The sequence below is a fragment of the Cupriavidus sp. CP313 genome (assembly GCF_054072015.1).
In genome coordinates, this window is sequence record NZ_JBSVZB010000002.1 from 1 (window position 1) to 55,644 (window position 55,644).

The window sequence follows — 55,644 nt, forward strand, 5'->3', positions numbered from 1 at the left end:
TGTAACGCGACCTTCCACTTCGCGGTTGCCAGTTCGAGCGACACCGCCAACACCCCCGTGTATGCCTGATCTGTACGCATGATGCTCTCCTATGAGTCAAGCTCGGCAGACTGATTCTAAGCCTTGGCTTGGCAACGGCCTGGATGCTTCATAGGATCTACGGCGCTATACGCTGAACTGTATAGTCGCTTCGGTGGGTTCCTGGCCCGACGCCCCGACTTCAGGCGAAGTCTCTGCACAAGCTAACCGGGCGTGTCCCGCCCTTAGTACATTGATCGCGCCGATCAGATCGGCGTTTGCCTCGAAGCCGCATTCGACACAGGCGAAGCGCTCCTGTGTGCGCCGGTTGTCCGCTGAAACGTGGCCGCAGCACGGGCAAGTGCGGCTGGTGTTCTGCGGCGGCACGGCGATGAGATAGCCGCCGTTCCACGCTAGCTTGTAATCCAGTTGGCGGCGAAACTCGAACCAGCCTTGATCGAGGATGGACTTGTTCAGACCGGACTTGGCTCGAACGTTACTGCCTGGTACTTCGGTTGTGCCTGCCGCCGACCTGGACATCTTCCGCACCTGCAAGTCCTCGATACACACCATCGCGTGGTTTTGGCTGATCGTGGTTGAGCACTTGTGCAGGTAGTCGCGGCGGGCGTTGCCGATGCGGGAGTGAATCTTCTGGACGCGGGCTTTGGCCTTCTTCCAGTTGTTGCTGAATCTGGTCTTGCGGCTCATCGCCCGCTGCGCCTTGCGCAAAGCAATTTCATGCCGCTTGAAACTGTGAAGCGGCGCGATAAACGAACCGTCCGAGAGCGTGGCGAAGCGGGCGATGCCCAGGTCGATACCCAGGTCGATACCCACCGCGCCGCCGTGCGGCACAGGGGTTTCAACCTCGCGCCGCGTCTGAATGCTGACGAACCACTTGCAGCCGCTCTGGCTGACGGTGATGTTGCGCAGCTCGCCCAGCGTTTTCCGGCTATTGCGGTAGCGCAGCCAGCCCAGCTTGGGCAGGAAGAGGCGGCCATTGGCCTGATCGAGCTTGATCTGTTTCGGGTCGGGGTAGCGGAAGCTGTCGCGTTGCCCCTTACGCTTGAAGCGCGGGAAGCCGGCCCGCTTCTCGAAGAAATTCTTGTAGGCTTTTTCGAGATCTTTGAGCGCATGTTGCAGGGGATGGACGGGCGCATCCTTCAGCCAAGCCGTCGCCAAGCAATTGCGCCACGCCGTAAGATGCTTCGTCATCGCGACATAGCCGATGAACTTGCCGCCCGCGTCGTGATTTTCCTTCTGCAACGCCAGCGCTTTGTTGAACACGAAACGGCAAGAGCCAGCGAAGCGGCGCATTTGGCGCTGCTGTTCGCCGGTCGGCATCAGTTCGTACTTGAAGGACTGGATGCGTTGCATGGCCGGAATGATACTCTTGGCCATAAGCAGTGAAAACGATATTCGGCATGGGTGGCGGTGCAGCCATCGAGGTCATCCGCCAATACATCGAGCAGCAGCAGACGCCACACTGAGGCAAAAGCGAGGACGGCTACGCCGTCCTCGCTATCCTTCCCCGCCCTGAAGGGCGAGGTTTGCCGCGCAACTGATCAACGCACCGCAGAACATGGTGTGCCTGGGCACGGAGACCTTCAACGGACGCCAGTTCGCGCGCATCGGCATCCCCGTGACGATCATCGGCTACGCCATGCTGCTGTTCGCAGCCACCTACTGGCGCTGGCTGGGCTGGGGCTGAGGGGGTGCCATCCAGCCGGACAACCCGCGCTGGAGCTGGGTCTGGACTGGCAGAGCGCCGAGGTCGAGGCCTTCATCCGCTACCTGCACGACACGCCGCCGGCGCCGGGCGTCGACCGCGTGTAGTATCCCGGCGAGCATGAAGCCGCGGCGGGGCTCGCGCCATGCCGCACGCGGCTGGCACAATACGTGCCATGAAAAGCCTCTGGTCCGCCTTCATCAAGCTGCTGGTGCTCGCCGTGATCGGCGGCGCGCTGCTGGCCGCCATCGCCATCCTGGCCGCCAACCGGGAGCTGCCGTCGCTCGACGCGCTTACCGCCTTCCGCCATACGCCCGACTACGTGCCCATCGGCAAGATACCGCGCGAGCTGACCGAAGCCGTAGTGGCGATCGAGGATGAGCGCTTCTACGTCCATGACGGCATCGACTACATCGGCGTCGTCCGTGCCGGCGTTGCCAACCTGTCGGACGAGCTGTCGCAGGGGGCATCGACCATCACCATGCAGGTGGCACGCAATTTCTACCTGTCGCGGGACAAGACCTATACCCGCAAGCTGTACGAGGTGCTGCTGTCCTACCGGATCGAAAAGGCGCTGACCAAGGACGAGATCCTGGAGCTGTATATGAACAAGATCTACCTTGGCCAGGGGGCGTACGGCTTTGCCGATGCGGCGCAGACTTACTTTGGCAAGCGGCTGGATCAGTTGACGCTGGCTGAGTGTGCGATGCTGGCTGGGTTGCCCAAGGCGCCTTCGGCTAACAATCCGGTGGCGAATCCCAAACGGGCGCGGCAGCGGCAGGTTTATATCCTGCAGCGGATGCTGGAGCTTGGGAGGATTTCACGGGGGGAGTATGACGGGGCGTTGCTGGAGCCGTTGAGGTTGAGGTGAGGTGGTGTTTCTGCTTGGCGCCATCAACCGCCTGGCACCAAGCCCAACGCCTCCCTCACTCCAACATCGCCCGATGCCGCCCCAGCGCTTCGCGCACGATGTCCAGCAACCCGCTCCCTGCCTCGGCATCCACATGCCCCAGCAACGCCCTGCGCATCCGCGGCTCCCAAAACCGCTTGATATGCCCCGCAATATCCGAGACAGCCTCTTCCCGATCCGGCATGGCCTCGAAGAAGCTGCCGATCTGGTTGGCCATGGTGATGAGGTTGTCGATCTTCATGCCAGACTCGCTTCGTGCTGCAAACGTTGGGGATGGGCGTACACCACGTGCGCGCTGGCGCGTACGAAGCCGGCCAGGGTGATGTTGGCCTGTTCGGCCAGGCGCACGGCCAGCGCCGTCGGTGCGGAGACTGCGGCGAGCACGCCGGCGCCGATGGCGGCGGTCTTCAGCACCATTTCATAGCTCGCGCGGCTGGTCACCAGCACCGCGCCGCTGGAGATGTCCTCGCCGCTGCTGGCGAGCGCGCCCGCCAGCTTGTCCAGCGCGTTGTGGCGGCCCACGTCTTCGCGCACCAGTGATACATGGCCATCGGCACGCAGCCATGCGGCAGCGTGCGTCGCACCCGTGTGTTGCTGCAGCTCCTGTCGCAGTTGCAGTTGCACGAAGGCGGCCTGGATCACGTCGGTATGGAAGCTGGCATCGCTGCGCACCGGTGCCGGCAGGCGCATCACCTGTTCCAGCGATTCGGTGCCGCACAGCCCGCAGCCGGTGCGCCCGGCCAGCGAGCGGCGGCGGTCCTTGAGCCGCATGAAGGCTTCGGAGGCGATCTCCAGCTGCACGGCGATGCCGTGCTCGCGCGTATCGATCTCGATGTCATAGACATCGCTGGCACTGGCAACGATGCCTTCGCTCAGACTGAAGCCGAGTGCGAAGTCTTCCAGGTCGGCCGGCGTGGCCAGCATCACGGCGTGCGAGATGCCGTTGTACACCAGCGCGACCGGCACTTCCTCGGCCACCTCGTCGGGGCTCAGCATCAGTTCGCCGCGGCGCCAGCGGCTGACGGCGAACGTGCTGTGGGTGGCGGGCACGGCGTCTTCCGCCGCGGCCGGATCAACTTCCGGTGACTGCATGCAGCGCATCATGGCGTGGTCCTCCGCTCAGCCTGCGGCCTGCGCCGGGTCGGCGCTGGCGGCTTCCAGCAATTGCAGCTGCTGGGTGTTGAACTCCTGGTACTCCCGCTGCCACGCCGACGGCTGCGCCACCGGCAGCACCTGCACCGCGGTGACCTTGTACTCCGGGCAGTTGGTGGCCCAGTCGGAGTTGTCGGTGGTGATCACATTGGCGCCGGACTCCGGGAAGTGGAAGGTGGTGTAGACCACGCCAGGCTGCATGCGCTCGCTGACGATCGCGCGTAGCACCGTATCCCCCGCCCGGCTCTGCACGCCGACCCAGTCGCCGTCCTTGATGCCGCGCTCCTCGGCATCGTGCGGATGGATCTCCAGCCGGTCCTCGGCATGCCAGTAGACGTTGTCGGTGCGGCGCGTCTGCGCGCCGACGTTGTATTGCGACAGGATGCGGCCGGTGGTCAGGATCAGCGGGAAGGCGCGCGTGATCTTCTCGGTGGTGGGCACGTACTTGGTGATGATGAACTTGCCCTTGCCGCGCACGAAGGCGTCGATATGCATGGTCGGCGTGCCTTCCGGGGCCTCGGCGTTGCACGGCCACTGGATGCTGCCCAGCTGGTCCAGGCGCTTGTAGCTGACACCCGCGAAGGTCGGCGTCAGGCGCGCGATCTCATCCATGATCTCGGACGGATGCTGGTAGTCCATCGGGTAGCCCAGCGCATTGGCCAGCAGGATGGTCGCTTCCCAGTCGGCGTAGCGCGCCTTGGGCGGCATCACCTTGCGCACGCGCGAGATGCGGCGCTCGGCATTGGTGAAGGTACCGTCCTTTTCCAGGAAGGACGAGCCCGGCAGGAACACGTGGGCGTACTTGGCGGTCTCGTTGAGGAAGATGTCCTGCACCACGATGCATTCCATCGACGACAGCGCCTCGGACACGTGCTGCGTATTCGGGTCGGACTGGACGATGTCCTCGCCCTGGCAGTACAGGCCCTTGAAGCTGCCGGCCAGCGCGGCTTCGAACATATTGGGAATGCGCAGGCCCGGCTCGGGGCTGATCTCGACATTCCACGCGGCTTCGAACAGGCCGCGCGTGGTCGAGTCCGACACGTGGCGATAGCCCGGCAGCTCATGCGGGAACGAACCGATATCGCACGAGCCCTGCACGTTGTTCTGCCCGCGCAGCGGGTTCACGCCCACGCCTTCGCGGCCGATATTGCCGGTGGCCATGGCGAGGTTGGCAATGCCCATCACGGTGGTGGAGCCTTGCGCATGCTCGGTCACGCCCAGGCCGTAGTAGATCGCTGCGTTGCCGCCGGTGGCGTACAGGCGCGCGGCGCCGCGCAGTTGTTCTGCCGGAATGCCGGTGACGCTTTCCATGGCCTCGGGCGAGTTCTCCGCCAACGAGACGAAATCGCGCCATTGCTGGAAGGCACGGTCCTCGCAGCGCTCGGCGATGAAGGCTTCGTGGAGCAGGCCTTCGGTGACGATGACGTGGGCCAGCGAGGTCACCAGTGCCACGTTGGTTCCCGGGCGCAGTTGCAGGTGATAGTCGGCACGGATATGCGGCGAGTCGACCAGGTCGATGCGGCGCGGATCGACCACGATCAGCCTGGCGCCGGCCCGCAGGCGCTTCTTCATGCGCGAGGCAAAGACCGGGTGGCCGTCGGTCGGGTTGGCGCCGATCACCATGATCACGTCGGCCTTCTCCACCGACTTGAAGGTCTGCGTGCCGGCCGATTCGCCCAGGGTCTGCTTCAGGCCATAGCCGGTCGGAGAATGGCACACGCGCGCGCAGGTGTCGACGTTGTTGTTGCCGAAGGCGGCGCGCACCAGCTTCTGCACCAGATAGCCTTCTTCGTTGGTGCAGCGCGACGACACGATGCCGCCGATGGAATCCTTGCCGTGCCTGGACTGGATGCGCTTGAACTCCGATGCCGCATAGTCGATCGCCTCTTCCCACGACACCTCGCGCCACGGATCGGTGATCTTCGCGCGGATCATCGGCTTGAGGATGCGGTCCTTGTGCGTGGCGTAGCCCCAGGCAAAGCGGCCCTTGACGCAGGCGTGGCCTTCATTGGCCTTGCCGTCCTTGTACGGCACCATGCGCACCACTTCATTGCCCTTCATCTCGGCCTTGAACGAACAGCCCACGCCGCAATAGGCACAGGTGGTCACGGTGCTGTGCGAGGGCTGGCCGAACTTGATGACAGAGGTCTCGGTCAGCGTCGCGGTCGGGCAGGCCTGCACGCAGGCGCCGCACGAGACGCAGTCCGATTCCATGAACGACTGGCTGGTGCCAGGCGAGACGCGGGAATCGAAGCCGCGGCCGCTGATGGTCAGTGCGAAGGTGCCCTGCGTTTCCTCGCAGGCGCGCACGCAGCGGTTGCAGACGATGCACTTGGAGGGGTCGTAGGTGAAGTAAGGATTGGATTCGTCCTTCTTCATCTGCGTGTGCGTCGCGATCGGCGCAGCTTCCGGGCCGCCGTCGTTGTAGCGCACTTCACGCAAACCCACCACGCCGGCCATGTCCTGCAGTTCGCAGTTGCCGTTGGTCGGGCAGGTCAGGCAATCGAGCGGGTGGTCGGAGATATAGAGCTCCATCACGCCGCGGCGCAGGTCGGCCAGCTTGTCGCTCTGGGTCTTGACCTTCATGCCGGCTTCGACCGGCGTGGTGCACGATGCCGGATAGCCGCGGCGCCCTTCGATCTCGACCAGGCACAGCCGGCAGGAGCCGAAGGCTTCGAGGCTGTCAGTGGCGCACAGCTTGGGGACGGCGATCTGCGCTTCCATCGCGGCGCGCATCACGGAGGTGCCGGCGGGCACGGTGACGCTGACGCCATCGACCTCCAGGGTGACCAGTTCGGTGGATGGGCTGGCGGGCGTGCCGAAATCGATCTCGTTGCGGGCGTTCATGGCGGTTTGTCTCCCGTGTCTCTGCTGGACCTGGCTCAGGCGGCCTTGGCTGGGTTGGAGGCGAGGCCGAAGTCCTCGGGGAATTCATTCAGCGCGGACAACACCGGGTACGGCGTCATGCCGCCCATCGCGCACAGCGAGCCGTTGAGCATGGTGTCGCACAGATCGCGCACCAGCGCGACGTGCTTGATCGGCTGCTCGCCGGCGATGATGCGGTCCATCACTTCGACCCCGCGGGTCGAGCCGATCCGGCACGGGGTGCACTTGCCGCACGATTCGATCGCGCAGAACTCCATCGCGTAGCGGGCCTGCTTTGCCATGTCGACGGTTTCATCGAACACCACGATGCCGCCGTGGCCGACCACGCCGCCAAAGGCGGCATAGGCTTCATAGTCCAGCGGCACGTCGAAGCGCGACTCGGGCAGGTAGGCGCCCAGCGGGCCGCCCACCTGCACCGCGCGGATGGCGCGCCCGCTGCGGGTGCCGCCACCGTAGTCGACCAGCAGCTCGCGCAGCGTGACGCCGAACGCCTTCTCCACCAGCCCGCCCCGCTTGATGTTGCCGGCCAGCTGGAACGGCAGCGTGCCGCGCGAACGGCCCATGCCGTAGTCGCGGTAGTACTGCGCACCGCGCGCCAGGATCACCGGCACGGTGGCCAGCGAGATCACGTTGTTGATCACGGTGGGCTTGCCGAACAGCCCCTGCAGCGCCGGCAGCGGCGGCTTGGCGCGCACCACGCCGCGCCGTCCCTCCAGGCTTTCCAGCAGCGCGGTTTCCTCGCCGCAGACATAGGCGCCGGCGCCCTTGCGCACTTCCAGGTGGAAGCGCTTGCCGCTGCCGCGGATATCGTCGCCGAGCCAGCCGGCGGCGTTGGCGATGCCGATCGCGCTTTCCAGCACGGCAATCGCATGCGGGTATTCGGAACGGCAGTAGATGTAGCCCTGCTCCGCACCCACCGCCAGGGCGGCAATGGTCATGCCTTCGATCAGCATGAACGGGTCGTCTTCCATCACCATGCGGTCGGAGAACGTGCCCGAGTCGCCTTCGTCGGCATTGCAGACGATGTACTTGACCGCGGACTGCGCGCCCAGCACGGTCTTCCACTTGATGCCGGTCGGGAACGCTGCGCCGCCGCGGCCGCGCAGGCCGGAATCGGTGACCTCCTGCACGATCTCGGCGGGCTGCATCGCCAGCGCGCGCTCCAGGCCGGCGAAGCCCTCATGCGCGCGGTAGTCGTCCAGCGACAGCGGATCGGTGATGCCGACGCGGGCGAAGGTCAGGCGCTCCTGCTGCTTCAGGAAGGGGATTTCTTCGGTCACGCCCTGCGACAGCGCGTGCTCGCCGCCTTGCAGCAGGCCAGCGTCGAACAATTCCGGCACGTCTGCGGCGCTGACCGGGCCATAGGCCACGCGGCCGGCTCCGGTCTGCACCTCGACCAGCGGCTCCATCCAGAACATGCCGCGCGAGCCATTGCGCACAATGCGCACGTGCTCGTTGCGCGCGGCGGCTTCGCGCGCGATGGCGCGGGCCACGTCGTCGGCGCCCAGTGCCAGCGCGGTGGAATCGCGCGGCACGAAGATGGTGGTGATCGTGATCATGCCTGTGCCTCCGCGGCTTCCGTGGTCTTTTCCGCGGACGACTCGCGCAGCGAGCGCACCAGCGCGTCGAAGCGCCTGGCATCGACATAGCCGTGCAGCTGCTCGCCGACCATCACGGCCGGGCCGCAGGCGCACTGGCCCAGGCAATAAACCGGCTCCAGCGTCACCTGCCCGTCCGCGCTGGTTTCATGGAAGCCGCAACCAAGTGCTCGCTGCGCATGCTCGGCCAGCGCTTCGGCACCGACTGACTGGCAGGCTTCGGCGCGGCAGACCTGCACCACATGGCGGCCGGCCGGCTGCTGGCGGAAGTGGTGGTAGAAGGTGATCACGCCATGTACCTCGGCGCGCGACAGGTTCAGCGCGCGGGCGATGACGGGCACGGCGGCGTCTGGGATATAGCCCTGTGTGTCCTGGATCTCATGCAGGATCGGCAGCAAGGCGCCCGGCATGTCCTGGCGTGCCGCCACGATGGCGGCGATGCGCGTGGCATCGGCGGATGCCGCTGCGTGGGGGGCAATTTCTGGCATAGCGTCTCCTGTGAGGCGTCGCACAGATCAGCAGCGCGGCCCCTTATATGCTATTTTTTTCCTATTTACGGGCTGTGACGTCGCCGTTTTTCCCGTTGGAAGGACTATATGAGAGTGACAGCGCCCCTTCAATAAGCTATTTTCTACATATGATCCGCATCTCGATCCACCCGCACCTGCAGATCCGGGACGACGCCAGCCCCGGTGGCGAGGCCCTGGACGTGTCCCGGCTGGTGGCACTGCTCGGTCATATCGAGGAATCCGGCAGCATCAGCCACTCGGCACAGGCGGTATCGCTGTCCTACCGCTACGCCTGGGGCATCCTGCGCGATGCCGAGGCGCTGTTCGGCGGCCCGCTGATCGACAAGACCCGCGGGCGCGGCAGCGCGCTGACGCCGCTGGCGCAGCAACTGGTGTGGGCCAGCAAGCGGATCGGCGCGCGGCTGTCGCCGACGCTGGACAGCCTGGCGTCCGAGCTGGAGATCGAGTTGAAGAAGCTGATGGACCAGCCCGAAGCCACGGCGCGGCTGCATGCCAGCCACGGCTTCGCGGTGGCGGCGCTGCGCGACTTCCTCGACGAGCAGCAGGTGCGGCACGACCTGAAGTACTGCGGCAGCGTCGAGGCCGTGGCGGCCCTGGCCGAAGGCGCCTGCGATATCGCCGGCTTCCATGTGCCGGTGGGCGAGTTCGAGCACGGCATGTGGCGGCATTTCACCACCTGGCTCAAGCCGGACACCCACTGCCTGGTGCACCTGGCGGTACGCAGCCAGGGGCTGTTCGTGCGGCCGGGCAACCCGCTTGGCATCCTCACGCTGGAAGACCTGACCCGGCGCGAGGTGCGCTTCGTCAACCGCCAGGTGGGCTCGGGCACGCGGCTGCTGCTGGACCTGATGCTGGCCGCGCGCGGCATCGACACGGCCCGCATCGAAGGCTACAGCAATGGCGAGTTCACCCACGCCGCGGTGGCCGCGTATATCGGCAGCGGCATGGCGGACGTGGGCTTTGGCGTGGAAACCGCGGCGCGGCGCTTCGGGCTGGCGTTCGTGCCAGTGATCAAAGAGCGCTACTTCTTTGCGATCGAGCGCGCCAAGCTGCGCAGCGTGGCACTGGCCGGCGCGGTGGACGCGCTCACCAGCGAAGCCTTCCGCCAGCGCGTCAATGCACTGCCCGGCTACGACGGCACGCTGACCGGCACCGTGCTCACCTTGAAGGAAGCCTTCCCGGACTACGGCGCCACGCCGCAGCGCCAGCGCTAGCGCTTGAGCAACGACAAGCGGTCAGGATGGTCGGCCCACTGCTCGTGGCCGGGGATTGGCCCCTTGGCTTTCAACAGTGGCAGCCAGTCCGCGCACCGCGACAGTTCAGCATTGAGGGCAATGAAGTGGCGCTGGTCCTCGGGCAGGTCATGCTCCGAGTAGATCGCGCCGACCGGGCACAGCGGTACGCACATCGAGCAATCGATGCACTGGTCGGGGTCGATGGCGAGGAAGTTGGGCCCTTCGTGGAAGCACGACATCGGGCAGACTTCGACGCAATCAGTATGGCGGCACTGGATGCAGGCATCCGTCACGACAAAGGTCATGGGGCAGTTGCGGTACGGCAGGTGATGACCGCGTCATCGTAGCGTCTCGCCCGTGGGCGCGGGGCGCACCCCATTGTGCGACTCCTTCAAATCCGCTGAAGGCACGCTAAAGCCTGCCCCCACGACCAGCAATGAGGGCACGCACCATCGAAGTCAGCCATCCGGCGACGACCAGCGCGGCGCCCGCAAGTGCCACCCAGAGTCCATGGCGGAAGATCATCGGCATTTCGCCACCGGAATCGCCCGCCGCCCCCAATCCGATCACCACGCATAGCGCGCCGGCCAGCAGCAGTCCCGCAGCGATCCGCCACAGCCAGCGGGTTCGCCTGGCGGCGAAGGCATTGATGCCGGCGGCAGCCAGCAGGCACAGATAAACAATTAGCAGGATCGCAACCATCATGTCGTTCTTTATCCCGTTGGACAGACGCCCGGAAGGACAAATTCCAGCGGTGTCGCGACGGGAACAGGTGCCTCAATCAGCGGGGGATGCTAAGCGGATCGCAGTCAGCACTTGCAGTCTGATCAAGATCGGGACGCGCACTCTCATCCCTTGACAAAGGTTAACAATAGGCCTGGGGAATTACCGCCGCTGCAGCGGATATCCAGCGTGTAGCCGCCCGCGGCATCCGGTTCGAAGCTGCGCAGCAGCGAACCGACCGCGCCAAAGGCCGCGTCGCTGCAGTCGCCTCGCCGAGGACATCGGCCAGCAGGATACGCTCACGACAAAGTACCGAAATCTCGCAACTCCTCGATACCGAATTGTTATCGAGTCGCGAGAAAAATGGTAATGGATTAATCGCTGAGCGCTTCTTAAAGTTGCACGGACAGAAGGCAATCGCCCTCTCGTTCTCCCAACTTCATCGCACCAAGGAATCAGCATGGATCCCACCCCTCAGGAAATGGAAGCCACCCGCATCGCGCGCTGGGGCAAGGTCGAACCTTACGGTGAGACCTTCATCGAAAGCCGCCTGCCCGGCATGAAGAAGAACATCTACAAGATCATGAACCGCGGAGTGCTCGAGAACAAAGGCGTCGAGCCGGCGATTCCGGGTAACCACCGCTTCGGCGTGACCTTTATCGAAATCCCGGTCGGGCAAGGCGCCAGCCTGCACGCGCACAAGACCGAGGAAGTGTTCTGCCCGTTGAATGGCCAGATGGAAGTCATCTGGGGCGAGAAGGGCCAGTACTCGCTGATGCTGAACCAGTGGGATGTGATCTCCTGCCCGATCGGCGTGATGAGAGGCTTCCGCAACCCTAACGACCACGCCCTGGTCGTGTACTCGGTGGTCGGCGGCACCGACGAGGAGTGCGGCCGCATCGCCTGGCACCCGGACGTGGTGAGGGCAGCCGAGGCCACCGGTCTTGTCTACGGCGAGGACGGCTACATCAAGGAAACGGAAGCGGACAAGGCGGAGCACCGCGCCGCAGACTGACGACGGCCGCCGCGACCCGTACGAGCGGGCAACGAGGAGACAACCATGACACTGAACGTGATCGTGGTGCCGAGCCAGAGCAGCATTGTCAGCCTTTCGGCGCTGATCGAGGCCGCCCGCAAGCGCCCGGGCGGGCTCACCTACTCGACGCCCGGCAATGGCAACAGCGTCCATCTGGGCGGCGTACTACTGTGGCAGCGCGCAGGCATCGGTCTCCTGCACGTACCCTACAACGGCGCCGCGCCGGCGGTTCAAGCGGTGCTCAGCGGCCAGGTCGACTGCGGGTTGACCGCGCTTCCGGCCGCCAAGGCCCATATCGCCGCAGGGTCGCTCAGGGTGCTTGCGGTCGGTAGCCTTCGGCCCCTCTCCTCGCCAAGCAACAACCACCCTTTCAATCATCAGGAGCCCGACCATCATGACATCTGCTTCCGCAGAAAGCGCGCTCGCGCCATCCGCGTCGAACGCGCAATCGATTCCCGCCACCCCCGAGGCACTGCTGGACGCCGTGCTCAAAGCGAATTCGGGGACGCACGACCCGCGCACCAGAACCATTCTTGATGCGCTCATCCGGCATGCGCACGCGTTCGCGTCAGAGGTTCAGCTGACCTATGAGGAACTCCACCACGGCCTGGACTTCATGGTCCGCATCGGCCAGGCCACCGGACCGAAGAAGCACGAGGGCATCTTGCTGGCGGATATTCTCGGGCTTGCCACGCTGGTGCTTCTGATGGATGCCAAGGCCGTGCTTGCAGCCGGCGGCACCGAGCCCGCGCTGATCGGCCCGTTCTGGCGTGCGAACCAGCCGATTCGCCCCAACGGAGCCCACATCGCAACCCCGGACACCACGGGCGATCCGCTGTTGGTCCAGGGACGCGTCGTGTCGATCGACGGCACGCCGATCGCCGGCGCGCGCGTGGAGACGTGGCAGGCGGCGCCGAGCGGCCTGTACGAGAACCAGGACGAACACCAGGAGGACATGAACCTGCGTGCCGCGTTCGAGACCGATGCCGACGGGCGCTTCTGGTTCGAGAGCGTGCGGCCCTCAGGCTATGGCGTCCCGATCGACGGCCCCTGCGGCGACCTCCTGGCCCTGCAGAACCGCGACCACATGCGCCCGGCCCATCTTCACTTCATCGCCATCGCGCCAGGGCACAAGGTGCTGACCACGCAGATCTTCGATGCCCTGGATCCCTATGCCTTCAGTGACGCGGCTTTTGGCGCCGTCGGCTCGCTGCTGCGCGATTTTGAGCCGGTCGATGCCGGCGGCTTCCGTCTCGATGTCGAACTGAAACTCGAACCGGGGGAGACACGTCTGCCAAAACCGCCCTTGCCATGAACTTTTTTCGACGCACGGAGATTTTGACCATGCCCGCCCGCCGCCCTGCAACTTAGCGCCAAGGCCGCGGGCCATGACGTACCCGCTCCGGAGATCATTCAGGCCACGCGACCGCCAGCATTGGATGTCCACGCAGTCGTGGAAGTGCTGGCTGTCGCCAGTCCGGCGCCATGCGCGGACGCGGCGGTCCGCCCCAGCTTGTTCTTCCGGCGTCATGACCAAACGGCATCGCTCGATGCCGTTTGGCAAGAACCCCGGCCGACTCAGGGCACCAGCACGAAACGCTGGCGCGCGCCCCTGGCCTGCGCGGCCCACACTTGCCCGACATCCTCCAGCGGCACGGTGACGATATCGATTTCCATGCGCCCTGCCGCGGTATGCCGGCATAGCTCGGCATAGGCCTGCGCCTGTACCTCGACGGGAGCGTGGTAGTAGGCAAAGCCCATGATGTCGAAGCACGCCTTGCGCGCCGCGGCGCCGGCAAAGGTAATGGCGGGCGCCACCGTGGTGCCGATATGGACCAGCCGCCCGCCGTGGCCAAGCGCCAGCAGCGCGGCCTCTGCCGGCGCGCCGCACAGGTAGTCCAGCACGATATCGACATTGCCGTCGGCCGCGTTGCGGTAGGCGTCGAGCAGGTCGCCGGGCTGGTCAAGCAGCACCACCGCATCCGCGCCAAGCCGGCGTGCGCGCTGCAGCGCCTGCACGTCGCGCCCTGCCGCGATCACGCGGCCGGCGCCCAGCAGCTTGGCCGCGGCCACCGCCAGCAATCCCGAGATACCGGTCGCGCCGAGCACGAGCACGGTCTCGCCCGGCTGCATGCGCGCCCGCCACGACAGCGGCAGCCATGCCGCCAGGCCGGCGTTGCCGAGCGCGGCAGCGCGTTCGTCATCGATGCCGTCCGGCACCGGGAAGGTCAGCGCCGGATCCACCAGCGCGCGCTGCGCCATCGAGCCGAACGGCGCGACCGGTGCGTTGACGTTGAAGTAGACCCGTTGACCATCCGCAAGGCGCCCCACGCCCTCGCGCCCGACGACAAAGCTGCCCGCCGCCGGCTTGATGTAGTGCCGGCCCTCGGCAATGGCCATATCCAGCCGCGACAGCGCCGCGGCGCCTACGTCGACCACCACCTGCCCGCCCGCGGGGGTGGGATCGTCAAACTCCTGGTACACCGGCGCCCTGCCGGCGAGCGAAACCGCTCCTTTCATGTGCGTCTCCTTGTCCTTGATGTCCTTCTGGTCCGGGTCGATCTGCGACTTGGCACCGCCTTGTCGGCAGATTACAATGCAATCGATTGCACGACAAACGCGAAGCGGGCCGGCATCGAGGCCGATTCTAGGAACGGCCGCGGCCCGGCGTCCAATCCACCTTTTGACGGCATCCCGATAACCAGAAGGTATGGCGAGCAGCCTGCCGCACATGGCACGACAGCGATGAGCAAACCCACCATCAAGCAGATCGCCGAGGCACTGGACGTCCATCCGTCGACCGTGTCGCGCGTGCTCAACCCCGAGACCCGCCACCGCATCGGCGACGAGCTGGTGGCGCGCGTGCTCAAGGCGGCACAAGACCTGCACTACTCGCCCAACCGCATTGCGGCGGCACTGCGCACGCGGCGCTCAGGCACCATCGGCGTGGTGGTGCCCGACATCGGCAGCCCGGTGTTCCCGCCGATCGTGCTGGGCATCGAGAACGCCCTGTCCCGGCATCGCTATATCCCGATCGTCGCCAATGCCGGCGGCGACAAGGCGCGCCAGACCTATATCGTCGACCAGCTGCTGGCGCGCCAGGTGGATGGCCTGATCCTGGCCACCGCCGAGCGCAACGACCCCGTGGTGGCGCACTGCCTGGCGCAGGGCGTGCCCATTGTGATGGTCAACCGCAGCGACGATGCGGGGCGCGTGTCGAGCGTGGTCGGCGACAACCGCCAGGCGATGGCGCTGGCCGTCGGCCACCTGCACGCGCTGGGCCACCGCCGCATCGGGCATATTGCCGGGCCATCCGGCCTGTCGACCGGGCATGAACGTGAGGCGGGCTTCCTGCAGGCCGTGGCGGACCTGGGCCTGTCTGCGTCCCAATGCCCGGTGGTGCATGCGCCGGCCTATACGGAACACGCCGGCCAGGCCGCGTGCACGCAGCTGCTGTCGCGGCGGCAGCGCATCACCGCGGTCGTGGCCGCCAATGATTTCCTGGCGCTCGGCTGCTATGCGGCCGTGCGGGCAGCGGGTGGCAGCTGTCCGTCGGACCTGTCCGTGGTCGGCCATAACGACATGCTGCTGATGCACGCGGTGTCGCCGGCACTGACCACCATCCGCGTGCCGTTCTACGAGATGGGCACGCGCGCTGCGGCGCTGATGCTGGGCGCCCTCGACGGCAGCATCGCCACCACGGCGCGGACCCTGCTGACGCCCGAGCTGGTGGTGCGGGCATCAACCCGGCCCCTGTAAGGCGGCGCCGTATGGCTCCGCATTTTTTTGTGCTCTATCGTGCAATCGATTGCACGTTCCGGCGACTACCCTGAGGCATGACGATGGATCTCCGACAGCTTCGCTATTTCAAGGTGCTGGCCACGCTGCAGCACTTCGGCCGCGCCTCGGCAGCGCTGCATATCGCGCAGCCCGCGCTGAGCCGGCAGATCCGGCTGCTCGAGGAAGAGCTGGGCGTGCGGCTGCTGGAACGCCATGTGCGCGGCGCCACGCCCACGCCGGAGGGCCTGGTGCTGCTGGACCGCGCGTCCTTCCTGCTGCGCTATGCCGACCAGGTCAAGGTCGACATCGCCGACCTGGCGGCCTCGCCGCGCGGGCTGGTGGCGCTGGGACTGACCCCGGCGCTGGCGCCGCTGCTGTTTATCCCGCTGGCCGAAGCGCTGCGCCAGCGCTATCCGGAAATCCGGCTGCGGCTGGTGGAGAACTTTGCGCCCGCGCTACAGGATGCGCTGCTGCAAGGCACGCTCGACGTCGGGCTGCTGAGCGGGCCGGTGTCGAGCCCCGGGGTCTCGCTGGTGCCGCTGGTTGCTGAAAGCCTGTGCGCGATCGGCCTCTGGGGCGATGCGTCGCTGGGGGATGGGCCGGTGGACATTGAACAGCTGCAGCGCCTGCCGCTGATCCTGACCGGCGTGCCCAAGTCTGGCGTGCGCCTTGCGCTGGAAGCGCTGGCGGCACGCCAGGGGCTGGAGCTGCAAGTCACGATGGAGGTCGAATCGATCGAGGTGGCCAGGCGCCTGGTGGCGCGCGGGTTCGGCTGGACCGTGCACTTTGCCGCGGCGATACGCGACGAGCTGCAGGCGCAGCGTCTGCAGGCCTTGCCGATTCGTGGGCTGGAGTTGCATCGGATGATCGGCTATGCAGCCGCGCGGCCGCCGTCGCGGGCTACGCTGGCTGTGATGGAAACGCTCAGGAGTGTTGCCAGGGAGTTGGCGGTTGATGGGAATTGGCCAAATAGTCGGCTGTCGGGGGAGATCTTGGATAGTTAGTCCGGGACGCTCTTGGCGGGCGTGGTTGCTTGGCTTGTTGCCGTGCGGTCGGGTGTCGCTCTTGGCAGGCGTGGGCTGTTTCGCCGGCGTAGCCGGCGACTTACTTCTTGTCCAAGCCCTCCATGTCAGGATTGTTGTCGCCCCGCCAAGAACGACACCCGACCGCATGACGCCAAGCCAAACAGCCCCCTAAAAGACGTGCTTAACCCCCACCATAGTCCCAAACTGCGACCCACCCGCCCTGGGATTAGACCCCGCCGCCCCCGCACTGACTGACTGGGCAAGCTGCCCCCCGTTATCGATAAACCCAGCCGTGGCATAGACCGAAGTCCGCTTGGAAAAGGCATAGGCACCACGCACCGCATACAGCATGGCCTTGTTGGCGCTGTCATGGAATTTGAGGTAATAGACCTGCCCGGCCAGCGTGAAAGCCGGAGTGATGTCATAGGCCATGCCGCCATACCAGAGCTCGCTGCGCGGCGTCGCGCTGCCTTCGTTGTCGCGGCGGATCACGCCCACGCCCAGCTTGGCGCGCGACAACAGCACGTAGCCGCTCAGCGACAGGCGATCATCGGTCAGCGACTTGTTGCCAAGCCCGCCGAATGCGCCCGGCCCGCCGCGCAGCGAATCATAGGCAGCGGTGACGCCCCAGCCCTTGTGCTCATACTGGATCAGCGCCGACCATTCCCGGCAGGCAGACTTGCTGGCAGGGTTCTCGCCCGCGCAATTGGTGCCGGCCGGGCTGGGGCCGGCGTTGACCGCATCGCGCCCGAAGCTATAGGTGGCGCCGACGGTCAGCCCGCCGAAGGTGCCCTTGTAGGCCACCGCATTGTCGGCACGCGTATTCGGCAAGTAGCTGTCGAGCGACGCCGCGCCGTACACGTTGGGACCGAGGATGTCCGAGTCCAGGTTGGCCCAGAACAGCATGGTGTACTGCCGCCCCAGCGACAACTGGCCCCACTTGCCGCTCAGCCCCACCAGCGCCTGCCGCCCAAACAGCCGTCCGCCCTGGTTGGCACCGCCGGTATCCGGGGCGAAGCCGGACTCCAGCACGAACACGCTCTTGAGCCCGCCGCCCAGGTCCTCGGTGCCGCGCAGGCCCCAACGCGACGGCACGGTGCCGGTGAGCGTCGGCATGCGCACCAGGCTGTCGCCGCCCGCGCCGACCTTGTTCACGTATTCCACGCCGGTATCGATCACGCCGTACATCGTCACGGACTGCGCCGCCGCCAGCGTGGGGATCGCCGCAAGCAACGCGGCGGCCATGGTTCCGATCTTCATTTGCTGTCTCCTCCGTGGGTCTTTCTTGTCGTTGTGGTGGTACGCGGCCGCCGCCCTATGCAGCCGTGGTGCTGTAGCGCTGGTGAATGTTGTTGAGGCTCCGGTAGGCCCCGGCAAACTCCCGCAGCTCCAGCGACAAGGCCAGGTAGCGGCGCCGGTATGGCTCGGCGAAATGCGCGGTCAAGGTATCGAACAAGGCGCTGACGGTGCGCTCGAGCACGTCCTGCGAGCGCCCCGGCGCTACCGCCAGCGTCACGTGCACGAAGGCATCGTCGCTGCTGCCGTCGGCCATGCGGTAAGACTCCAGGCAAAGCGCGCGCGCACGGATGCCGCCCAGCGGAAACGCGCCGTCCTGCGCGATCAGGACCGCGCTCAGTCCGGCCAGCAAGGCATCGATGCGCGCAACCGGCGCGAGGTTGTGGGTGTATTCGACGATCAGGTGCGGCATGCCGTGTTCCCTCCGGTGCGCTTGCGGCGCCGCTGGCTAGCGCGCCTTGCGCGCGGCAAAGCCGCCGTCGGCATGGACCACCTTGCCGTCGACCATCGTCAGCACCGAACGGATGCGGTGGATGTCTTCAACGGGGACGGTCAGGTAGGGCTTGTCGAGCACTGCCAGGTCGGCCAGCTTGCCGGCCTCCAGCGAGCCGCGCGAGGCCTCGTCGAATGAAATCCACGCGGCATTGGCGGTGTACAGCCGCAGCGCCTCCAGCCGCGACAGCCGGAAGTCCTCCTTGCGCCGGACTTCCTTGCCGATCGAATAGCCGCCGACGTGGAACTCCAGCGCGCGCCAGACGCCGGGGATGCCGATGCGCGTGGCATCCGTGCCGCCCGCCACCTTCAGCCCGTGCTGCAAGGCCAGGCGCACGGGCGGCGCGGCCTCTGCCACATGGTGGTCGTTGGCGTGGCCGATGGCGCCGGCCTCGAAGTACGGCCCCATCTGCACCGTGTAGGAAAGCCCAAGCGCCTTCATGCGCCGGAACGTCTCCGGCTTGCCGGTATTCAGGTGGGCCATGGCCCAGCGCAGCTTGCCCAGGTCATGGCGCTTGCCCACCTCCTCGAAGACATCGAGGATCGCGCTGGCGGCATCGTCGGTATAGGCGTGGATCTCGACCGGATAGCCGCGGCTGGCGGCAAACGTTGCCACCTTGAGCAGTTCCTCGCGGTCCTTCGCCGACGGCTGGAAACCAGGTCCCATCTTCACGCCGTCGTCCATGCCGAACACCAGCATCTCGCCCGGGCCGAGGAAGCGCAGCTTGCCGTCGCCCAGGCGCGGCGGCAGGTAGGCCAGCGTATTGCGGAACCATTCGGCCTCGTTGCCAGCGACCATGGTCGGGATGCGATAGCCGACCCGCAGCGACAGGCTGTCCTCGCGCCACAACGCGTACAGCGGATCGTAGGCCGGGCCCGGTCCCGCGGTGGGGTCGATCAGCGCGGTGACGCCCAGGCTGTTGAGGCGGCTGAAAAAGGACTGCAGGCTGGCCTTGGCGTCGACCTGGCTCTGCGCCAGGATGCGGCCGAACAGCGCAGACAGCGGCCGGATCGCGCCGAAGATCCGGCCGGTGGGGCGCCCTTCGCGGTCGCGCTCCACGCGGATGCCCGGCGGCAGCGCATCCGGCTGGTCGAGCTTGAGCAGCTCGATCGCCCTGGCGTTGACCAGCGCGTAGTCGTACAGGTACTGCACATAGGCGGGATTGTCAGGCAGCAGCGCGGTCAGCTCGGCAGGGGTCGGCGCGCGCTTCTCGGTGAACTGGTCGGGGTGCCAGGAACCAGTCACGGCCACCCATTTGCCGGGGCCGCGCGCCAGCGCGGTCTTGCGCAGCTGCTCCAGCCCCGCGGCCAGGCTGGTGGTCTCGCCTTCGTACCAGTAGGTCTCGAAGGCATAGCTCTGGCCGCCGCGAATGGCGTGGATATGGGTGTCGATCAGGCCGGGGATGACCGTGCGCCCGCCCAGGTCGATCACCTCCGTGCGCGGGCCGGCCAGGCGCCGGATATCCTGGTTGGCCCCCACCGCAGCAATGCGGTCGCCGCGGATGGCAAGGGCCTGCGCCACTGTGTCCGTGGCGTTCATGGTGAGTACCGTGCCGTTGACCAGGATCCGGTCGGCGTGCGCGCCGGCCTGCGCCAGCGCCCCCGAAGCCGCCGTCAGGCAGCCGACAGCCATGGCATGCGCCAGGGCCCGTGCAATGCAACGCATATCGATGTTCCCTTCGTGCAGGATAGGTGGCGCCCGGGCACCCGGGCGCCGGGGCGGCGTTACTGGCCCGGCTGTGCGCCCGAGCGCTTGACGATGGGCTCGAGCTTGGCGATGTCGGCGACGATCAGCTTGTCGAAGGCAGCCGGCGTCGAGGGCTTGGCCTCGGCGCCTTGCGCAATCAGCTTCTCCTTGGTCGCCGGCGCGCTGAGCGCCTGCAGCATCGCCGTGTTCAGGCGGGCGACGACATCCTTGGGCGTGCCCGCGGGCGCCAGCACCCCGAACCAGGCATCGAAGACATAGCCCGGCACGCCCGCCTCGGCGATGGTGGGCACGTCCGGCAGCGACGGCACCCGCGCCGCCGTGGCCACGCCCAGGATGCGCAGCTTGCCGTCCTTGACGAACTGCAGCGCGGTGATGGACGGCGCGAAGAACATGTCGACGCGCCCGCTCATCACATCGGTGATCGCCGCCGGCGCGCCCTTGTACGGGATATGCCGGGTCTGCACGCCCGCGGTCACGTCGAACAGCTCGCCGCTCAGGTGCGAAGAGCTGCCGCTGCCCGCCGAGCTGTAAGTGACGGAATCCGGCTTGGCGCGCGCAGCCGCCAGCAGGTCCTTGAGCGTGCGGTAGGGACTGGATGCGCTGACCACCAGCAGGTAGGGCATGGTCGCCACCGTGGAGATGCCCTTCAGGTCGCGGGTGGTGTCGTACGGCAGCTTGGGATAGAGCGTGGGATTGACCGCATGCCCGGCGGAGGTCAGCAGCAGCGTGTAGCCGTCCGCGGGCGCCTTGGCCACCACCGCGGTGCCGATGGTCCCACCCGCGCCGGGGCGGTTGTCGACGACGATCTGCATATTCGAGCTGGTGCCGATCTCGGCGCTGACGATGCGCGCAAGCAGGTCGGTGGCGCTGCCAGCCGCAAACGGCACGATCATGCGGATCGGCTTGTCGGGATACGCTTCAGCTTGCGCTGCGCCGTGCAGCAGCGGCAGGCAGAGCGCGGTGGCAAGCGCCGCGCGCAGGATGTTCTGGAATGTCATGGGGGACTCCTGGAATCTTGGGGATGACCTGGCTCGGGGACGTACTCAGAAGACGTGGCGCATGCCCAGCGCAAAGGTCTGCGGATCGGCGCCGGCGGAGATGCCCAGCTCATTGATCGCAAAGTCGTAGGTGGCGTTCTTCTTGTTGAAGATGCGGCTGTAGAAACCAAACACCGAGGTGCGCTTGGACAGCGGGTACTCATAACCGAGCGTGGCCTGGACCGCGCCGGTATCAGGCCCGCTGCGGAAGAAGCCGACGGTCTCGGTAGCGTTGCCGCGGCCATTGCCCGCAATGCCGACGCCGGCGCGCAGGCTGCCCGTCCATAGCTGCTGTACCACCGACGCGTAGTAGGCATCGCGCTTCAGGTCGCCGGTGGCGGTGCGGTAGTGCAGCCGCTCATAGATGGCCGAGACCTTGGTGGTCGGGAACTGGTAGGACAGCCCGATCTTCATGCCTTCGTCGTCGCGTCCCGCGGTCTGGTAATTGTTGTGGCGCTCATAGGCCAGCACGACATTGAGCGGGCCGTTGTCATAGGCCCCCGCGAACGACCACAGGCTGGGGTTGCGCGGCACCGTATTGCGCTCTTCGTTGACCCCCCAGGTCACGCCGCCGCTGAAGCCATTCCATTTCGGGCTGCGGTAGTGCACGCTGTTCTTCTGGCGGCGATCGAAGGCGCTGGTGTCCTGGACATTGTCGGAGGTCGGGGTCGAGCCATTGCCGATCAGCGCCATGTAGCCGGCCGTGGTCGGATAGAACGGATCGTAGGACGAGGTGGCTTCCAGGTAGGGCGTGGTCCAGTTGCCCATGAAGAAGCTGCCGGCCGAACCGGCCAGGCCGACGCGCGTATTGCGCCCGGCAAGCTGGCCGCTGCCGGTATCCAGCGAAATCGAACTTTCGATCTGCCAGATCGCCTTGAGGCTGCCATACAGCGATTCCTCGCCACGCATGCCGAAGACCGAGCGGTTGTTGGTCAGCCGGCCGGTGCCGCCCAGCCTGGTGCCGTCGGACGCCGTCGACGCATCGGAATACTCCATCGACGTATTCAGCCGGCCATAGAGCGTGACGTTGCTCTGTGCGGAAGCGGCGGTGCAGCAGGCCGCAAGCGCCGCAAAGGTGGCGCCCGCAAAGGGGTTCTTCATATTGTCTCCAGTGTCTTGCGCCTGTCCGAATCGATACGGGATGCCTGCCCCGCCCTGTGCACGAAACTGCGGGCAACAACGACCCCTGCCCCATTTACGGCATCAGCATCTGGTGGATTCTTGGTGGCGCTTTCTTGTGCGGCGGATTCACGCGTGAATTCAGCGTGAGGTGATTCTAGAAATGGCGAATCACAGCGTCCATTCGCATTTTCTTTTCGTCACCATACCGATTTGTTATCGGATTACCGGGCCCGCGCCACGCTTTGCCAACGCCGCAGGAGCGGGCGCTGGCTGGCCTGAGCATAGGCACTCGGGGGCGTTCCTGGTAGCGGGTGTGGCTGTGCCACTGCGTTCCAGGCATAGGACGCTGGACGCCGGAAGCCGTGCGCAACACAGCGCACTCCCTGGCGCGGCCGCAGGCGTTTATGCCCGCTGGCCGCGCTCAGGCAGCGGGCTGCTCGGTCAGCTGCCGAATCAACGCACGTGTGGCCGCCGTGATCGCCTTGCCGCGGCGCGTGCCGATGCGCACGTTGCGGGTAGCCCACGGCTCGGCGATCTGCAGCAAGGTCGAGCGCGCACTGGCCTCGATCGGCACCATGCACTCGGGCACGATGGTCACGCCAAGGCCTGCTTCCACCAGGCTGCGCGCCTCTTCGGTACCGTTAATCGTAAACTTTGGATGCACGACCTGGCCGATCGCCCGCGCGGCGCGGTTGACGTCGGACATCAGCGTGGTGTTCGGCAGCATCGCAATGAAGGGCTCGCGAATCAGGTCGGCGAATGCCACGTCGGGCTGCTCGCCAAGCGGATGGCCACGCGGCACCAGCGCGACGAGACGGTCAATACGATAGGGAATACTGTCCAGTGGCTCATCGTCGATATCCGGACTGGCGATATACACGGCCAGGTCGGCATCACCCGCCACCACCGCACGCACGAGACTGGTATTGGCGTCCTGCCGCAGTTCAACCTCGACCAGCGGGAAGTTGCGAGAGAACTCGCCAATCTCGCGCGCGAGATACTGGATGATGACCGCTCCCGTGGTGCCTACCGTGACATGGCCACGAACGCCTTCGGAGAATTCGCCGAGCTCGCGGCGCATGTCTTCCAGGTTCTCGAACAGCAGGCGCAGATGGCGCGCCAGGACTTCGCCGGCCGCGCTCGGCACCGCGCCGTTGGGATTGCGCTCGAAGAGCTGCACGCCGGCAATGTCTTCAAGATCCTGGATGCGTTTTGTTGCTGCGGACGCGGCAATGTTCTCGCGAATGGCGGCGCGCCGGATCTGGCGTTCTTCCACCACGGTCAGGAACAGCCGCAGGGTAAACAGGTCGACCCGCCGGGTCAGGCCATGCACGCTCAGCGTGCTCATTGTGTCTCCTTCACTCGGGGAACCGGTCTGTCGCCGGCCCGCGCGTCGCACTCATGCTGCATTGCGCCACGGACATCATCGCTGCCAACAGCGCGAACTGCGAAGCACAAGGCAAGTATAGCGTGAGGCTTAGGAAGCCTTGATGCCCGCGTGACGCAAGCGAGCCTGGGCGCAATCGCGACGGCGGCACGCCGTCCGTTCAATGTACGGGACGGGACGTCGCCCCGGATTGACTCACCGGCTGCCAGCGCGGATTCTGATCACTATATCCAGGCATGTCGCCATTGACCGGGCGAAGTCTTCGACACCTTTCCAGGGAATGCTCCATTGACTACCATCCGACCCGACTCCAGTTCGCCGACCCACTGCCCTGCGCTTGAGCAGGCAGTGGTTCGCCTGGTCCAGGACCTGACCTTCGATCAGCTTGACGGCCCGGCGCATGCAGGCGTGAGCCGGCTGATGCGCGACCAGCTTGCGCTGCAGATCGGCACGGCACAGATGCCCTGGTCGCGCCAGGTGTTGTCCTTCGCCACCGCGCAGCAACGCCCCGGCCGCAGCCGGGTAGCCGCCAGCACAGCCACCATGAGTGCCGCGGATGCCGCATTCGTCAACGCGGCCTATGGACATGGCTTCGAGTACGACGACGCCCACGGGGCCAGCGCCAGTCATCCCGGCAGTTGCGTGATCCCCGCCGCGCTCGCGATCGGCGAGGAACTGGGATCGAGCCTCGAGGAGGTCATCACCGCGATCGTGGCCGGCTACGAGGTCTACACCCGCATCGGCGTGCTGGCAGCGCCTGACCTGCTGAGGCGCGGTTTTCACCCCCACGCCGTGCTGTCCAGCTTCGGGGCCGCGGCGGTCTCGGCCAGGCTGCGCAAGTTCGATGCCGAGACCACCCTGCACGCACTCTCCATCGCGCTGAGCCATGCAGCCGGCACCACCGAGTACACCTCTACCGGCGGCTCGGTCAAGCGGGTGCACGCCGGCATCGGCACCCGCAACGGCATGGTCGCCGCCGATATGGCGCAGGCCGGCATCACGGGGCCGCGTGCCTTCCTGAGCGGCAACAAGGGGTTTTTCCGCACCCTCCTGCAGCGCGCTCCTGCCGAACGGGCAGAGGCGCGGTTCAGGCTCGACCAGCCCTTCGAGATCGGCACGGTCTGGCTCAAGGCGTACTGCGCCTGCTATTGCACCCATGCGTATATCGACGCGATCCGCCCGTTCGCGCCGCGCCGCGCCGAGATTGCCGACATCCAGGCCCGCATCCAGCCCGCCTTCAATGTGGTGGTCGGCACCGCCAATGCCAACGCGTACGAGCCGAAGAACATCGAACACGTCCAGTTCAGCCTGCCAACGCAGATGGCATTCGCGCTGCTCGGCATGGGCAATGGCTACAAGGTGCACCGCGACTACCTGGACGGCAGGATCGACATGGCCCCCGTGGCCGAAGTGGCACGCGGCATCGGCATCACCGAAGCGCCGGAACTCGAACAGCGCTACCCGGGCAAGTTTGTCGCGGATGTCACCGTGACCTTCCGCAATGGCACGTCCGAGCACGTGTTCGTTGAAGACCCGATCGGCTCACTGGCGAATCCCATGTCGGAAGCCGAGCAGGACGCGAAGTTCATGGAGCTGACGTCTGGCGTGCTGGGCAAAGGCCGTGCGCAAACGCTTCTGGCCACGCTCAGGAAGTTGGATCCACACACCAGGGCCGCGGACCTGATGGCGTTGACGCACTAGGCAAGGCGCCGATTCGACCGGAATTCCGCGGGTCGGCCGCTTCAGGATTATCAGGAGACAAGCCATGCAGCAGCACCCCGTCAGCAGCCAGCCCGGCAGCGATGTCGACACCCTCAACAGATTGATGTCCGAGCGCTTTACGTGCCGGGCCTACCTGGCCAGGCCTGTGCCCGACGCGGTGATCCGGAGCATCGTCAACGTTGCGAAGAAAAGCGCCTCGTGGTGCAACGTCCAACCCTGGCACGTGGTCATCGGCTCTGTGGAGACCACGGAGGGGTTTCGCAAGGCACTGGTCGAGGAAGCCACCAACGCGCCCGAGGTCGATTCTGACCTGCCGTTCCCGGAGGCGTATTGCGGCGTCCACGCGCAGCGCAGGCAGGAAACGGGTTACCGGCTCTATGAAGCGCTGGGCATTGAGCGCCACGACCGCGAGCGCCGCGCCAGCCAGAGTTTTGAGAACTTCAGGATGTTCGGCGCGCCGCACGTGGCAATCGTCACGATGGCTGCGGATCTCGGGCCATACGCGGCAGTCGATTGCGGCGGGTTTATCGCTTCATTCCTGCTGGCCGCGCACGCGCACGGTGTTGCCACGACACCGCAGGCGGCACTGGCGCGCCATGCCAGGTTCGTGCGCTCGCACTTCGGCATCGGCGACGACCGGAAGATGATCTGTGCCATTTCGTTTGGCCACGCCGACCCCGGTCACGCAGCGAACAGCTTCAGGACGAGCCGGGCGCCCGACGAAGAAATCATGCGCCTGGTGTAGGCGCCGATCTTGCCAGAGGAGACATCATGATCGGCAGAAGGCATTTCCTGAAATCTCTTGCGTCGCTGGGAGCCGCCGTTTGCGCCCCGTCGGCCTTTGCACAGCAATACCCCTCGCGGCCGATTCGCATTGTCGTGCCGGCTTCCGCAGGCACCGCGGTCGACATCACCGCGCGCTTCATAGCCGAGGCACTGGCAAAGAACCTGAAGTCTCCGGTGATGGTGGACAACCGCGCCGGCGCAGGCGGCCTCATCGGCACCGACGCCGTGGCCAAGGCGGCGGCTGACGGATACACGCTGCTGTTCGCCGGCATTCCCCACCTCACCACGCGGTGGTTTGCCGATGGCCAGGTCACATTCGATCCGGTCAAGGACTTTGTGCCGCTTGCCAGGGTGAGCAGCTCCGCGCTGTGCATCGTGGTCAGGGCCGACTCGCCTTACAAGACCTTGGCCGACCTGATCGGGGCAATGAAGCGCAAGCCTGGCGACATCACGTTTTCATCCGGGGGCGCGGGTAGCACCTCTCATCTTTGCGCCGTGATGCTGAACGACCTGACCAAGACACGCGCCAAGCATATCCCTTACAAGGGGAACGGACCCGCGGTGACAGACGTCATTGCCGGCCAGGTGGATTTCACATGCCAGGGCGCACCGAGCGTGGTGCCGATGGTCAAGGCGGGGAAGCTGCGCGGTCTAGCTGTCACCAGCCCCGGGCGATGGGGCGAGATCCCGGAGGTCCCGACAACGGCGCAAGCTGGCGTTGCGGGCTACCAGGTCTCGTCGTGGATCGGAGCCCTGGCACCGGTGGCGACGCCGGCACCGGTTGTGGAGCGCTTGTCCGACGAACTGGTTCGCATCGCCCACTCGGCCGCGTTCAAGGCGTTCTGCGCGCAGCAGTCGATGTACGTCGACATCGCGGATCGCCACCAGTTTCTGGCTGAGTTGCCGAAGGAGGATGCGCGCTGGAAGCGGATCTCACAGCTGGCGAAGGAATCCTGACTATGCGTGTTCCTCAAGCAGGCGTCGGAGGTGCAATTCTTCGGCTGTGAACGTCGAGGATCGTATCGCCCCGAATGCCTCGGCCGCAGCTCGCGTCCGCACCGGTGCATCCTCCAGATGGTCGGTGCCTTGCAACCGGAAAGAGGCGGGCGACACCGGGCCGAACAGCAGCGCGCGCTCCAGGTGAGGCCAGCGCTCCAGGTCCGGTTCCACCCCCGCATGACGAGCAAGGGAGACCGCGAGTTCGTGCAACACCGGCTGCTGGCCACGTTCGCGCATCGCGCGACAGGCTTCGAGACCTTGCTCCATCCGGGCGCGCGATGGCATGGCGACATGGCCAGCCAGTACGTAGGCGATCCAGCGGGCCTGCAGTTCCATCACCGGCAGGTAAGGGCCCACGAGGTTGCAGAGGCCGACAAATGCCAGGCCCTTGAGGTCTGGATGGAACGTGTGCGCGTAAAGATCGAGACTCGTGCCGTCGAAGTTCAGGGTCCTCGCGATGGCCGGATTCAGCCATGGCAATGACAGGCCGTAGCCGGTACCGAAGAGGATGGCATCGGGCCTCGCGTGGCTACCGTCGGTGAACAGCACAGTACTCCCGTCGATACGCTCGATCCAGGGACGGACGATGATGCGGCCTTCGGCCACTGCCGGGAGAAAACCCTGTGACTGCGACACCCCGGCCGCGAAGATATTTCCGGCCGGCACGGGTGCACCAAACTGGTCCGGACTGCCGCCTGCCTTCAGCACCGCCGCCTTGAGCCCCTCCGCAAGCGCCTCGGGCGGTAATGCTTCCAGTGCCAGCGCCGCGGCGCGGTTGAACAACACGTGTTCAGCCGGCACACCCGCTATCAGCTTGGGAACGATATAGCGCTGACGACGGTAGGCCGACGTGACACGGGCTCCGCCATAGGCCAGATCGGAGGCAATTTCCAGCGCGCTGATCGAGCAGCCGGCCACCACCACGGCATGATTACGGTAGCGCTCAGGCCCTTCATATTGCGACGTATGCGCGATGCCAAGCGCGCCGGTAAAGCTTTCCACCCCAGGGATTTCCGGTACAAGCGGACGGGCCTGGGCTCCCGTGGCCACGATGACGTGGCTGAACGTCTCCTCCACCACGCCGTCCCCGGTCCGGGAGCGGATACGCCAGCGGCCGTCTGGCGCGGCTTCAAAAAGCTCGACACGTTTTCCAAACTGGATGCGTCGCACAAGACCGAACCTGTCGGCATAGCGCTCCAGATAGGCCAGCATCTGATCCTGTCGGGGATAAGTCGCCACGTCCGATTCATGATCGAGATCGGAAAAGGCCGACATGACGCGGCTGGTGTTGGTGCGCATCCCGGCCCAGGTCGCGCTCGCCTCGGCGGCCGGGTTCCATTGACCGCCCAGCCTCTCGCTTGCCTCGAACACCATCGGCTCAAAACCATGTTGCGCGAGCCAGCGGGCCGAGACCAGGCCCGCTGGCCCGGCGCCGATGATGGCGACAGTCTTCTCATTCGGATAGTGCATGCCGGAGCTCCCCCTTTTGTGGCAGGTCCGGAAGTTATAATCCGCGCCTGGAGGCGATGTCGCTAAATGGTTCCTAAGCAGGGTCTCGAGTTTCCTAAAAAATAACGAAAAAGGCACACCATGCGGCTGTCAGAGGAGATCAGGCGCTTTATCGCGAGCCCGGTGATGATCATCGTCGGCACGCGAGACCCGGTGAACCGACCGTCGATCGGCCGGGCCGTGGGTGCGCGTGTCGTCGATGAGGAAAACGTCGAACTGGTCGTGTCCGCCTGGCAATGGCCCGGAACGATTTCCAACCTGTCCGCCAATGGTCAGGCCGCGGTCACTTTTTCGCGGCCCACGGATTATGTGTCCTACCAATTGAAAGGCACTGCCCAGCTCCGCACCGCGGCACAGCCAGACCTGGAACTCTCGCGCCGCTATCAGGCCGAGATGGTTGAACTGTTCAGCGGTCTCGGCCTGCCGGCCGAACTGGTAATGCCGTGGATGGCCGAACGGGAACTGACGGTTGCGCGTGTCCTCGTCAGGGAGGCCTATGTCCAGACGCCCGGCCCCAGGGCCGGCACTGCTGCCGGGACGGACGTCGCATGATCCAGCTCCGCGATCTCGATGACTGCTTCGAGGGCGTGATCCCCTCGATCATCGCCACGACGGCGGCCGACGGCACGCCCAATATCTCCTACCTCTCGCATGTCGTACTGGTGGACGATACGCACGTGGCGATCTCCAACCAGTTCTTTGCCAAGACGGCCGCCAATATCCGCGCCAATCCCCAAGCTTCCCTGCTCCTGGTCAGTGCGCGCCACGGCGGACAGTTCACGCTCGACCTCACCTGGATCTCGTCGCGAGATGAGGGCCCGCTGTTCGAGCGCGTGTCGAACCAGTTGCGAGCCAGCAGTGCACAGGTAGGCATGGCCGGGATCATGCGCCTCAAGGCGATCGATATCTTCCGGGTCAACGCGATTGCCGCCGTGACATCCACGGTCGAGCTTGCCCGTACAGGCCCTCCGTCGCCGGCGCCTGACCTCGCCGCCCTCGGTCGCGCAATGAAGGCGATCAGCGCGCAGCACGATACCGAAGGGGTGCTATGCGCAGCGCTCGACGCGTGCGAGGTCCTGGGCTTCAGCCAGGCGATCGTATTACTTGGCGACAATACGCGCCGCCTTCTGACCACGGTGGTCAGCAGGGGCTACGAGCGCTCCGGCGCTGGTGCGGAAATCGCCTTTGACGACGGCCTGATCGGCATTGCCGCCGTAAGCGAGCACCCCGTCAGGATCAATGACATGAGCCGGGTCCGCCGGCTGGGCGCTGCCATAGAAGGCACCAGCCCTGCCGATGAAAACCGCACCAGGTCCATCGCGCTGCCCACCCTGCCGGATGCGATGAGCCAGATGGCGGTTCCGCTGATGGCGCAAGGGATCTTGCGTGGCGTGCTGTTCGTGGAAAGCCGCCAGCGGCTTGCATTCAGTGCGACGCACGAAACGGCAATGGAAATGATCGCGCACCAGTGCGCCACCGCGCTGGCACTTTGCGAAGCGCTTGCGCCCGATGGCCAGCCGGCGATGCCCTGTCGGGCACCGGAACTGCCGGGTGGCCGGGTCGTCCAGGTGACACATCACCGCTTCGACGACAGCGTGTTCATCGACCATGCCTATGCCATCAAGGGTGTCGCGGGACGCCTCCTCTCCTTCATGCTGCGCGCCTATATCGAGGAAGGCAGGAGCGAGTTCACCAATCGGGAGATCCGCCTGGCGGACTCGCTGAGGCTGCCGGAAATCAAGGACAATCTCGAAACGCGCCTTCTGCTGCTGCGGCGGCGCCTGGATGAGCGAAATCTGCCGGTCAGGCTGATCCATGCGGGCCGTGGCCAGGTCAGGCTGGTCATCGATGGCGTACCGGTGCTTTCGACCAGCGGGTAAAGTCGCAAATCACTGCGCTGCCTTGGGCCATGTCAGTCGAACTCCACGCATCAGAACGTATAGCCGAGCGCCAGATAGAGAAAGCGCGTGTTGCGTCCGCCAGCGGCCTTCAGCGCCCGGCTCTCGTCCACGTACACGGCGCCGCCATTGACCAGCACATGCCGGCTCGCCTGCCACGCAACATCCACGGAGAGCTGGCTGCTGCTGTACTGGCCGGAGCGGCCCGCGGTGCCGGGAACCGGGATGCCCGCCGAGGTGTAGACCGCGTCGTGTGTGGTTGCCCGCCAGATGAAGTCACAGGCGAAGGTCAGCTTGATACCGGCTGCGGGAATCAGCGTCAGCGACGGCTGGATATCCAGCACGTTGGAGGCGCCGATCAGGCCGGCCTGGTTGAAGTAGGCCAGCTTCGGAAACAAGCCGTTGTAGGTGCCGATGGTGCCGTCGTGCGGATTGCGGTCACCGCTGCCCATGGTCGCCTTGATGCCTGCGCGCGGGTGCCAGGCCGAAGCTGCGACGGTGTACCCGGTATCGGTCGAGAAGCCCCATGCGCGGATCTGTTGCGAGGCCAGGCTGCCGAACTGGAACAGCGCCTCCCAGTCCCAGTCCCAGCGGCCGTGGCGGCCGAACAGGCGGCCCCCGAGCGAATGCCGCCGCTCCGCGCCGCTGCCATCGCTGAACAGCGCGCGGTCATTCTCGAAGCCGAGGTAGTAGAGATCGGCGGAGGTTGCCGGCAGGAATGCCGCCGGCATCGTCGCATAGACGCCCCAGAAGCCCTGCGCCTGATTGCGCCGGTCGTCGAAGCTGCCGTCCTTGAGCAGCACGGGACGCGTGGCGAAGGCATCCACCCGCGCGCTGCCCAGGCTTGAGCCAAGCCTCAGTCCGTCGAAGGCACGCCGCACATTGGGGGCATCGCGGATCGAAACCAGGCGCTGCGCGCCGAACGCCATCTCCTGCCGGCCCACGCGCACCAGCAGCGGGTCCTGCGCGGGCGACGGGAGCGGCACGCGCAGGTCGACGAATGCCTGCTGCACATCGAGCTGGTCGACATAGGGCGGCGTGGTGACGTCCTTGCCCATGGCCAGCTGGTTGCCCAGCTGCACGAACGCGCGCAGGGATTCACCGGCATGCAGGTCGGCATGGAGCAGCGCCCGGTGCATCAGGTAGCCATCGCCACGCGGGCCCGGCACGCCGAAATTGCTGGCCGAGTAGTCCTCAAAGCGCTCGCGGATCTCTCCGCCGAGGCTCAGGAACCAGCCGGGACCGCCGAGCGGCACATACTTGACCGGATCCCAGAAATCCGTGCGCATGGCCGGATCGCGCAGGTAGCGATAGTCCTCGTCATAGCGCAACAGCTTGAACGGGGGCGGCGCGCCCGGCGGGGACGGCAGCGGCTGCGCGCTGGCGCCGCCGACGGCGGTGAACAGCAAGAGTGCGACAGGCAGAGCAGCCCATGGACGGCGCGCAGGACATGCACCGGTGGGGCTGCAAGGGGAACATGCCTTCCATCGGGCCATCGTGCACCTGGCTGTGGGAAATGGCCGGCCTGCGAAGTGCACGATGGCACGGAGCGCGCGGGGACGCACCGAAAGCTGGCGGCCGGATACGGACAAATATGGACGATCCCGCAGGCAGATTCAAACCCAGTCCCGCCCCGTGCGCACCCGAAACAAAAAAGGGCCAGATGGCCCTTTTTTGCGGCGAGGATGATCCGCGGATCAGCCAGCGAAATTCTTGCCGGCGAAGTCCCAGTTCACGACATTCCAGAATGCCTCGACGTACTTCGGGCGGGCATTGCGGTAGTCGATGTAGTAGGCGTGTTCCCACACGTCGCAGGTCAGCAGCGCCTTGGCGTCGGTGGTCAGCGGCGTGGCGGCGTTGGAGGTCGAGACCAGGTCCAGCGAGCCGTCGGTCTTCTTGACCAGCCAGGCCCAGCCCGAACCGAAGGTGCCCACGGCGGTCTTGGTGAACTCTTCCTTGAACTTGTCGAACGAGCCCCACTTGGCGTTGATGGCATCAGCCAGCGCGCCGGTCGGCTGGCCGCCGCCGTTGGGCTTCATCGAGTCCCAGTAGAAGGTGTGGTTCCACACCTGGGCAGCGTTGTTGAAGATGCCGCCCGACGACTTCTTGACGATCTCTTCCAGGGTCGAGTTCTCGAACTCGGTGCCCTTGATGAGGTTGTTCAGGTTGGTGACGTAGGTCTGGTGGTGCTTGTCATGATGGAACTCCAGCGTCTCCTTGGAGATGTGCGGAGCCAGGGCATCATGCGCGTACGGGAGCGGGGGGAGCTTGTGTTCCATTGTTCTGTCTCTGTGGGTTGGGGTTGTGGGTCCGGAATTGCCGATTGTAGGGGACTTGCAAGACCCGCGCAAACCGCGGGACAAAGCCCCCTGATCCGATGTTAGTTTGTCCGGGCAGGGGTTTCCGGGGGGATTTCCGCCCGGCTTGCCGGAACGCTTCACGCCCGCCGCGGCATCGCGAATGGGAGGCGTTCCCGGGCCACGCAGGCGCTCAGAAATCCGGCAGCTTGGCCTGCACGCCGGCAATCGCCAGGTCGGCCACGCCCTCGGCCAGGTGCGCTTCGACCACGCTGCCGGCGCGGATCTCGGCGGGCGAGCGCAGCGCGCGTCCGCGCTGGTCCAGCAGCACCGCATAGCCGCGTTCCAGCGTACGCTGCGGCGCCAGTAGCTCCAGCGCGCCGGCGCTGCGCGCCAGGCGCTGGCCGGCGCGCTCGTGCTGGCGTGCGGCGGCGGCCTGCAGGCGTTGCCACAGGCGGGTCACGTCGGCATGAGCGGCGGTGGCATCGGGGCGGCACGCGCTCCAGCGCATCGCCAGCAATTGCTGGCGGTGGCGCTGCGACACCACCGTGTCACGCAATGCCGAACGCAAGTGTCGCGCCAGATTGTCGACGCGCGCGCGCCGCTCCTGCAGTTGCGCCTGCGGGCTGCGCACGCGCCGCGCCAGCCAGTCCAGGTGCTGCGCGCGCAGGTCCAGCCCGCGCCGCATGCACTGCGTGAGCGCGTCGCGCGCACGCAGTGCATGCGCCAGCAGGTGCGCGCGATCCGGGCTGACCAGCTCGGCCGCGCCGGTCGGCGTCGGCGCACGCACATCGGCGACAAAGTCGGCAATGGTGAAGTCGGTTTCGTGGCCCACGCCGGAGATGACCGGCAGCGCGCAGCGCGCAATCGCCTGCGCCACCACCTCTTCGTTGAACGACCACAGGTCTTCGATGCTGCCCCCGCCGCGGCAAAGGATCAGCACGTCGCACTCGCGCCGCGCACTGGCCGCATCGAGCATGTCGGCGATCTTCTGCGCCGCGCCCGCGCCCTGCACCGGTACCGGATAGACCACCACCGGCACATGCGGCGCGCGCCGGCGCAAGGTGGTCAGCACATCGCGCAGCGCCGCCGCCTGCAGCGAGGTGACCACGCCGATGGTGCGCGGATGCGCCGGCACCGGGCGCTTGCGCTCCGGCGCGAACAGCCCCGCCTGCGCCAGCTTTTCCTTCAGGCGCAGGAAGGCTTCATACAGATTGCCCAGCCCCGCCCGGCGCATTGCCTCCACGCCCAGCTGCACCTCGCCACGCGCCTCATACATGGTGACCACGGCGCGCACCTCCACCGCCTCGCCCTCGCGCGGCTGGAAGTCGACATGCTGGTTGCGCCCGCGGAACATCACGCAGCGGATCTGCGCGCGTGCATCCTTGAGCGAGAAATACCAGTGCCCGCTGGCGGCGCGCGTGAAATTGGAAATCTCGCCGCGCACCCAGGCCAGCGGAAAACTGCGTTCGAGCAGCCTGGCGATTGTTTGGTTCAGCTCACCGACAGGGATGACGTCGCGGCCGCTGCGCGGCGCGGTGGAGGAAGGGTCACGCGAAAAGTTCGGCAAGTCTGGCATGGCGCACTGGTGGCAAGCGGCGTGAATGGGACATGTCCACAGCATAACCTCTATGTCAAGTGGGTAGCGTTGATGCCTGCGCCCTGCCCCGAAAGGCGCATTGGTTCGTCCAACCCTTTGATTCTTATGAGCTTTACGAGCAAAACAAAAATTAGGCAATATAACCAATTCTCTTTTGCATCAATCACTTACATAGCGCCTGGCAGGCTTGTTCACAAAGTTATCCACAGCTTCTCTGGATAAAAGGCGCCGTAAACCACACTTTTCCAGCGCAAGTGGCCCCACACCCGCTTGCGGTCCCATGGAAAGCGGCCGACCCGGCGCGTTGCGTATCACAGCGCTGCTGGCCCTCCGGGGCGCAACGTCCATGCTGCGTTTGCACAATTTCTGGGCAGGACGATGAGAGGCCATAAAAATCAATGGGTTAACCTGCTTCTCCCGGATTTGTCCACAGGCCGTCCACAATGCTCTCCCTGCGGAATGTGGAAAAACCCGGTTTCTGCCCTGCCTGGCGCCACATCGACCATGGGCCGCACGGATACACCCGTTTGCCCGTTTTTTAAGCAGTTCATACTGCCGCCTTATAAATCAAAGACTTAGGTGATCTCTCAGGCAGCTTTCCACAAGCGCTCCACAATCCTGTCCCGGCGCTGTGTGGAAAGCCGCACAGGAAGGAGTGCCAGCACACCGACGCGCCCCGCCAGGTTGTGGAAAGCGGTGCCCGGCGGCGTGCACCATGCGCCGCAGGGCCTGCGGCAGGCTTTTGCACAAAATTTAAGCAGTAATATCTTTACCCTTACGGATCAACGTGTTAGCACGCTTGTCAGGCAGCTTTCCACAATCGATCCACAACACTGTCCCGCTTTGCTGTGGAAATGGACTAGCGCCGGCGATGCGTGGCCGAGACAGCGTCGGGTGCCGTCTTGCCGTGCGACAGGGCGCAGGTTAGAGTGGCGCCTGATTTTTCAGAGCAATGCCGGAGCGCGCGCCGCCAGCGGCCAGACGCGCATCAAGGCATGCCGTCCAGGTGGTTTGGGGTTTTGTTATTCGGTTGTCGATCCCGGGGGTCCAATTGTTTTCCATCATTCAAGCGGCCGGCTGGCCGATCTGGCCGCTGTTGCTCGCGTCGGTCATCGCGCTGGCGCTGGTCGTCGAACGTTTTCTTACCCTCAAGCGCAGCAAGGTCCTGCCCGCCAGGCTCTATGAAGAGGCGCTGGCGGCCGCGCAGCAGCGCCGCGCCACGCCGGAAGTGGTCAACACGCTTGAGCAGAACTCGCCGCTGGGCCGGGTGCTGGCCGCCGGGCTGCGCCACGTCGTGCTGCAGCCGCACACCTCGCGCGATGCCGCCAAGGACGTGGTGGAGGAAGCCGGCCGCGTGGTCGCGCATGAGCTGGAGCGCTACCTGAACGCGCTCGGCACGATCGCCTCGGTGGCGCCGCTGATGGGCCTGCTGGGCACGGTGATCGGCATGATCGAGATCTTCGGCAGCCAGGGCGGCACCGGCGCCAGCCCTGAACAGCTGGCGCACGGCATCTCGGTGGCGCTGTACAACACCGCCTTCGGCCTGATCGTGGCAATCCCGGCGCTGATCTTCTGGCGCTACTTCCGCCGCCGCGTGGATGACTACGTGGCCGAGCTGGAATTCCGCGCCACGTCGTTCCTCGACGCGATCCTGCCGCAACGCCGCGCCTGATCGCCGAACGGAACGAACGCCATGCACTTCCGTTCCCGCCAGCGGCGCGAAGAGCCGGAGATCAACCTGATCCCGCTGATCGACGTGCTGCTCGTGATCCTGATCTTCCTGATGATCACGACCACCTACTCGCGCTTTACCGAGCTGCAGATCCAGCTGCCCACCGCCGACGCCGAGCGCGCCCAGCAGCGGCCGCAGGAGATCGTGGTGTCGGTGTCATCGCGCGGGGTCTACTCCGTCAACAAGAAGGTGATGGAGCAGAAGGACGTCACCAGCCTGGCCGACCAGCTGCGCGCCGCCTCGGGCACCAGTGCCGGCGGCCAGCCGCCGGTGGTGATTGTCAATGCCGACGCGCAGGCCAGCCACCAGGCCGTGATCAACGTGATGGAGGCCGCGCGGCTGGCTGGGCTGTCGCGCCTGACCTTCGCCACGCAGAGCGCGCAGCCGCGCTGACCCCGGGCACCTTGGCGCATGCGGCCGGCGGGCTTGCCGCATGCGCTGTGCAATGCCCATAATGGATGAGCCTCCCGCGCCCGCAGGGGGCGAAGCCGCGGGCGCACTACAATCCCATCCCAACCACCCACTCCTCCGCCCGCCGCGCCCATGCCCGTTCCCCGACATGCCCTTGCCGACTTCGTGACCGCCCAGTGGCAACGCCGCGGCTGGTTCGCGTGGGTGATGCTGCCGTTCTCGCTGCTGTTCGGGCTGATCGCGCGGGTGCGCCGCCATGGCTACCAGCGTGGCTGGTTCAAGTCGACGCGGCTGCCGATGCCGGTGGTGGTGGTCGGCAACGTGACCGTGGGCGGCACCGGCAAGACGCCGGCGGTGATCGCGCTGGCACAAGCGCTGACCGAGGCGGGGCTGCGCCCGGGCGTGGTGTCGCGCGGCTACGGCGTGGAACTCAAGCACCCGCGCCGCGTGAAGCCGACATCGAAGGCGTCCGACGTAGGCGATGAGCCGCTCCTGATCGCGCGCGCCACCGATGTGCCGGTCTGGGTCTTCCCCGACCGGGCGCTGTGCGCGCAGGCCATGCTGGTATCGCACCCGGGCGTCAATGTGCTGCTGCTCGACGACGGCCTGCAGCACTACAAGCTGCAGCGCGACTTCGAGATCGTGATGTTCGACTCGCGCATGGGCGGCAACGGCCTGCTGCTGCCGGCAGGCCCGCTGCGCGAGCCGCTTTCGCGCCCGCGCGACGCGACGCTGATCAACGACCCCACCTTCCGCGCCACGCCCGACCGCCCCGGCGTGTACGGCATGCGGCTGGAGCTGGACGACGCCTGGCAGCTGGCCGATCCCGCCATGGCCCGGCCGGTCAGCGCCTTTGCCGGCCGGCGCGTGCTGGCCGCGGCCGGCATTGGCAACCCCGAGCGCTTCTTCGCCAGCCTGCGCGGCGCGGGCCTGACGCCGAAGACACTGCCGCTGCCGGACCACTATGACTTTGTCGCCGACCCGTTCGTCGACCATCCCGACGCGCTCGACGCCGACGTGATCCTGATCACCGAGAAGGATGCCGTAAAATGCGAGCGCTTCGACGACCCGCGCATCTGGGTCGTCCCCACCAGGCCCGTGATCGATGCCGGCCTGATCGAAAAAATCCGCCGCGCCGTGCTGGCGCAAGTCAAACCCGCGCCGACCGCGCCGGCAACCACGCCCGGCGCCGCAGGGCGCAACGAGGAACACCGAGATGGACAACCGGCTGCTTGAAATCCTGGTCTGCCCGCTGTGCAAGGGCAAGCTGGAATACGACCGCGCCGCGCAGGAGCTGATCTGCCACGCCGACAAGCTGGCGTACCCGATCCGCGACGGCATCCCCGTGATGCTGGCCGACGAGGCCCGCCAGTCGGTGCCAGGCCGCGTGGTCAACCCGGACGCCCCTGCCGCCGGCAACTGAGCGCGCGCCATGACCGTCCCCGCGTTCACCGTCGTCATTCCCGCGCGGCTCGCTTCGACGCGCCTGCCTGACAAGCCCCTGGCCGATATCGGCGGGCGCCCGATGATCGTGCGCGTGGCCGAACGCGCGCATGCGTCGTCGGCGCAGCGCACCGTGGTCGCCACCGATGCGCCCGCGGTGGCGCAGGCCTGCGCCGCGCACGGCATCGAAGCCGTGCTGACGCGCGCCGACCACCCTTCCGGCACCGACCGCCTGTCTGAAGTGGCCGCCCAGCTGGGCCTGGCCGACGACGCCATCGTGGTCAATGTGCAGGGCGACGAGCCGCTGATCGAACCGTCGCTGATCGACGAGGTGGCGCTGCACCTGGCGCACCACGCCGACTGCGCCATCGCCACCGCGGCGCATCCGCTGCAGGACATCGCCGAAGTCTTCAACCCCAACGTGGTCAAGGTGGTGTGCGACGCCGCCGGCCGCGCGTTGTATTTCTCGCGCGCGCCGATCCCGTGGGCGCGCGATGCCTGGTCGGGCGTGCCGGCCGTGCCCGCGGCGCTGGCACAGGTGCCGCTGCCCGGCATGCCGGTGCTGCGCCATATCGGGCTGTATGCCTATCGGGCGGGCTTCCTGCGCCGCTTCCCGACGCTGGCAGCGGCGCCGCTGGAGCAGACCGAGGCGCTGGAGCAACTGCGCGCCATGTGGCATGGAGAGCGCATTGCGGTGCTGCAAACCAGCGCCGCGCCGGCCCCCGGCGTCGACACCCCGGCCGACCTGGAACGGGTGCGCGCGCTGTGGGCGCAGTCGATGGCCCAGGAAGGGCCCTGACAAAACCGCCGGAAAGTGACCCGCGCGGGCGCCTGCCCGCTCAGGTTCATACTGCTGCAACCTGAACCGGGGGGCGGATTTCGGGCCGATTTGGCGCCGCCTCATGGCATAATGCTTGCCGATACAGAGCCGCCCGGCCGGCATGCGCAAGCGTGCCGCCGGCCAAGGCTCGGTGGGGAGATAAAGATAGAGCCCGTCCGGTGTGCCGCGCCGCCATCCCCCTGGCAGCCGCCGCCGGCCGTATGCGAGGGGTACGCATGAGCAGTGCCCGCGCTGAACGCAGTCTGACCGCACCAGGACGGCAGTAAGTCCTGCGTCAAGTTACGGCGTTACCCTCCTTCTGATCTCCCGCCACACCAGATTAAAAACTCTGAGGACCCGTAAATGCGTTTGATCCTGTTGGGCGCGCCTGGCGCCGGCAAAGGCACGCAAGCCAAGTTCATCTGCGAGAAGTTCGGCATTCCGCAAATCTCCACGGGCGACATGCTGCGCGCCGCGGTGAAGGCCGGCACCCCGCTGGGCGTGGAAGCCAAGAAGGTCATGGACGCGGGCGGACTGGTGTCGGACGACATCATCATCGGCCTGGTGAAGGACCGCCTGAAGGAAGACGACTGCAAGAACGGCTACCTGTTCGACGGCTTCCCGCGCACCATTCCGCAGGCCGAGGCGATGAAGGAAGCGGGCGTGGCGATCGACTACGTGCTGGAAATCGACGTGCCGTTCGACGCCATCATCGAGCGCATGAGCGGCCGCCGCGTGCACGTGGCCTCGGGCCGCACCTACCACGTCAAGTACAACCCGCCCAAGACCGAGGGCGTGGACGACGAGACCGGCGAGGCGCTGATCCAGCGTGACGATGACAAGGAAGAGACCGTCAAGAAGCGTCTTGATGTCTATTCGCAGCAGACGCGTCCGCTAGTGGATTACTACTCGGACTGGGCTGCCAAGGGGGATGCTTCCGCCAAGGTGGCGCCGCCGAAGTACCGGAAGATTCTGGGCGTGGGTAATGTTGATGAGATTACTGGGCGGGTGTTTGAGGCGTTGAAGTAATCGTTTTCGACTGCTCAGTTTTATGCAAAGCGGCCTTTGGGCCGCTTTTGTTTTGGGCGATTGAATGGGGGTCGCGCTTGGCGGGTGTGGCTGGTTTTGGCTTGGTGCTATGCGGTCGGTTGTCGCTCGGACAAAAAGTGACTCGCCGGCTACGCCGGCGAAACAGCCACGCCCGCCAAGGGCGACACCCGTCCGCCTAGCAACAAGCCCACCCCCTTGCACATCCCCCGCCACCCCGTAAAATACCGCCAACCAATTGACGTTTACGTAAACGGCAATAAAACCCAATCCAAAGGAGACAACCCCAAATGCAAATCCAAGGCAACGTATTCATCGTCACCGGCGGCGCCTCGGGCCTGGGTGCAGGCACCGCCCGCATGCTGTCCGAAGCCGGCGCCAAGGTCGTGATCGCCGACCTGAACGAGGCCACCGGCCGGGCGCTGGCAACTGAACTGGGCGGCCAGTTCGTCCGCTGCGACGTCACCTCCGAAGCCGACGGCCAGGCCGTGGTGGCCGCCGCCCAGGCGCTGGGCCGGCTCTCTGGCATCGTCAACTGCGCCGGCATCGCCACCGCCAACAAGACTGTCGGCAAGAACGGCCCGCATCCGCTCGACGCCTTCGACAAGACCATCCGCATCAACCTGGTTGGCACCTTCAACATGATCCGCCTGGCCGCCGCGGCCATGGTGCAAAACACCCCCGACAGCGAAGGCGAGCGCGGCGTGATCATCAATACTGCGTCGGTGGCGGCCTTTGACGGCCAGATCGGGCAGGCCGCCTATGCCGCATCCAAGGGCGGCGTAGTGGCGATGACGCTGGCGATCGCGCGCGACCTGTCGCGCGACGGCGTGCGCTGCATGACCATCGCCCCGGGCATCTTCGAGACGCCGATGCTGCTGGGCATGCCGCAGGAGGTGCAGGACGCGCTCGGCAAGATGGTGCCGTTCCCGCCGCGGCTGGGGCGTCCGGCTGAATACGCCAAGCTGGCGCGCGCCATCATCGAGAACACCATGCTCAACGGCGAGGTGATCCGCCTGGACGGCGCGATCCGGATGCAGCCCAAGTAATGCCCTGGCGCTGCCCGCTCAGCCGGGCAGCATTATCAGCCGACGGGCAAAGGGTCATGGCCATTCGACGGCGCTGGCTATTTCTGGTCACCGCGCGTTGATCATGATCGGGCCAGGTCAGGCCGCGGCGCTCATTGCGGGCGCCTCGGCGCGCACGGTCAGGCGGCGCACCAGGTCCCACACCGCCGCCGCGGCCGGCGACAGTGAACGGTCCTCGCGCCGGACCATGACGATGCTGCGCTCCTCGCGCGGCACCAGCGGCCGCCACACCAGCGGCGACGCCGCCGGCAGCGGCAGCGAGAACGACGGCAGCACCGAGGCGCCGATGCCGGCCTCGACCATGCCGAACACGCTGGCCGAGTGGCCCAGCTCCTGCACCACCAGGGGCACCACGCCATGCCGGCCGAACACGCGGTCGATCAGCGGCCGGCTGCCGGAGGCAAAGTCCAGCAGCACCAGCTGCATCCCATGCAGCGCCGACCACGGCACCGAGGCCGACTGCGCCAGCGGATGGTCGCGCCGGCAGACAAAGCAGAACGGGTCGGTCGCCACCGGCTCTACCACCAGCCCGTCGCGCACCAGCGGATCGATCAGCACGCCAAAGTCCACGGCGCCGGCGCGCACCTGCTCCAGGCCGTCGGCCTGCACGTTGTCACGCACGGTCAGGCGGATCTCAGGGTATTGGGCGGCGCAGGCGGCCACGTACATCGGCATCAGCCGGGCCGAGATCGTCGGCGCACCGGCTATCACTACGCGACCGCGATAGCGTTCGCCGAGCTGGCGCGTCTCTTCCAGCGTGTCGTCGAGCTGCCCGAGCAGCCGCTCCAGCGCGGGCGCCAGCGCGTGGCCGGCCTCGGTCAGCACCACCTCGCGCGTGGTGCGGTCCAGCAGGCGCACGCCAAGTGCCTCTTCCAGCTCAGCCACGCCGCGGCTGACCGCAGGCTGGGTCAGGCCGACCACATCGGCGGCCCGGCTGAAGCCGCCGGTATTGGCCACGGCCAGGAAGACGCGTAACTGGCGCAGTGTGTAATTCATGCAACGACCGGATAAATAGATTCTATAAATGAATTTGCATTCTAGACTTGGCTGGCGTCCAATACTAGGCAAAACCCTAGCCTCGCAGGATCCACCCGCAGTCATGTCTCGTATTGTCCGCAAGCTCAAGAAACTTTATGACCTGATCGACGGCTTCGTTCTCGTCATGTTGACGGCCATCGCCATTGCGCTGGCCGCCCCTGAAATCGGTACCGGCAACGGCCCGCTGCACCTGGGCGTGGTGACCAGCCTGGGCGTGGCGCTGGTGTTCTTCCTGCACGGCGCGGCGCTCTCGCGCGACAAGCTGGTGTCGGGCGCCAAGCACTGGCGCCTGCATGTCTTCGTGCAGACCTTCACCTACGTGGTGTTCCCGGTGGTGGGCGCGCTGCTGATGCTGTCGCTGCGCAATACGCTGCCGCCGGACCTGCTGCTGGGCGTGTTCTTCCTGTGCGCGCTGCCGTCGACGGTATCGTCGTCGGTGGCCATGACCTCGATGGCGCGCGGCAATGTGTCCGGTGCGATCTTCAACGCCACCATCTCGGGCCTGATCGGCATGCTGGTCACGCCGCTGCTGATGGGGCTGGTGATCAGCGCCAGCGGCGCCTCGATGCCGCTGGGCAAGGCGCTCACTGGCGTGGCGCTGCAACTGCTGCTGCCGTTCGCGCTGGGCCAGTTGCTGCGCCCGCTGATCGGCAGCTGGCTGGCGAAGAAGAAGCACATCACCAACAAGATCGACCGTGGCGTGATCGTGCTGATCGTCTATTCCTCATTCTGCGACGCCACCGCCCAGGGCCTGTGGCACCAGTACCAGTGGCAGACCATCGGCGCAGTGATGCTGATCGCCGCGGTGCTGCTGTTCGTGGTGCTGGGCTTTACCACGCTGACCGCGCGCCGCCTTGGCTTCTCTGTCGAGGACGAGATCACCGCCGTGTTCTGCGGCTCGAAAAAGAGCCTGGCCAACGGCATCCCGATGGCCAAGATCCTGTTTGCCGGCCATCCGGCGCTGGGCCTGCTGGTGCTGCCGCTGATGGTCTATCACCAGCTGCAGCTGATCGTGTGTTCGGTGATGGCATCGCGCTATGCCGACCGCGATGCCTTGCTGGAGGACCAGGCCGCGGCGCGGGCCTGAGGCACGCAGCCATGAAAAAACCGGGGCATGCCCCGGTTTTTTTGTGCCCACCAGACTCACACGGACGGATTTTTCGACAGCGGCGGATTGCGCGCGAAGTACGACCGGATCCCCTTCAGGATCGCATTGGCCAGCTGCTCCTGGTGCGCGTTGTCGTTGAGCTTGCGCTCTTCTTCCGGATTGCTGATGAAGGCTGTCTCGATCAGGATCGACGGAATATCCGGGGCCTTCAGCACCGCAAACCCGGCCTGCTCCACGCTGCCCTTGTGCAGCTTGTTGATGCCGCCGATCTCGCCCAGCACGGCCTTGCCGACCTGCAGGCTGTCGTTGATCTGCGCGGTGGTGGACAGGTCCAGCAGCACGCGCGCCACCTGCGCATCCTTGTTGCCCATATTGGCGCCGCCGATCAGGTCGGCGGCATTTTCCTTGTTGGCCAGCCAGCGTGCCGCGGTACTGGACGCACCGCGCTCGGACAGCGCGAACACTGACGCGCCGCGCGCCTCGGGCGACAGGAAGGCATCGGCGTGGATCGATACAAAGAGGTCGGCCTGCACCCGGCGCGCCTTCTGCACGCGCACGTTCAGCGGCACGAAGAAGTCGGCGTCGCGCGTCAGCATCGCGCGCATATTGGGCTGGGCGTCGATCTTGGCGCGCAGGCGGTGCGCGATCTGCAGCACCACGTCTTTCTCGCGCGAACCCGCGGCGCCGATCGCGCCCGGGTCTTCGCCGCCGTGGCCGGGATCGATCGCCACGGTCAGCAGGCGCCGCATCTTGAAGGGCCGTTCGGCGGTGGGATTGTCGCGTGCGACCGGCGGCACCACCGGGGCATTGGGGCTCGGCACCGGCGGTGCGGATGGCTTGGGCCGGGCCGAGGCCACTGGCGGCGGCAGCGGCGCGGTGGTGGGCGGCACTTCGCCCTTCTCGTCGAAGCGGCGCACCAGCGCGCCGATCGCGTCTTCCTCAGCACCAGCTGGCGCGCCGGCGATGCCATCGTTGCCCGGCGCCGGGTCCGAGGTGGCGAAGCGGCGCTGCTTTTCCTCGGTGTCGCGCACCAGCTTCCACAGCGGATCGGGCGGATTGACCGGGTACAGGTCGAACACCAGCCGGTTGCGGTAGCTGCCGATGGGCGCCAGCGTGAACACCTGCGGCGCCACGTTTTCCTTCAGGTCGAACACCATGCGGACCACGCGCGGGCGGTTCTGGCCGACGCGCACGGTCTGGATATAGGGGTCGTTCGGGGTGATCTTGGCCACCAGCTCGCGCAGCGTGGGCGACAGGTCCAGGCCGTCGATGTCCACCACCAGCCGGTCGGGGTCGCGGATCATCTGGTGCACGGCGGCCAGCGGGGAATCGGATTCGATGGTGACGCGGGTGTAGTCCTCGGCCGGCCACACGCGCACCGCGACGATGCCGGCGCCAAACGCGATCTGCGGGCCGGCCAGTGTCAGCACGGCCGTGCCCGCGCCCAGCTTCAGTGCCTGCGCCATCCATTTGCGGCGCGCCGGCAGCAGGCCGTCGGGTCCATCGGGGCGGTCGGTGGCAAGTCGCTTGATCAGCATGCGTTCAGCAGGGTAAGTCCAGTGTGAGTATAGGCGCGCATCGTCGCGATCCGTCGCTCGCCGGCGTCATCTGCCCCGGCCATGTCCGATTGGAGCAACACATGGAGATCCGGTTCCCCGAGCATGCGGCCGGCCTTCTCCGGCCATTCGACCAGGTTGAAGGCCGGTTCGGCGAAGCAGTCGCGAAAACCCGCGTCGATCCACTCTTCGGGATCGGCAAAGCGGTACAGGTCGAAGTGGTAGACGGTCAGCGGCGAGCCGTCGGCGCGGGCCACCTCGTAGGGCTCGCACAGCGTATAGGTGGGGCTGCGGACCTTGCCCGCATGGCCCAGCGCGCGCAGGATCGCGCGCGTCAGGGTGGTCTTGCCGGCGCCCAGGTCGCCGGACATCTGCACATGCACCGTGCGCGGCGGCATGGCCTGCACGGCGGCGGCCAGCGCGGCGCCCAGGCGCGCGGTGGCGGCTTCATCGGGCAGCGTCAGTGTGCGTTCTTCGAGCAAGGGCATTGCGTACAATTCAGGGATGATCGACCGAGTCGCCCCAGGGCAGGCAGATGCGCCACCTACCCCCGTTCCCGGCACCGCCGGCCACCTGGCCACGGGCCCCGGGGAACTTGCGGCGCTGGCCGCGTCGATCCGCGCATGGGGCGCGGAACTGGGCTTTGCCTCCGTGCGCATTGCCGATGTCGACCTCAGTCATGCCGAGCCGGGGCTGATGGCGTGGCTGGCACAGGGCTACCACGGCGACATGGATTATATGGCGAACCACGGCCTGCGGCGCGCCCGGCCGGCCGAACTGGTGCCCGGCACCGTGCGCGCGATCGTGGCGCGGATGCCGTACATTCCGGCCGCCGGCGCCCAGGCCGGCGCCACCGACTGGCGCCGCCACGAGCTGGCGCGGCTGGATGATCCGGCCACCGCGGTGGTGTCGCTGTATGCGCGCGGCCGCGATTATCACAAGGTGCTGCGCAGCCGCCTGCAGCAACTGGCCAGCCGGATCGAGGCCGAAATCGGAAAATTCGGCTACCGCGTCTTTACCGATTCCGCACCCGTCATGGAAGTGGCGCTGGCCAGCCAGGGCGGACTCGGCTGGCGCGGCAAGCATACGCTGCTGCTGGACCGCGACGGCGGCTCGATGTTCTTCCTGGGCGAGATCCTGGTCGACATCCCGCTGCCGGCCGACCCGCCCGAGTCCGGCCACTGCGGCAACTGCCACCGCTGCCTGGACATCTGCCCCACGCGTGCCATCGTGGCGCCGTACCGGCTGGATGCGCGCCGCTGCATCTCCTACCTGACCATCGAGCACAAGGGCCCGATCCCGGTGGAGTTCCGCGCGCCGATGGGCAACCGCGTCTACGGCTGCGACGACTGCCAGCTGGCCTGCCCGTGGAACAAGTTCGCGCATGTGGCCATGGTGCCGGACTTCGACGTGCGCAACGGGCTGGACGCGCCCGACATGGTGGCGCTGTTCCAGTGGACCGAAGCGGAATTCAACCAGCGGCTCGAAGGCAGCCCGATCCGCCGCATCGGCCATGAGCGCTGGCTGCGCAACCTGGCGGTGGGGCTGGGCAACAGCCTGCGCGCGGCGCTGTCGGGCACGCGCGCCGAAGACGCGGCCCTGGCCGCGCGCATCCGCGCGGCGCTGCAGGAGCGGCGCGAGGCCGCCACGCCGCTGGTGCGCGAGCACATCGACTGGGCCCTGGCCCAGGGCGGCCCGCCGCCGGACTAGCTGACCAGCGCCAGCCACAGCGGCGTGGTCACGATCGCCGCCACCGTCATCAGCGAAATCGTCGCCGCCACCATCGGCCCGTTGCCGCCCATGCGCACCGCCAGGATATAGGCGCTGGAAGCGGTGGGCAGCGAGGCATACAGCACCACGATCTGGTACTGCAGCGCGGTCAGCGGCAGGTGCCGCCCCACCAGCCAGGCCACACACGGCATCGCCAGCAGCTTGACCCCGGTCCACCAGGCCACCGGCCCCGCAGTGCCGGTGGCGCCGCTCATCTGCAGCCCGGCACCCACCGTCATCAGCCCCAGCGCGGTCGAGGCCGAGCCCAGCCGGTTCAGCGTCATGCCCAGCACCTCGGGCGCATGCAGCCCCATCAGGTTGGTCAGCAGGCCGCCGGCGGTGGCCAGGATCAGCGGGTTGCGCGCCAGCTCCTTCCACAGCGCGGTCTGCCCATGCCGCGCCAGCGCCCACACCGCCGCCACGTTGCATAGCGGCACCGTGCAGCCGACGATCACCGCCATCAGCGCCAGCCCCTCGGAGCCGCCCAGGCGCGAGGCCAGCGCCAGCCCAATATAGGAATTGAAGCGGAACGCGGTCTGCAGGCCCGAGGCAAAGCTCAGCGCGTCCGGCCGCAACACCCATTTGACGGCGTAGCCGCCGGCCATGCCGGTGGCCATCACCAGCAGCGCCAGCCCCAGCATGGCCGAGGTCGACGAGAAATCCAGCACCGCGGTATTGGTCGACTGCAGCAGCAGCGCCGGGAACAGCACGAAGTAGACCAGGCGCTCCACGCCGCCCCAGAAGGCGCGGTCGAACGGGGTATAGCGCACCAGCAGCCAGCCGATGAGGATCAGGCTGAAGTCCGGGACCAGCAGGAGAGCAGAAGACATTTATCGTTGTTGTAGTGGCGGTGGCATGACGCGGCAGCTGCCCTGCGGGCCGTCGCGCGGGATTGCAGCGGCGGCGGCGGGGGTGGATAACGGCAAAAAACCGGAATGTGCAGACTAGGGCAGATACGGATAGGTATTTTTCCAGATTTAGGCCAGCATGGCATGCCAAGTTGTACGCCTGCCGCCATGTTGTCCCGCACCCGGTCCGCGCCGCCGCGCCCGGACACCCACCTCCGAGCCCCCTTCCGCCCTGGTCTGTACCCGGGCCGCTGCCTGCGCCTGGCCGCCGTGCTGGTGGCGCTGTGCGCCGCCACGGCCGCGGGCGCCGTGCCCATGCCGGCGCGCTCGGTGGAGATCGAAGGGATACGTTTTGACGATGCGGCGCGCGTGGGCGGCAAGGAACTGCAGCTCAACGGCACCGCCCTGCGCGCGGGCTTCCTGGCCAAGGGCTACGTGGCCGCCCTGTACCTGCAGGAGAAAGCCCGCAACGCGGCCCTGGTGCTGGGCACGCCAGGCACCAAGCGGCTGCAGTTGCGCATGCTGCGCGAGGCTGAACCGCCGGCCCTCATGCGCGCTATCCGCCAGGGCATCCGCAACAACCACAGCGAGCAGCAGATGCAGGAACTGGCCACGCGGCTGGTACAGTTCGAGCGAACCCTGGGCGAGGTCGGCACCGCGCACAAGGGCGACGTGATCAACCTGGATTTTTCCCCGCAGACGGGGACCGTCGTCGCCATCAACGGCACGCCTCGCGGCCGGCCGATCCCGGGCGAAGACTTCTACCAGGCCGTGCTGCGGGTCTTCCTGGGCGAGCGCCCGGTCGACGCCGAGGTCAAGCGCGGGCTGCTGGGCGGCTGACACAATGACGCTGCCGGCGCACGGCCCCACCTGTGGCACTGCGACGGTTTTTTTGCTTCCGGGCGGCACCCTGCCCGGATTTCCTGACGGGAGACATGATCTCATGCAAGCTGGCAAACTCGCACTGACCCTGGCCCTGGCCGCCGCCGCCACCGCGGCGCAGGCCCAGAGCTACCCCACCAAGCCGATCCGACTGATCATTCCGTTCGCACCCGGCGGCACCACCGACATCGTCGGCCGCGGCGCCGCGGACCAGATGAGCCGCATCCTGGGCCAGCCCGTGGTGGTGGAGAACCGCGCCGGCGGGGGCGGTTCGATCGGTGCTGACGCGATCGCCAAGGCCGCGCCGGACGGCTACACCATCGGCATCTCCACGGTCTCGACCATGGCCGTGAACCCGGCCTGCAACCCCAAGCTGTCGTACGACCCGATCAAGGACTTCAAGCCCATCACCAATCTGGCCAACGTGGCCAACGTGATCGCCGTGAACCCGAACTTCCCGGCCAAGGACTACAAGGAGTTCCTGGCCGTGCTGAAGGCCAACCCGGGCAAGTATTCGTACGCCTCGTCGGGCACCTGCGGCTTCGGCCACATGCTGGGCGAGCAGTTCAAGGTCTCGACCAAGACCTTCATGGTCCATATCCCTTACCGCGGCGCGGGCCCGGCGCTGAACGACGTGCTGGCCGGCCAGGTGCCGATCATGGTGGACAACCTGCCCTCTTCGATCCCCTACATCAAGGCCGGCAAGCTGCGCCCGATCGTGGTGGCCTGGAACAAGCGCCTGGAGTCGCTGCCGAATGTGCCGACCTTCGGCGAAATGGGCCTGAAGGAGCCGAACGACCCGGCCTGGTACGGCCTGGTGGCACCGGCCGGCACGCCCGACGACGTCATCAAGAAGCTCAACGAAGCCGCCGTCAAGGCCCTGCAGGACAAGGACTTCCAGCAGCGCCTGCTCGCCGCGGGCGCGGAGCCGTCGGGCAACACGCCGGCGCAGCATGCGGCCGAGATCAAGAAGGAATTCGACAAGATGAAAAATCTTGTGAAGGTGCAGAACATCAAGCTGGAGCAATGATCCGGCCGGTGTGACGCCACCCGCAAAGGGCTGCCGCGAGGCGGCCCTTTTTTCTTGCCCGCGCCAAAAAGACTAAAATCCAGCATTCGCCCCAGCCTGACCGCCATGCTCGCCACCTATGACGCCATCCTCACCGCCCCGTTCGGCAAGATCGGGGTGCGCACGGACGGCGCGCGCATCCGGGCCATCGTGTACCTTCCCGAGCACGTCGAGGCACGCGCCCCGGCGGACGCGCTGACGCAACAGCTCGCGGCGCAACTGGAGGCCTACTACGCCAATCCCGACGCCGCCTTCGACCTGCCGCTGGCCCCGGCCGGCAGCGATTTCCAGCAGCGCGTGTGGCAGGCCATCAGCGCGGTGCCGCGCGGCGCGGTGACCACCTATGGCACCATCGCCGAGGCCATTGGCGCGATGCCGCGCGCGGTGGGCCAGGCCTGCGGGCAGAACCCTTTCCCGATCGTGATCCCCTGCCATCGCGTGGTCTCGGCGCGCGGCATCGGCGGCTTCTCGCACCATGCCGAAGACGGCTTCTACCTCGACGTCAAACGCTGGCTGCTGCGCCATGAGGGCGCCATGCTGATATGAGCGGCGCCGCCGCCCAGGCACCCGACATCGCCGCCGCGCCCAGCGACGCCGACGTCGCGCTGGTCAGCCGCTTCTGCGACGCGCTGTGGCTGGAAGACGGCCTCTCGCGCAACACCATCGATGCCTACCGGCGCGACCTGACGCTGCTGGCGCGCTGGCTGCAGCATGAGCACCGCGGTGAATTGCTGGGCGCAGACGACGGCGCGCTGTCGGCCTACTTCAACGCGCGCCACACGCAGACCCGCGCCTCGTCGGCCAACCGGCGCCTGGCGGTGTTCCGCCGCTTCTACCAGTGGGCGCTGCGCGAACACCTGGTCGAAGCCGACCCCTGCCTGCTGCTGCGCCCCGCCAAGCAGCCGCCGCGCTACCCCAAGACCCTGACCGAGTCCCAGGTCGACGCGCTGCTCGAAGCGCCCGATACCGACACGCCGCTGGGGCTGCGCGACCGCACCATGCTGGAGCTGATGTACGCCAGCGGGCTGCGCGTGTCGGAGCTCACGCAGATGAAGACCGTCGAGATCGGCCTGAACGAAGGCGTGGCGCGCGTGGTCGGCGGCAAGGGCGACAAGGAGCGGCTGGTGCCGTTCGGCCAGCAGGCCGGCGACTGGCTGCGCCGCTACCTGGCCAGTGCGCGCCCCGCGCTGCTGGCCGGGCGCGCCTGCGACGCGCTTTTTGTCACGCAGCGCGGCGAAGGCATGACGCGGCAGGCGTTCTGGCACCTGATCAAGCGCCATGCGCGCGATGCCGGCGTGCACGCGCCGCTGTCGCCGCACACGCTGCGGCACGCCTTTGCCACGCACCTGCTGAACCATGGCGCCGACCTGCGCGTGGTGCAGCTGCTGCTGGGCCACGCCGATATTTCCACCACCCAGATCTATACGCACGTCGCCCGCGAACGCCTGCGCGAGCTGCACCGGCAGCACCATCCGCGCGGCTGAGCAAGCGGGCGGCGACCACTGTCATGAGCAAGACCAGGCACGTATCAGAAACCCCCGCCACGCAGTACCTGCGCAAGCATGGCGTCGCCTTCGGCGAGCATCCGTATGACTATGTCGAGCACGGCGGCACCGGCGAATCGGCGCGCCAGCTGGGCGTTCCCGAGCACGACGTGATCAAGACGCTGATCATGGAAGACGAGCGAGCGCAGCCGCTGGTGGTGCTGATGCACGGCGACTGCTCGGTCTCGACCAAGAACCTGGCGCGCCAGGCCGGCCGCAAGAGCGTGCAGCCGTGCAAGCCCGAGGTGGCGCAGCGCCACAGCGGCTACATGGTGGGCGGCACCTCGCCCTTCGGCACGCGCAAGCGCATGCCGGTCTACGTCGAATCGACCGTGCTGGAGCTGGCGCGCATCTATATCAACGGCGGGCGCCGCGGCTACCTGGTCAGCCTGGACCCGAAGCTGCTGGCCATGCTGGTGGACGCCCAGCCGGTGCAATGCGCACTGCCTGACTGAGCACATGACTGAGCGCCCCCGCGCAAACCGAGGGAAGCCTCGATGCCAATCCGGGAAGTCACGGACGTAGCGAGGCCCCTGCCGCGCTACAATCGCGCCAGCCTGAAAACACCCCACTACACATGGCCAATCTGCTTTTCGCCCTTGCCGCCTACCTGATCGGCTCCGTTTCCTTCGCTGTGGTCGTCAGCAAGCTGATGGGGCTGCCGGACCCGCACTCCTATGGCTCCGGCAATCCCGGCGCCACCAACGTGCTGCGCACCGGCAACAAGAAGGCCGCCATCCTGACGCTGATCGGCGATGCCCTGAAGGGCTGGCTGGCGGTATGGCTGGCGGCGCGCTTCGGGCCGGCCTACGGGCTGAACGAAACCGGCCTGGCCATGGTGGCGCTGGCGGTCTTCCTGGGGCACCTGTTCCCGGTGTACCACCGCTTCGCCGGCGGCAAGGGCGTGGCCACCGCGGCCGGCATCCTGCTGGCCATCGACCCGATCCTGGGCCTGGGCACGCTGGCCACGTGGCTGATCATCGCGTTCTTCTTCCGCTACTCGTCGCTGGCGGCGCTGGTGGCGGCGATCTTCGCGCCGTTCTTCCATGTGCTGATGAACGGCGTAGATGTGATGACGGGGGCGATCCTCGCGATCAGCGTGCTGCTGATTGCGCGGCACCGGCAGAATATTGCCAAGCTGCTGGCCGGGAAGGAGAGTCGGATCGGGGAGAAGAAGAAGGTTTGAAAACGGCCTGAGGCAGCCCTGACGCCGGCTCAGGCCTCGGCTGCCCCAAACAGCATCTCCACCCGGAAGCCGCCGCCGTCGGCATTCACCAGGTTCAGCTTCCCACCCGCCTGCCGCACCAGCCGGTCCACGATCGCCAGCCCCAGCCCGGAGTGCGCATTGCCGCCCCGAGCCGGGTCCAGCCGCACAAAGGGCAGCGTGGCGCGCTCCTTGTCATCCTCGGGAATGCCGGCGCCCTGGTCCTCCACCACCAGCAGGAAACCCTCCGGCGTGCGCGCGGTCGCAATGCACACCGGCGGCTTGCCATAGGCGTAGGCGTTGTCGACCAGGTTGCCGACGATGCGGTCCAGCTGCGTGGCGATCATGCGGAAGCCCTCGCCCGCGCCCAGCGACAGCACCACCTGGCGCTCCTGCTCGGCCAGCGACGCGGCCAGCTCATTAACACGCCGGTCCACCGGCACCGGCCGCGCGGTCGACTCGCTGGTCTGCGCGAAGCTCAAAAACTGTTCGACGATGGCCGACATGGACTCCACGTCGCGCGTCACCCCCGCGGCGGCCTTGGGATCGGCCAGCAGCTCGGCGCGCAGGCGCAGCCGCGCCAGCGGTGTCTTCAGGTCATGCGCGATGCCGGCCAGCATGGTGTTGCGCTCCTGGTCAATGCGCGCCAGGTCGGCCACCATGCGGTTGAAACGCTCGATCAGCTGGCGCAGCTCATGTGGGCCGCGCTCGCGCAGCGGCGGCACGGCGTGCTGGCGCGACAGCAGCTCTGCCGCATTGGCCATGTCGCGCACCGGCCGCTGGATCTGCCAGGCGATCAGCACGGCAAAGATGATTGCCACGCCCACCACCAGCATCACGCCCGGCACCAGCCGGTTGTCGGGCGGCGGATTGTGGACCCACAGGATCGGCATGGCGATCCAGCGGGCGCGGCTGGGCAGCTTGATCCAGATGCGCGGCGTGGTTTCGTCCTCCAGCCGGATCTCGGTGCCCTGCGGCAGCCTGCCGATGAACTGCTCGACCAGCCGGCGCGAGCGCCCGCCCTTGGGCACGGTGGCATGCTCTTCGGCGTCGGCCGTGTCGGCCGTCTCCACCAGGCTGGGCAGCTTCGCCGGCGGACGCGCATCGAGCGCGCGCTCGATGCTGTCGAGCTGGAACAGCATCTGCTCCACCGAATAGTCCACCTGCTGCTGGCGGCGGTCCATGCGCAGGATGGCCAGCCATGAGAAATGGCTGATCACAAGCACGGCGGCAATCAGCAGCGCAATGCGGCCGAACAGGGTGTCGATACGTCGCAACTTCATCGGAAAGCAGGATCTGGTGGCAAACGGGGGCTAGTGGCCGCCGCGGCCATTATTCGGGAAGCCCTGCGGAAATCTCTTCCGCTTCGTCGGGCACGAAGGTGTAGCCGCGCCCGCGCACGGTCTGGATATAGCGCGGGCGCTGCGCGTCTTCATCCAGCAGCCGGCGCAGGCGCCAGATCTGCACGTCGATGCCGCGGTCGCTGATGCCGCTGGCGCTGCCGTACATCAGCTCGACGATGCGCTCGCGCGACAGCACTTCCAGCGGATGCATCAGCAGCAGCTTGAGCAGCGCAAACTCGGTATCGCTGATCGACAGCGTCTGGCCGGCACGGCTCAGCGTGCGCTGGCGGAAATTGACGCGGAACGGGCCGAAGGCGACCGATTCGCGGTCCTCGGGCGCCGCCGCCGGGCGCGCCAGCTTGCGGCGCAGCACGGCATTGATGCGCGCCAGCAGTTCGCGCGGCGAAAACGGCTTGCCAAGGTAGTCGTCGGCGCCGATCTCAAGCCCGACGATGCGGTCGATCTCGTCGCTGCGGGCCGTGAGCAGGATCACCGGGATATCGTCGTTCTTGGCGCGCAGGTTGCGCAGCGCGGTCAGGCCGTCGACCTTGGGCATCATCAGGTCCAGCACGATCAGCGCCGGGCGCTCGCGCTCCAGGCGCGCCTGCAGGCCGTCGCCGTCATGCATCACCGAGACGGCAAAACCCTGCTGGGTCAGGTACTCGCGCAGCAGGTCGCGAAGTTCGGGATCGTCGTCGACGACGAGGATCTGGGTAGGCTGGTTCGTTCGCATAGGCACATGATAGTCAGCCCGGGCGTCACACACGCCGGTTTGGCCGGGCGGTTTTGTTTCCGGAGGTTACACCCGGGGCGCTGGTAATCCGCTGTAATAAAAGCGCCGGGCGCCGAAATACGGGCGTCCGGGCCCGCACATTATCCTTGCGGCATGACGTGCCACCGGCGCCGCGGCATTGCGCGCCACACGGCACTTGCCGGCCTGCCGGCCACCCTGCGGCGTGCCCTTCCACGCAGCGGGCCGGCGCCCGTGGCGTTGCGGCATACTGCTGCATCGTCACTTGCCAGACCGAACATTGCCGGCGCCGCGCGCGCCGCCCCCAGGATTTGCGGACATGTCCAACCCCGAACAAGGCCAACCTACCCCCACCCCGACCCCGTCTTCGCGTCCGCCCGAGGGCACTCCGCCGCGGCACACCGGCCGGCGCCGGCTGACCGCCGGCGTGCTGGTGCTGCTGCTCGCGGCGGGCGCCTGGTACTGGTATGCCCATCGCGGCCAGGCGCCGGAGCAGGCGGCAGGCGCGCAGCGGGGCGCCAGCGGCCCGGGCGCGCGTGGTGGCGCCGGTGGCCCCGGCATGCCGCGCTCGCCCGTGGTGGTCGCCACCGTGGCCAAGCGCGATATGGACGTGGTGCTCAACGGCCTGGGCAATGTGACCCCGGTGTCCAACGTCACCGTGCGCGCGCAGGTGTCCGGCCCGCTGCTCAAGGTGCTGTTCAAGGAAGGCCAGATGGTCAAGGCCGGCGACGTGCTGGCCGAGATCGACCCGCGCCCGTTCCAGGCCGCGCTGGACCAGGCCGTGGGCCAGCTGGCACGCGACCAGGCACTGCTGCAGAACGCCAGGCTGGACCAGCAGCGCTACCGCACCCTGCTGGGCCAGGACTCGATCTCCAAGCAGCAGGTCGATACCCAGGACGCGCTGGTGCGCCAGTACGAGGGCGTGGTCAAGACCGACCAGGGCAATGTCGCCAACGCGCGCCTGCAGCTGGGCTACACCAGGATCGTGGCGCCGGTGTCGGGCCGCATCGGCCTGCGCCAGGTGGACCCGGGCAATATCGTCAATACCGGCGACACCAACGGCATCGCGCTGATCACGCAGATCCAGCCCATTGCTGTGATGTACACCATCCCCGAGGACAACCTGCCCTCGGTGCTGAAGAAGCTCAATGCCGGCGAGAAGCTGCCAGTGCAGGCATGGGACCGCCAGGTGCGCAACCAGCTGGGCGAAGGCACGCTGCTGACCACCGACAACCAGATCGACACCACCACCGGAACGGTCAAGCTCAAGGCGGTCTTCCCCAATGAAGACGGCATGCTGTTCCCCAACCAGTTCGTCAACGTGCGCACGCGCGTCGATACCCTCAGGGACGCCACCGTGATCCCGGTCGCCGCAATCCAGCGCGGCCAGCAGGGCACCTTTGTCTACACCGTGGACGAGGCCAGCAAGGTCAAGGTGCAGGTGGTCACGCTCGGTCCGGGCGACGGCAGCCGCAACGCGGTGCTCAAGGGCCTGGAGCCCGGCCAGCGCGTGGTGGT

General features: G+C 66.8%; 53 protein-coding genes and 1 pseudogene (1 of these 54 only partly in view). 29 read left to right on the forward strand and 25 right to left on the reverse strand.

Annotated elements, in window-relative coordinates; all coding sequences use genetic code 11:
- Positions 1-165 precede the first annotated feature (165 nt).
- On the reverse strand, positions 166-1,392 hold the full coding sequence (locus ACW4E8_RS02230) for an RNA-guided endonuclease InsQ/TnpB family protein (RefSeq protein ID WP_456803033.1): 1,227 nt from the start codon (positions 1,390-1,392) through the stop codon (positions 166-168).
- 187 nt (positions 1,393-1,579) lie between these two features.
- Between ACW4E8_RS02230 and ACW4E8_RS02235 the strand changes: the two are divergent.
- Both ACW4E8_RS02235 and ACW4E8_RS02240 read left to right on the forward strand, forming a co-directional pair.
- Positions 1,580-1,726, forward strand: a pseudogene (locus tag ACW4E8_RS02235) (anion permease); the annotation flags it as partial.
- A 193-nt stretch (positions 1,727-1,919) separates the two neighbouring features.
- Positions 1,920-2,615, forward strand: coding sequence for a transglycosylase domain-containing protein (locus ACW4E8_RS02240; protein WP_456803034.1), 696 nt, complete (start codon positions 1,920-1,922; stop codon positions 2,613-2,615).
- Positions 2,616-2,670: 55 nt separating this feature from the next.
- On the opposite strand, the gene ACW4E8_RS02245 is transcribed toward ACW4E8_RS02240, so the two are convergent.
- Genes ACW4E8_RS02245 through ACW4E8_RS02265 form a run of 5 tightly spaced genes read right to left on the reverse strand, consistent with a single transcriptional unit; the run spans position 2,671 to position 8,778 of the window.
- Positions 2,671-2,895 (reverse strand): formate dehydrogenase subunit delta, encoded by a 225-nt coding sequence (locus tag ACW4E8_RS02245; RefSeq protein WP_456803035.1) that lies wholly within the window; start codon positions 2,893-2,895, stop codon positions 2,671-2,673.
- Positions 2,892-3,758, reverse strand: a complete 867-nt coding sequence (gene fdhD, locus ACW4E8_RS02250; protein WP_456803036.1) for a formate dehydrogenase accessory sulfurtransferase FdhD — start codon at positions 3,756-3,758, stop codon at positions 2,892-2,894. Before fdhD ends, ACW4E8_RS02245 begins: the two co-directional genes overlap by 4 nt.
- Positions 3,759-3,773: 15 nt before the next feature.
- Positions 3,774-6,653, reverse strand: coding sequence for a formate dehydrogenase subunit alpha (fdhF, locus tag ACW4E8_RS02255; RefSeq protein WP_456803037.1), 2,880 nt, complete (start codon positions 6,651-6,653; stop codon positions 3,774-3,776).
- A gap of 35 nt (positions 6,654-6,688) precedes the next feature.
- On the reverse strand, positions 6,689-8,251 hold the full coding sequence (locus tag ACW4E8_RS02260; RefSeq protein ID WP_456803038.1) for a formate dehydrogenase beta subunit: 1,563 nt from the start codon (positions 8,249-8,251) through the stop codon (positions 6,689-6,691).
- On the reverse strand, positions 8,248-8,778 hold the full coding sequence (locus tag ACW4E8_RS02265) for a formate dehydrogenase subunit gamma (RefSeq protein WP_456803039.1): 531 nt from the start codon (positions 8,776-8,778) through the stop codon (positions 8,248-8,250). The genes ACW4E8_RS02260 and ACW4E8_RS02265 overlap by 4 nt, the downstream gene beginning before the upstream one ends.
- 149 nt (positions 8,779-8,927) lie before the next feature.
- Here ACW4E8_RS02265 and ACW4E8_RS02270 point away from each other — a divergent pair, with 149 nt between their 5' ends.
- Positions 8,928-10,034 (forward strand): substrate-binding domain-containing protein, encoded by a 1,107-nt coding sequence (locus ACW4E8_RS02270; RefSeq protein ID WP_456803040.1) that lies wholly within the window; start codon positions 8,928-8,930, stop codon positions 10,032-10,034.
- Here the strand turns inward: ACW4E8_RS02270 and fdxA are convergent.
- A complete protein-coding gene (gene fdxA, locus ACW4E8_RS02275) occupies positions 10,031-10,360 on the reverse strand; it encodes a ferredoxin FdxA (protein WP_456803041.1) in 330 nt (109 codons plus the stop codon). The genes ACW4E8_RS02270 and fdxA overlap by 4 nt on opposite strands.
- Before the next feature lie 106 nt (positions 10,361-10,466).
- Positions 10,467-10,760 (reverse strand): hypothetical protein, encoded by a 294-nt coding sequence (locus ACW4E8_RS02280; protein WP_456803042.1) that lies wholly within the window; start codon positions 10,758-10,760, stop codon positions 10,467-10,469.
- Positions 10,761-11,238: 478 nt separating this feature from the next.
- On the opposite strand from ACW4E8_RS02280, the gene ACW4E8_RS02285 reads away from it, so the two are divergent.
- Genes ACW4E8_RS02285 through ACW4E8_RS02295 form a run of 3 tightly spaced genes read left to right on the forward strand, consistent with a single transcriptional unit; the run spans position 11,239 to position 13,129 of the window.
- Complete coding sequence (locus ACW4E8_RS02285; RefSeq protein ID WP_456803043.1) at positions 11,239-11,793, forward strand: cupin; 555 nt, start codon at positions 11,239-11,241, stop codon at positions 11,791-11,793.
- Positions 11,794-11,838: 45 nt separating this feature from the next.
- On the forward strand, positions 11,839-12,351 hold the full coding sequence (locus ACW4E8_RS02290) for a tripartite tricarboxylate transporter substrate-binding protein (protein WP_456803044.1): 513 nt from the start codon (positions 11,839-11,841) through the stop codon (positions 12,349-12,351).
- Positions 12,299-13,129 carry a dioxygenase family protein gene (locus tag ACW4E8_RS02295; RefSeq protein ID WP_456803402.1) on the forward strand — a complete coding sequence of 277 codons (831 nt, stop codon included), beginning with the start codon at positions 12,299-12,301 and terminating at the stop codon, positions 13,127-13,129. Before ACW4E8_RS02290 ends, ACW4E8_RS02295 begins: the two co-directional genes overlap by 53 nt.
- A 263-nt stretch (positions 13,130-13,392) precedes the next feature.
- Here ACW4E8_RS02295 and ACW4E8_RS02300 read toward each other — a convergent pair whose 3' ends face one another.
- Entirely contained in the window at positions 13,393-14,334 is a 942-nt protein-coding gene (locus tag ACW4E8_RS02300; protein ID WP_456803045.1) for a zinc-binding dehydrogenase, read from the reverse strand.
- A gap of 225 nt (positions 14,335-14,559) precedes the next feature.
- On the opposite strand from ACW4E8_RS02300, the gene ACW4E8_RS02305 reads away from it, so the two are divergent.
- Together ACW4E8_RS02305 and ACW4E8_RS02310 are read left to right on the forward strand one after the other, a co-directional pair.
- Entirely contained in the window at positions 14,560-15,573 is a 1,014-nt protein-coding gene (locus tag ACW4E8_RS02305) for a LacI family DNA-binding transcriptional regulator (protein ID WP_456803046.1), read from the forward strand.
- Between the two features lie 83 nt (positions 15,574-15,656).
- Positions 15,657-16,598, forward strand: a complete 942-nt coding sequence (locus tag ACW4E8_RS02310; protein ID WP_456803047.1) for a LysR substrate-binding domain-containing protein — start codon at positions 15,657-15,659, stop codon at positions 16,596-16,598.
- A 189-nt stretch (positions 16,599-16,787) separates the two neighbouring features.
- On the opposite strand, the gene ACW4E8_RS02315 is transcribed toward ACW4E8_RS02310, so the two are convergent.
- From ACW4E8_RS02315 to ACW4E8_RS02340, 6 genes are all read right to left on the reverse strand, one after another.
- On the reverse strand, positions 16,788-17,879 hold the full coding sequence (locus ACW4E8_RS02315; RefSeq protein ID WP_456803048.1) for a porin: 1,092 nt from the start codon (positions 17,877-17,879) through the stop codon (positions 16,788-16,790).
- 55 nt (positions 17,880-17,934) lie between these two features.
- Positions 17,935-18,327: a 5-carboxymethyl-2-hydroxymuconate Delta-isomerase gene (locus ACW4E8_RS02320; protein WP_456803049.1), complete on the reverse strand. Its 393-nt coding sequence runs from the start codon at positions 18,325-18,327 to the stop codon at positions 17,935-17,937.
- A 36-nt stretch (positions 18,328-18,363) separates the two neighbouring features.
- On the reverse strand, positions 18,364-20,040 hold the full coding sequence (locus tag ACW4E8_RS02325) for an amidohydrolase (RefSeq protein ID WP_456803050.1): 1,677 nt from the start codon (positions 20,038-20,040) through the stop codon (positions 18,364-18,366).
- Between the two features lie 92 nt (positions 20,041-20,132).
- The gene (locus tag ACW4E8_RS02330; RefSeq protein ID WP_456803051.1) at positions 20,133-21,113 is read right to left on the reverse strand and encodes a tripartite tricarboxylate transporter substrate binding protein; all 981 of its coding nucleotides are present in this window, start codon (positions 21,111-21,113) and stop codon (positions 20,133-20,135) included.
- A 45-nt stretch (positions 21,114-21,158) separates the two neighbouring features.
- Positions 21,159-22,253 (reverse strand): porin, encoded by a 1,095-nt coding sequence (locus ACW4E8_RS02335; protein WP_456803052.1) that lies wholly within the window; start codon positions 22,251-22,253, stop codon positions 21,159-21,161.
- Between the two features lie 442 nt (positions 22,254-22,695).
- On the reverse strand, positions 22,696-23,622 hold the full coding sequence (locus ACW4E8_RS02340) for a LysR substrate-binding domain-containing protein (RefSeq protein ID WP_456803053.1): 927 nt from the start codon (positions 23,620-23,622) through the stop codon (positions 22,696-22,698).
- Positions 23,623-23,949: 327 nt separating this feature from the next.
- Between ACW4E8_RS02340 and ACW4E8_RS02345 the strand changes: the two genes are divergently transcribed.
- The 3 genes from ACW4E8_RS02345 to ACW4E8_RS02355 all read left to right on the forward strand — a co-directional run bounded on the left by ACW4E8_RS02345 (position 23,950) and on the right by ACW4E8_RS02355 (position 27,126).
- Entirely contained in the window at positions 23,950-25,362 is a 1,413-nt protein-coding gene (locus ACW4E8_RS02345) for an MmgE/PrpD family protein (protein ID WP_456803054.1), read from the forward strand.
- A 64-nt stretch (positions 25,363-25,426) separates the two neighbouring features.
- Entirely contained in the window at positions 25,427-26,128 is a 702-nt protein-coding gene (locus ACW4E8_RS02350; RefSeq protein WP_456803055.1) for a nitroreductase, read from the forward strand.
- A 26-nt stretch (positions 26,129-26,154) separates the two neighbouring features.
- The gene (locus ACW4E8_RS02355; RefSeq protein WP_456803056.1) at positions 26,155-27,126 is read left to right on the forward strand and encodes a Bug family tripartite tricarboxylate transporter substrate binding protein; all 972 of its coding nucleotides are present in this window, start codon (positions 26,155-26,157) and stop codon (positions 27,124-27,126) included.
- On the opposite strand, the gene ACW4E8_RS02360 is transcribed toward ACW4E8_RS02355, so the two are convergent.
- Positions 27,127-28,638, reverse strand: a complete 1,512-nt coding sequence (locus tag ACW4E8_RS02360) for a flavin-containing monooxygenase (protein WP_456803057.1) — start codon at positions 28,636-28,638, stop codon at positions 27,127-27,129.
- A 120-nt stretch (positions 28,639-28,758) separates the two neighbouring features.
- Here ACW4E8_RS02360 and ACW4E8_RS02365 point away from each other — a divergent pair, with 120 nt between their 5' ends.
- Complete coding sequence (locus ACW4E8_RS02365; protein ID WP_456803058.1) at positions 28,759-29,229, forward strand: pyridoxamine 5'-phosphate oxidase family protein; 471 nt, start codon at positions 28,759-28,761, stop codon at positions 29,227-29,229.
- A complete protein-coding gene (locus tag ACW4E8_RS02370; RefSeq protein ID WP_456803059.1) occupies positions 29,226-30,557 on the forward strand; it encodes a GAF domain-containing protein in 1,332 nt (443 codons plus the stop codon). Before ACW4E8_RS02365 ends, ACW4E8_RS02370 begins: the two co-directional genes overlap by 4 nt.
- Before the next feature lie 50 nt (positions 30,558-30,607).
- Here the strand turns inward: ACW4E8_RS02370 and ACW4E8_RS02375 are convergent, their stop codons facing one another.
- The 3 genes from ACW4E8_RS02375 to xseA all read right to left on the reverse strand — a co-directional run bounded on the left by ACW4E8_RS02375 (position 30,608) and on the right by xseA (position 34,451).
- The gene (locus ACW4E8_RS02375; RefSeq protein WP_456803060.1) at positions 30,608-31,984 is read right to left on the reverse strand and encodes an alginate export family protein; all 1,377 of its coding nucleotides are present in this window, start codon (positions 31,982-31,984) and stop codon (positions 30,608-30,610) included.
- Between the two features lie 288 nt (positions 31,985-32,272).
- A complete protein-coding gene (sodB, locus tag ACW4E8_RS02380; protein WP_013955690.1) occupies positions 32,273-32,854 on the reverse strand; it encodes a superoxide dismutase [Fe] in 582 nt (193 codons plus the stop codon).
- Between the two features lie 211 nt (positions 32,855-33,065).
- Entirely contained in the window at positions 33,066-34,451 is a 1,386-nt protein-coding gene (gene xseA, locus ACW4E8_RS02385) for an exodeoxyribonuclease VII large subunit (RefSeq protein WP_456803061.1), read from the reverse strand.
- A gap of 1,072 nt (positions 34,452-35,523) precedes the next feature.
- On the opposite strand from xseA, the gene ACW4E8_RS02390 reads away from it, so the two are divergent.
- From ACW4E8_RS02390 to ACW4E8_RS02420, 7 genes are all read left to right on the forward strand, one after another.
- Positions 35,524-36,144, forward strand: coding sequence for a MotA/TolQ/ExbB proton channel family protein (locus ACW4E8_RS02390; RefSeq protein WP_456803062.1), 621 nt, complete (start codon positions 35,524-35,526; stop codon positions 36,142-36,144).
- 21 nt (positions 36,145-36,165) lie between these two features.
- Positions 36,166-36,597 (forward strand): ExbD/TolR family protein, encoded by a 432-nt coding sequence (locus ACW4E8_RS02395; RefSeq protein WP_018312702.1) that lies wholly within the window; start codon positions 36,166-36,168, stop codon positions 36,595-36,597.
- Between the two features lie 150 nt (positions 36,598-36,747).
- Positions 36,748-37,851 (forward strand): tetraacyldisaccharide 4'-kinase, encoded by a 1,104-nt coding sequence (gene lpxK / locus ACW4E8_RS02400; RefSeq protein WP_456803063.1) that lies wholly within the window; start codon positions 36,748-36,750, stop codon positions 37,849-37,851.
- Complete coding sequence (locus ACW4E8_RS02405) at positions 37,832-38,038, forward strand: Trm112 family protein (protein ID WP_013955684.1); 207 nt, start codon at positions 37,832-37,834, stop codon at positions 38,036-38,038. Before lpxK ends, ACW4E8_RS02405 begins: the two co-directional genes overlap by 20 nt.
- 9 nt (positions 38,039-38,047) lie before the next feature.
- A complete protein-coding gene (kdsB, locus tag ACW4E8_RS02410) occupies positions 38,048-38,857 on the forward strand; it encodes a 3-deoxy-manno-octulosonate cytidylyltransferase (protein WP_010812254.1) in 810 nt (269 codons plus the stop codon).
- Between the two features lie 384 nt (positions 38,858-39,241).
- Positions 39,242-39,907 carry an adenylate kinase gene (adk, locus tag ACW4E8_RS02415; protein ID WP_035822081.1) on the forward strand — a complete coding sequence of 222 codons (666 nt, stop codon included), beginning with the start codon at positions 39,242-39,244 and terminating at the stop codon, positions 39,905-39,907.
- Between the two features lie 308 nt (positions 39,908-40,215).
- Complete coding sequence (locus ACW4E8_RS02420; protein ID WP_456803064.1) at positions 40,216-40,974, forward strand: 3-hydroxyacyl-CoA dehydrogenase; 759 nt, start codon at positions 40,216-40,218, stop codon at positions 40,972-40,974.
- A gap of 117 nt (positions 40,975-41,091) precedes the next feature.
- Here ACW4E8_RS02420 and ACW4E8_RS02425 read toward each other — a convergent pair whose 3' ends face one another.
- Positions 41,092-42,009, reverse strand: a complete 918-nt coding sequence (locus ACW4E8_RS02425) for a LysR family transcriptional regulator (RefSeq protein WP_456803065.1) — start codon at positions 42,007-42,009, stop codon at positions 41,092-41,094.
- 103 nt (positions 42,010-42,112) lie between these two features.
- Here ACW4E8_RS02425 and ACW4E8_RS02430 point away from each other — a divergent pair, with 103 nt between their 5' ends.
- Positions 42,113-43,138, forward strand: coding sequence for a bile acid:sodium symporter family protein (locus tag ACW4E8_RS02430; RefSeq protein ID WP_456803066.1), 1,026 nt, complete (start codon positions 42,113-42,115; stop codon positions 43,136-43,138).
- 56 nt (positions 43,139-43,194) lie between these two features.
- Here ACW4E8_RS02430 and ACW4E8_RS02435 read toward each other — a convergent pair whose 3' ends face one another.
- Both ACW4E8_RS02435 and tsaE read right to left on the reverse strand, forming a co-directional pair.
- Complete coding sequence (locus ACW4E8_RS02435; protein ID WP_456803067.1) at positions 43,195-44,697, reverse strand: N-acetylmuramoyl-L-alanine amidase; 1,503 nt, start codon at positions 44,695-44,697, stop codon at positions 43,195-43,197.
- Positions 44,691-45,203 carry a tRNA (adenosine(37)-N6)-threonylcarbamoyltransferase complex ATPase subunit type 1 TsaE gene (tsaE, locus tag ACW4E8_RS02440; protein WP_456803068.1) on the reverse strand — a complete coding sequence of 171 codons (513 nt, stop codon included), beginning with the start codon at positions 45,201-45,203 and terminating at the stop codon, positions 44,691-44,693. Before tsaE ends, ACW4E8_RS02435 begins: the two co-directional genes overlap by 7 nt.
- Before the next feature lie 16 nt (positions 45,204-45,219).
- Here tsaE and queG point away from each other — a divergent pair, with 16 nt between their 5' ends.
- Positions 45,220-46,425: a tRNA epoxyqueuosine(34) reductase QueG gene (gene queG / locus ACW4E8_RS02445; RefSeq protein ID WP_456803069.1), complete on the forward strand. Its 1,206-nt coding sequence runs from the start codon at positions 45,220-45,222 to the stop codon at positions 46,423-46,425.
- Here the strand turns inward: queG and ACW4E8_RS02450 are convergent.
- Positions 46,422-47,315: an AEC family transporter gene (locus ACW4E8_RS02450; protein WP_010812244.1), complete on the reverse strand. Its 894-nt coding sequence runs from the start codon at positions 47,313-47,315 to the stop codon at positions 46,422-46,424. The two genes, queG and ACW4E8_RS02450, sit on opposite strands and share 4 nt — an antisense overlap.
- Positions 47,316-47,501: 186 nt before the next feature.
- Between ACW4E8_RS02450 and ACW4E8_RS02455 the strand changes: the two genes are divergently transcribed.
- The 6 genes from ACW4E8_RS02455 to plsY all read left to right on the forward strand — a co-directional run bounded on the left by ACW4E8_RS02455 (position 47,502) and on the right by plsY (position 52,014).
- Entirely contained in the window at positions 47,502-48,173 is a 672-nt protein-coding gene (locus tag ACW4E8_RS02455) for a chalcone isomerase family protein (RefSeq protein WP_456803070.1), read from the forward strand.
- A gap of 103 nt (positions 48,174-48,276) precedes the next feature.
- Positions 48,277-49,245: a tripartite tricarboxylate transporter substrate binding protein BugE gene (locus tag ACW4E8_RS02460; RefSeq protein WP_456803071.1), complete on the forward strand. Its 969-nt coding sequence runs from the start codon at positions 48,277-48,279 to the stop codon at positions 49,243-49,245.
- Between the two features lie 105 nt (positions 49,246-49,350).
- On the forward strand, positions 49,351-49,830 hold the full coding sequence (locus ACW4E8_RS02465) for a methylated-DNA--[protein]-cysteine S-methyltransferase (RefSeq protein ID WP_456803072.1): 480 nt from the start codon (positions 49,351-49,353) through the stop codon (positions 49,828-49,830).
- Positions 49,827-50,768 carry a site-specific tyrosine recombinase XerD gene (xerD, locus tag ACW4E8_RS02470; protein WP_456803073.1) on the forward strand — a complete coding sequence of 314 codons (942 nt, stop codon included), beginning with the start codon at positions 49,827-49,829 and terminating at the stop codon, positions 50,766-50,768. Before ACW4E8_RS02465 ends, xerD begins: the two co-directional genes overlap by 4 nt.
- Before the next feature lie 23 nt (positions 50,769-50,791).
- Positions 50,792-51,283, forward strand: a complete 492-nt coding sequence (locus tag ACW4E8_RS02475; protein ID WP_456803074.1) for an aminoacyl-tRNA deacylase — start codon at positions 50,792-50,794, stop codon at positions 51,281-51,283.
- Between the two features lie 122 nt (positions 51,284-51,405).
- Positions 51,406-52,014, forward strand: a complete 609-nt coding sequence (gene plsY / locus ACW4E8_RS02480) for a glycerol-3-phosphate 1-O-acyltransferase PlsY (protein WP_456803075.1) — start codon at positions 51,406-51,408, stop codon at positions 52,012-52,014.
- Between the two features lie 29 nt (positions 52,015-52,043).
- Here the strand turns inward: plsY and ACW4E8_RS02485 are convergent, their stop codons facing one another.
- Both ACW4E8_RS02485 and ACW4E8_RS02490 read right to left on the reverse strand, forming a co-directional pair.
- Positions 52,044-53,315 (reverse strand): ATP-binding protein, encoded by a 1,272-nt coding sequence (locus tag ACW4E8_RS02485; RefSeq protein ID WP_456803076.1) that lies wholly within the window; start codon positions 53,313-53,315, stop codon positions 52,044-52,046.
- Positions 53,316-53,364: 49 nt separating this feature from the next.
- Complete coding sequence (locus ACW4E8_RS02490; RefSeq protein WP_456803077.1) at positions 53,365-54,108, reverse strand: response regulator; 744 nt, start codon at positions 54,106-54,108, stop codon at positions 53,365-53,367.
- Positions 54,109-54,445: 337 nt separating this feature from the next.
- Between ACW4E8_RS02490 and ACW4E8_RS02495 the strand changes: the two genes are divergently transcribed.
- Positions 54,446-55,644: the 5' portion of an MdtA/MuxA family multidrug efflux RND transporter periplasmic adaptor subunit gene (locus ACW4E8_RS02495; RefSeq protein ID WP_456803078.1), read on the forward strand. Its footprint extends 259 nt past the window's final position; only the first 1,199 of its 1,458 coding nucleotides appear in the window; it begins with the start codon at positions 54,446-54,448; its stop codon lies off the right edge, out of view.

Coding starts and splice junctions, on each gene's coding strand:
- ACW4E8_RS02280 (WP_456803042.1), bottom strand. CDS start 10,760: ATGATGGTTGCGATCCTGCTAATTGTTTATCTGTGCCTGCTGGCTGCC.
- ACW4E8_RS02245 (WP_456803035.1), bottom strand. CDS start 2,895: ATGAAGATCGACAACCTCATCACCATGGCCAACCAGATCGGCAGCTTC.
- ACW4E8_RS02450 (WP_010812244.1), bottom strand. CDS start 47,315: ATGTCTTCTGCTCTCCTGCTGGTCCCGGACTTCAGCCTGATCCTCATC.
- lpxK (WP_456803063.1), top strand. CDS start 36,748: ATGCCCGTTCCCCGACATGCCCTTGCCGACTTCGTGACCGCCCAGTGG.
- ACW4E8_RS02370 (WP_456803059.1), top strand. CDS start 29,226: ATGATCCAGCTCCGCGATCTCGATGACTGCTTCGAGGGCGTGATCCCC.
- adk (WP_035822081.1), top strand. CDS start 39,242: ATGCGTTTGATCCTGTTGGGCGCGCCTGGCGCCGGCAAAGGCACGCAA.
- ACW4E8_RS02330 (WP_456803051.1), bottom strand. CDS start 21,113: ATGACATTCCAGAACATCCTGCGCGCGGCGCTTGCCACCGCGCTCTGC.
- ACW4E8_RS02395 (WP_018312702.1), top strand. CDS start 36,166: ATGCACTTCCGTTCCCGCCAGCGGCGCGAAGAGCCGGAGATCAACCTG.
- ACW4E8_RS02315 (WP_456803048.1), bottom strand. CDS start 17,879: ATGAAGATCGGAACCATGGCCGCCGCGTTGCTTGCGGCGATCCCCACG.
- ACW4E8_RS02290 (WP_456803044.1), top strand. CDS start 11,839: ATGACACTGAACGTGATCGTGGTGCCGAGCCAGAGCAGCATTGTCAGC.
- ACW4E8_RS02465 (WP_456803072.1), top strand. CDS start 49,351: ATGCTCGCCACCTATGACGCCATCCTCACCGCCCCGTTCGGCAAGATC.
- ACW4E8_RS02325 (WP_456803050.1), bottom strand. CDS start 20,040: ATGGCTGTCGGCTGCCTGACGGCGGCTTCGGGGGCGCTGGCGCAGGCC.
- tsaE (WP_456803068.1), bottom strand. CDS start 45,203: ATGCCCTTGCTCGAAGAACGCACACTGACGCTGCCCGATGAAGCCGCC.
- ACW4E8_RS02485 (WP_456803076.1), bottom strand. CDS start 53,315: ATGAAGTTGCGACGTATCGACACCCTGTTCGGCCGCATTGCGCTGCTG.
- xerD (WP_456803073.1), top strand. CDS start 49,827: ATGAGCGGCGCCGCCGCCCAGGCACCCGACATCGCCGCCGCGCCCAGC.
- ACW4E8_RS02490 (WP_456803077.1), bottom strand. CDS start 54,108: ATGCGAACGAACCAGCCTACCCAGATCCTCGTCGTCGACGACGATCCC.
- ACW4E8_RS02230 (WP_456803033.1), bottom strand. CDS start 1,392: ATGCAACGCATCCAGTCCTTCAAGTACGAACTGATGCCGACCGGCGAA.
- ACW4E8_RS02240 (WP_456803034.1), top strand. CDS start 1,920: ATGAAAAGCCTCTGGTCCGCCTTCATCAAGCTGCTGGTGCTCGCCGTG.
- ACW4E8_RS02405 (WP_013955684.1), top strand. CDS start 37,832: ATGGACAACCGGCTGCTTGAAATCCTGGTCTGCCCGCTGTGCAAGGGC.
- ACW4E8_RS02340 (WP_456803053.1), bottom strand. CDS start 23,622: ATGAGCACGCTGAGCGTGCATGGCCTGACCCGGCGGGTCGACCTGTTT.
- ACW4E8_RS02310 (WP_456803047.1), top strand. CDS start 15,657: ATGGATCTCCGACAGCTTCGCTATTTCAAGGTGCTGGCCACGCTGCAG.
- ACW4E8_RS02475 (WP_456803074.1), top strand. CDS start 50,792: ATGAGCAAGACCAGGCACGTATCAGAAACCCCCGCCACGCAGTACCTG.
- ACW4E8_RS02455 (WP_456803070.1), top strand. CDS start 47,502: ATGTTGTCCCGCACCCGGTCCGCGCCGCCGCGCCCGGACACCCACCTC.
- ACW4E8_RS02430 (WP_456803066.1), top strand. CDS start 42,113: ATGTCTCGTATTGTCCGCAAGCTCAAGAAACTTTATGACCTGATCGAC.
- xseA (WP_456803061.1), bottom strand. CDS start 34,451: ATGCCAGACTTGCCGAACTTTTCGCGTGACCCTTCCTCCACCGCGCCG.
- ACW4E8_RS02320 (WP_456803049.1), bottom strand. CDS start 18,327: ATGCCGCACCTGATCGTCGAATACACCCACAACCTCGCGCCGGTTGCG.
- sodB (WP_013955690.1), bottom strand. CDS start 32,854: ATGGAACACAAGCTCCCCCCGCTCCCGTACGCGCATGATGCCCTGGCT.
- ACW4E8_RS02350 (WP_456803055.1), top strand. CDS start 25,427: ATGCAGCAGCACCCCGTCAGCAGCCAGCCCGGCAGCGATGTCGACACC.
- ACW4E8_RS02425 (WP_456803065.1), bottom strand. CDS start 42,009: ATGAATTACACACTGCGCCAGTTACGCGTCTTCCTGGCCGTGGCCAAT.
- ACW4E8_RS02460 (WP_456803071.1), top strand. CDS start 48,277: ATGCAAGCTGGCAAACTCGCACTGACCCTGGCCCTGGCCGCCGCCGCC.
- ACW4E8_RS02265 (WP_456803039.1), bottom strand. CDS start 8,778: ATGCCAGAAATTGCCCCCCACGCAGCGGCATCCGCCGATGCCACGCGC.
- fdxA (WP_456803041.1), bottom strand. CDS start 10,360: ATGACCTTTGTCGTGACGGATGCCTGCATCCAGTGCCGCCATACTGAT.
- ACW4E8_RS02260 (WP_456803038.1), bottom strand. CDS start 8,251: ATGATCACGATCACCACCATCTTCGTGCCGCGCGATTCCACCGCGCTG.
- plsY (WP_456803075.1), top strand. CDS start 51,406: ATGGCCAATCTGCTTTTCGCCCTTGCCGCCTACCTGATCGGCTCCGTT.
- fdhF (WP_456803037.1), bottom strand. CDS start 6,653: ATGAACGCCCGCAACGAGATCGATTTCGGCACGCCCGCCAGCCCATCC.
- ACW4E8_RS02420 (WP_456803064.1), top strand. CDS start 40,216: ATGCAAATCCAAGGCAACGTATTCATCGTCACCGGCGGCGCCTCGGGC.
- kdsB (WP_010812254.1), top strand. CDS start 38,048: ATGACCGTCCCCGCGTTCACCGTCGTCATTCCCGCGCGGCTCGCTTCG.
- ACW4E8_RS02270 (WP_456803040.1), top strand. CDS start 8,928: ATGATCCGCATCTCGATCCACCCGCACCTGCAGATCCGGGACGACGCC.
- ACW4E8_RS02335 (WP_456803052.1), bottom strand. CDS start 22,253: ATGAAGAACCCCTTTGCGGGCGCCACCTTTGCGGCGCTTGCGGCCTGC.
- queG (WP_456803069.1), top strand. CDS start 45,220: ATGATCGACCGAGTCGCCCCAGGGCAGGCAGATGCGCCACCTACCCCC.
- ACW4E8_RS02300 (WP_456803045.1), bottom strand. CDS start 14,334: ATGAAAGGAGCGGTTTCGCTCGCCGGCAGGGCGCCGGTGTACCAGGAG.
- ACW4E8_RS02305 (WP_456803046.1), top strand. CDS start 14,560: ATGAGCAAACCCACCATCAAGCAGATCGCCGAGGCACTGGACGTCCAT.
- ACW4E8_RS02360 (WP_456803057.1), bottom strand. CDS start 28,638: ATGCACTATCCGAATGAGAAGACTGTCGCCATCATCGGCGCCGGGCCA.
- ACW4E8_RS02365 (WP_456803058.1), top strand. CDS start 28,759: ATGCGGCTGTCAGAGGAGATCAGGCGCTTTATCGCGAGCCCGGTGATG.
- ACW4E8_RS02285 (WP_456803043.1), top strand. CDS start 11,239: ATGGATCCCACCCCTCAGGAAATGGAAGCCACCCGCATCGCGCGCTGG.
- fdhD (WP_456803036.1), bottom strand. CDS start 3,758: ATGATGCGCTGCATGCAGTCACCGGAAGTTGATCCGGCCGCGGCGGAA.
- ACW4E8_RS02355 (WP_456803056.1), top strand. CDS start 26,155: ATGATCGGCAGAAGGCATTTCCTGAAATCTCTTGCGTCGCTGGGAGCC.
- ACW4E8_RS02435 (WP_456803067.1), bottom strand. CDS start 44,697: ATGCTGATCAAGCGACTTGCCACCGACCGCCCCGATGGACCCGACGGC.